Origin of the sequence: Bacteroides sp. 11BF (assembly GCF_019633765.1) — a bacterium.
GTDB classification, from domain to species: Bacteria; Bacteroidota; Bacteroidia; order Bacteroidales; family Bacteroidaceae; genus Bacteroides; species Bacteroides hominis.
Window position 1 is genome coordinate 115343 of the sequence record NZ_JAFKPJ010000008.1, and the last position, 57671, is coordinate 173013.

42 protein-coding genes (1 of these 42 cut by a window edge) are annotated in these 57671 nt (G+C 45.7%); 27 read left to right on the forward strand and 15 right to left on the reverse strand.

Annotated elements, in window-relative coordinates:
* Positions 1-278: 278 nt before the first annotated feature.
* The 5 genes from JZY04_RS10380 to JZY04_RS10400 all read left to right on the forward strand — a co-directional run bounded on the left by JZY04_RS10380 (position 279) and on the right by JZY04_RS10400 (position 3476).
* Positions 279-917 (forward strand): vancomycin high temperature exclusion protein, encoded by a 639-nt coding sequence (locus JZY04_RS10380; RefSeq protein WP_005778255.1) that lies wholly within the window; start codon positions 279-281, stop codon positions 915-917.
* Between the two features lie 41 nt (positions 918-958).
* On the forward strand, positions 959-1735 hold the full coding sequence (locus JZY04_RS10385) for a transglutaminase-like domain-containing protein (protein WP_032537417.1): 777 nt from the start codon (positions 959-961) through the stop codon (positions 1733-1735).
* 161 nt (positions 1736-1896) lie between these two features.
* Positions 1897-2274: a GxxExxY protein gene (locus JZY04_RS10390; protein ID WP_122143164.1), complete on the forward strand. Its 378-nt coding sequence runs from the start codon at positions 1897-1899 to the stop codon at positions 2272-2274.
* A gap of 64 nt (positions 2275-2338) precedes the next feature.
* The gene (locus JZY04_RS10395) at positions 2339-2803 is read left to right on the forward strand and encodes a hypothetical protein (protein ID WP_122143190.1); all 465 of its coding nucleotides are present in this window, start codon (positions 2339-2341) and stop codon (positions 2801-2803) included.
* A gap of 244 nt (positions 2804-3047) precedes the next feature.
* On the forward strand, positions 3048-3476 hold the full coding sequence (locus tag JZY04_RS10400; RefSeq protein ID WP_005778266.1) for an Hsp20/alpha crystallin family protein: 429 nt from the start codon (positions 3048-3050) through the stop codon (positions 3474-3476).
* A 201-nt stretch (positions 3477-3677) separates the two neighbouring features.
* On the opposite strand, the gene JZY04_RS10405 is transcribed toward JZY04_RS10400, so the two are convergent.
* Positions 3678-4835, reverse strand: a complete 1158-nt coding sequence (locus tag JZY04_RS10405) for a hypothetical protein (protein WP_147347888.1) — start codon at positions 4833-4835, stop codon at positions 3678-3680.
* A 515-nt stretch (positions 4836-5350) separates the two neighbouring features.
* Between JZY04_RS10405 and JZY04_RS10410 the strand changes: the two genes are divergently transcribed.
* Positions 5351-5806 (forward strand): DUF6078 family protein, encoded by a 456-nt coding sequence (locus JZY04_RS10410; RefSeq protein ID WP_122143166.1) that lies wholly within the window; start codon positions 5351-5353, stop codon positions 5804-5806.
* A gap of 229 nt (positions 5807-6035) precedes the next feature.
* On the opposite strand, the gene JZY04_RS10415 is transcribed toward JZY04_RS10410, so the two are convergent.
* The 7 genes from JZY04_RS10415 to JZY04_RS10445 form a co-directional block, all read right to left on the reverse strand.
* Positions 6036-9107, reverse strand: a complete 3072-nt coding sequence (locus tag JZY04_RS10415; protein WP_122143167.1) for a response regulator — start codon at positions 9105-9107, stop codon at positions 6036-6038.
* A gap of 132 nt (positions 9108-9239) precedes the next feature.
* Positions 9240-10358 carry an ABC transporter permease gene (locus JZY04_RS10420; protein ID WP_005806587.1) on the reverse strand — a complete coding sequence of 373 codons (1119 nt, stop codon included), beginning with the start codon at positions 10356-10358 and terminating at the stop codon, positions 9240-9242.
* The gene (locus JZY04_RS10425) at positions 10355-11455 is read right to left on the reverse strand and encodes an ABC transporter permease (RefSeq protein ID WP_005778275.1); all 1101 of its coding nucleotides are present in this window, start codon (positions 11453-11455) and stop codon (positions 10355-10357) included. The genes JZY04_RS10420 and JZY04_RS10425 overlap by 4 nt, the downstream gene beginning before the upstream one ends.
* A gap of 3 nt (positions 11456-11458) precedes the next feature.
* Positions 11459-12919 carry an ATP-binding cassette domain-containing protein gene (locus JZY04_RS10430; RefSeq protein WP_122143191.1) on the reverse strand — a complete coding sequence of 487 codons (1461 nt, stop codon included), beginning with the start codon at positions 12917-12919 and terminating at the stop codon, positions 11459-11461.
* Positions 12920-12932: 13 nt separating this feature from the next.
* Complete coding sequence (locus tag JZY04_RS10435) at positions 12933-13829, reverse strand: HlyD family secretion protein (RefSeq protein ID WP_101603214.1); 897 nt, start codon at positions 13827-13829, stop codon at positions 12933-12935.
* 13 nt (positions 13830-13842) lie between these two features.
* The gene (locus JZY04_RS10440) at positions 13843-15099 is read right to left on the reverse strand and encodes a TolC family protein (RefSeq protein ID WP_122143168.1); all 1257 of its coding nucleotides are present in this window, start codon (positions 15097-15099) and stop codon (positions 13843-13845) included.
* A gap of 317 nt (positions 15100-15416) precedes the next feature.
* Positions 15417-16577 (reverse strand): 6-bladed beta-propeller, encoded by a 1161-nt coding sequence (locus JZY04_RS10445; protein ID WP_122143169.1) that lies wholly within the window; start codon positions 16575-16577, stop codon positions 15417-15419.
* Between the two features lie 307 nt (positions 16578-16884).
* Here JZY04_RS10445 and JZY04_RS10450 point away from each other — a divergent pair, with 307 nt between their 5' ends.
* A complete protein-coding gene (locus JZY04_RS10450; RefSeq protein ID WP_122143170.1) occupies positions 16885-17772 on the forward strand; it encodes a helix-turn-helix domain-containing protein in 888 nt (295 codons plus the stop codon).
* Between the two features lie 561 nt (positions 17773-18333).
* Here the strand turns inward: JZY04_RS10450 and JZY04_RS10455 are convergent.
* The 4 genes from JZY04_RS10455 to JZY04_RS10470 form a co-directional block, all read right to left on the reverse strand.
* Positions 18334-18630 (reverse strand): thioredoxin family protein, encoded by a 297-nt coding sequence (locus JZY04_RS10455; RefSeq protein WP_005778289.1) that lies wholly within the window; start codon positions 18628-18630, stop codon positions 18334-18336.
* A 104-nt stretch (positions 18631-18734) separates the two neighbouring features.
* Positions 18735-21965 (reverse strand): carbamoyl-phosphate synthase (glutamine-hydrolyzing) large subunit, encoded by a 3231-nt coding sequence (gene carB / locus JZY04_RS10460; RefSeq protein WP_122143171.1) that lies wholly within the window; start codon positions 21963-21965, stop codon positions 18735-18737.
* A gap of 143 nt (positions 21966-22108) precedes the next feature.
* On the reverse strand, positions 22109-23185 hold the full coding sequence (carA, locus tag JZY04_RS10465; RefSeq protein WP_032538057.1) for a glutamine-hydrolyzing carbamoyl-phosphate synthase small subunit: 1077 nt from the start codon (positions 23183-23185) through the stop codon (positions 22109-22111).
* 131 nt (positions 23186-23316) lie between these two features.
* A complete protein-coding gene (locus tag JZY04_RS10470; protein ID WP_005778294.1) occupies positions 23317-25200 on the reverse strand; it encodes an amidophosphoribosyltransferase in 1884 nt (627 codons plus the stop codon).
* A 753-nt stretch (positions 25201-25953) separates the two neighbouring features.
* Here JZY04_RS10470 and gltB point away from each other — a divergent pair.
* The 7 genes from gltB to JZY04_RS10505 all read left to right on the forward strand — a co-directional run bounded on the left by gltB (position 25954) and on the right by JZY04_RS10505 (position 39472).
* Positions 25954-30498, forward strand: coding sequence for a glutamate synthase large subunit (gene gltB, locus JZY04_RS10475; RefSeq protein ID WP_122143172.1), 4545 nt, complete (start codon positions 25954-25956; stop codon positions 30496-30498).
* 65 nt (positions 30499-30563) lie between these two features.
* Positions 30564-31925, forward strand: coding sequence for a glutamate synthase subunit beta (locus JZY04_RS10480; protein WP_122143173.1), 1362 nt, complete (start codon positions 30564-30566; stop codon positions 31923-31925).
* Positions 31926-31979: 54 nt separating this feature from the next.
* On the forward strand, positions 31980-33650 hold the full coding sequence (gene asnB, locus JZY04_RS10485; protein WP_122143174.1) for an asparagine synthase B: 1671 nt from the start codon (positions 31980-31982) through the stop codon (positions 33648-33650).
* Positions 33651-33831: 181 nt separating this feature from the next.
* Complete coding sequence (locus JZY04_RS10490) at positions 33832-34590, forward strand: glycerophosphodiester phosphodiesterase family protein (protein WP_122143175.1); 759 nt, start codon at positions 33832-33834, stop codon at positions 34588-34590.
* Between the two features lie 387 nt (positions 34591-34977).
* Positions 34978-35787 (forward strand): diaminopimelate epimerase, encoded by an 810-nt coding sequence (gene dapF / locus JZY04_RS10495; protein WP_122143176.1) that lies wholly within the window; start codon positions 34978-34980, stop codon positions 35785-35787.
* An 87-nt stretch (positions 35788-35874) separates the two neighbouring features.
* Positions 35875-37107: an LL-diaminopimelate aminotransferase gene (locus tag JZY04_RS10500; RefSeq protein WP_005778316.1), complete on the forward strand. Its 1233-nt coding sequence runs from the start codon at positions 35875-35877 to the stop codon at positions 37105-37107.
* Between the two features lie 175 nt (positions 37108-37282).
* The gene (locus tag JZY04_RS10505) at positions 37283-39472 is read left to right on the forward strand and encodes a glutamine synthetase III (protein ID WP_122143192.1); all 2190 of its coding nucleotides are present in this window, start codon (positions 37283-37285) and stop codon (positions 39470-39472) included.
* A gap of 216 nt (positions 39473-39688) precedes the next feature.
* Here JZY04_RS10505 and JZY04_RS10510 read toward each other — a convergent pair whose 3' ends face one another.
* Positions 39689-40255 (reverse strand): HdeD family acid-resistance protein, encoded by a 567-nt coding sequence (locus tag JZY04_RS10510; protein WP_032537037.1) that lies wholly within the window; start codon positions 40253-40255, stop codon positions 39689-39691.
* A 170-nt stretch (positions 40256-40425) separates the two neighbouring features.
* Here JZY04_RS10510 and JZY04_RS10515 point away from each other — a divergent pair, with 170 nt between their 5' ends.
* Positions 40426-42492 carry an RNA degradosome polyphosphate kinase gene (locus JZY04_RS10515; RefSeq protein ID WP_122143178.1) on the forward strand — a complete coding sequence of 689 codons (2067 nt, stop codon included), beginning with the start codon at positions 40426-40428 and terminating at the stop codon, positions 42490-42492.
* Positions 42489-43403: a Ppx/GppA family phosphatase gene (locus JZY04_RS10520; protein WP_122143179.1), complete on the forward strand. Its 915-nt coding sequence runs from the start codon at positions 42489-42491 to the stop codon at positions 43401-43403. The genes JZY04_RS10515 and JZY04_RS10520 overlap by 4 nt, the downstream gene beginning before the upstream one ends.
* A 154-nt stretch (positions 43404-43557) precedes the next feature.
* Here the strand turns inward: JZY04_RS10520 and JZY04_RS10525 are convergent, their stop codons facing one another.
* Both JZY04_RS10525 and JZY04_RS10530 read right to left on the reverse strand, forming a co-directional pair.
* Positions 43558-44703 (reverse strand): iron-containing alcohol dehydrogenase, encoded by a 1146-nt coding sequence (locus JZY04_RS10525; protein WP_005806615.1) that lies wholly within the window; start codon positions 44701-44703, stop codon positions 43558-43560.
* A gap of 132 nt (positions 44704-44835) precedes the next feature.
* Positions 44836-45129 carry a hypothetical protein gene (locus JZY04_RS10530; protein WP_165015058.1) on the reverse strand — a complete coding sequence of 98 codons (294 nt, stop codon included), beginning with the start codon at positions 45127-45129 and terminating at the stop codon, positions 44836-44838.
* Positions 45130-45949: 820 nt separating this feature from the next.
* Between JZY04_RS10530 and trpB the strand changes: the two genes are divergently transcribed.
* From trpB to JZY04_RS10585, 11 genes are all read left to right on the forward strand, one after another.
* Complete coding sequence (gene trpB, locus JZY04_RS10535; RefSeq protein ID WP_005806622.1) at positions 45950-47122, forward strand: tryptophan synthase subunit beta; 1173 nt, start codon at positions 45950-45952, stop codon at positions 47120-47122.
* A 130-nt stretch (positions 47123-47252) separates the two neighbouring features.
* A complete protein-coding gene (locus tag JZY04_RS10540; RefSeq protein ID WP_122143180.1) occupies positions 47253-48659 on the forward strand; it encodes an anthranilate synthase component I family protein in 1407 nt (468 codons plus the stop codon).
* Between the two features lie 187 nt (positions 48660-48846).
* Positions 48847-49449 carry an aminodeoxychorismate/anthranilate synthase component II gene (locus JZY04_RS10545; RefSeq protein WP_050550267.1) on the forward strand — a complete coding sequence of 201 codons (603 nt, stop codon included), beginning with the start codon at positions 48847-48849 and terminating at the stop codon, positions 49447-49449.
* A gap of 5 nt (positions 49450-49454) precedes the next feature.
* A complete protein-coding gene (gene trpD, locus JZY04_RS10550) occupies positions 49455-50450 on the forward strand; it encodes an anthranilate phosphoribosyltransferase (protein WP_005778337.1) in 996 nt (331 codons plus the stop codon).
* Between the two features lie 24 nt (positions 50451-50474).
* Positions 50475-51296, forward strand: coding sequence for an indole-3-glycerol phosphate synthase TrpC (trpC, locus tag JZY04_RS10555; protein WP_122143181.1), 822 nt, complete (start codon positions 50475-50477; stop codon positions 51294-51296).
* Positions 51297-51413: 117 nt separating this feature from the next.
* Positions 51414-52034, forward strand: a complete 621-nt coding sequence (locus tag JZY04_RS10560; RefSeq protein ID WP_032540493.1) for a phosphoribosylanthranilate isomerase — start codon at positions 51414-51416, stop codon at positions 52032-52034.
* Positions 52035-52085: 51 nt separating this feature from the next.
* On the forward strand, positions 52086-52856 hold the full coding sequence (trpA, locus tag JZY04_RS10565; protein ID WP_122143182.1) for a tryptophan synthase subunit alpha: 771 nt from the start codon (positions 52086-52088) through the stop codon (positions 52854-52856).
* Positions 52857-53044: 188 nt separating this feature from the next.
* On the forward strand, positions 53045-54091 hold the full coding sequence (locus JZY04_RS10570) for an asparaginase (protein WP_005778344.1): 1047 nt from the start codon (positions 53045-53047) through the stop codon (positions 54089-54091).
* A 166-nt stretch (positions 54092-54257) separates the two neighbouring features.
* The gene (locus tag JZY04_RS10575; protein WP_122143183.1) at positions 54258-56684 is read left to right on the forward strand and encodes an LruC domain-containing protein; all 2427 of its coding nucleotides are present in this window, start codon (positions 54258-54260) and stop codon (positions 56682-56684) included.
* A gap of 305 nt (positions 56685-56989) precedes the next feature.
* Entirely contained in the window at positions 56990-57355 is a 366-nt protein-coding gene (locus tag JZY04_RS10580; protein WP_005778347.1) for a PleD family two-component system response regulator, read from the forward strand.
* Positions 57356-57671: the start of a sugar transferase gene (locus JZY04_RS10585; RefSeq protein WP_122143184.1), read on the forward strand. It continues 848 nt past the right edge of the window; the window shows 316 of its 1164 coding nt (coding positions 1-316); its start codon is at positions 57356-57358; the stop codon falls past the right edge of the window.

The following is a 57671-nucleotide window of genomic DNA, read 5'->3' on the forward strand; positions in this document are numbered from 1 at the left end:
GATAGAATAACAAGTAGTTAGAATATATCGGAGAAACCATCTTTTTCTTAATTATCCTAACAAATTCAATTAATAAATAAAATAAATGTTATAAAATCAGGCGTTTCTAATAAAACGCTTGCCAATACTTGAAAAAGCTGTATCTTTGCAATGTGTTTTTCATAGTATTAGATTTAAGGTTAACAAAGGTTGGAGCAAGGCGTTGCTCCTTTTTTTATGCTTTCAAGTCAACTTTCAACCCAAATCCCTATCTTTGCAAAGAACTCTGAATATAAAAAATGAAAAAGATTATCTTTATAGGAGCACCTTTATTGCTGACAGTTCTTGTAATTACCATCTATGTATGTAATCGGACTATTCAGAAAAACAGTGAAGCATATCTTTATTCAACAGTATCCGATATTCCCTATAATAAAGTAGGTCTATTATTGGGCACCTCACCCAAACTGAAAAACGGGAAAAACAATCTGTATTTCGACTATCGGATTAAAGCTGCCACAGAATTATATAACGCAGGAAAAATCAAATATATATTGGTGAGCGGTGACAATCGGAGAAATGATTATAATGAACCCGAAGAAATGAAGCAGGCATTAATTGCCACAGGTATTCCCGAACAGCAAATCATATTAGACTATGCCGGTCTGAGAACATTGGACTCTGTTATAAGAGCGCATTTAATTTTTGGTCTGGAGCGTTTCACTCTGATTTCACAAGAATTTCACAATGAACGGGCTATTTTTCTGGCTCAGCAAAACCATCTTCAGGTTATTGGATATAATGCTCAGGACGTGAGTGCATATGCCGGCTTTAAAACCAACCTTCGAGAATTACTGGCAAGAGTAAAAGTCTTTATGGATATCATTACCGATAAAGCTCCCAAACATCTTGGGGAAAAGGTAGAGATACCGGAATAATAATTTTAATATTTCCCTAATAACTCATTATCATGAAAAACATGCAAAAGTTGCTATTTCTTTTTTTATTGTCGCTGATGCCATTTTCTTTCCTGTGTCATGCTCAGACGACTTATCGAATGGTGACAAGAAATTACTCTCCGGTCACAGATTCTTATCCACAAGAGGTTTCTGATTTTAAAAAGGCAGACAGTGTCTACCATTTCACCGTAAAAGTATCCAAAGCTTATGACGATACCTTAAAAAGAAAAGTAGCAGAAAAGGCCCTTTATATCCCCAATGACATCTATGACGAAGAGGTTGCTCCTTATCTGAACCCAACCAAACTTATCGACTATTCTTCTCCTGCTATCGAACTCATAACAGACTCTTTATTCAAAGGTGAAGACAGTACAATGATAATTATTAAAAAAGGCTTAGAGTTTGTATCCCATTATATAAGTTTTGACGATTCTTTAGCCATGGCTATTTCAAAAGGTGATTGTAAAACATTGGATGTAAATCATATCCTCCAAAGAAAGAAAGGTACTTGTAGCGAATACACCAATTTGTTCACGGCACTTATGAGAAAGAAAGGAATTCCTTGCCGTTTTGTTGCCGGCTTTATTTTTATACCTGAACAAAAATTCTATGGATGTCATGCCTGGGCCGAATGTTACCTTAAACAATACGGATGGATGGCAGTAGACCCGCAATCTGGAAAAAGCTGGCTACCGACAACCATAATCCGACTCTTTGCCGGAAAAGATTATGCAGACTGCGGACTGAACTCTTTCATGGATTTAGTACCTAAATCTATAGAAATAGTAAAAGAATAAATACATATCAAAAATATAGAAAGGTGAATAACATTTAGATAATTATGGAACAACAACTTCAACTCAACGACCATAACAAACAAGAATATCCCTCTATGCATACGAAAGAGACATATTATTTTGTTTTTTAGACAAAAGAACATAAGAACAAAAGAAGGAATATGGAAATAGAAAGTTTAATAAAAACTATTATTCAGTGTGCTTATAATGTAAGAACACATCTTGCTGCGGGTTTTCTTGAAAGTGTTTATCAGAAAGCATTGATGATTGAATTAAAGGAAAAAGGCATTCATGCAGATACAGAAATGCCTATAAATGTATATTACAAAAATGAAATTGTGGGAGAATTTAGAGCGGACATAATCGTAAAAGGAAAAATAATCATTGAGCTTAAAGCTGTACAGCATCTTCTTCCCATACACGAAACCCAATTAGTAAATTACTTAACCGCTACCAATATAGATCACGGCTTATTAATAAACTTTGGCGGTGAACGCATTGAAATAAAAAGAAAATTCAGAGAATATAAACATTTATAATCACCCATAAGAAAAAATATGTTCTTTTGTTCTTATGTCCAAAAACAATAAAAATTTGTCTATTATGGAAATAAACCAAGCAGCCCCCAAGTTCCAGGATGTGTCAATCGCACCTATGCATACAGCAGAGCATTTGCTCAATGCTACTATGGCAAAAACATTCGGATGTCCACGTTCACGTAATGCACATATCGAAAAGAAAAAGAGCAAATGTGATTACGAACTTCCGGTTTGCCCAACCGAGGAGCAGATTCATGCCATTGAAGAAAAAGTAAACGAAGCCATCAATCGCCATTTACCTGTAACCTGTGAGTTCATGACACACGAAAAAGCCAAAAGCATTGTAGACCTGAGTAAGCTTCCGGAAAATGCAAGCGAAATGTTGCGTATTGTTAGAATAGGAGATTACGATGCCTGCGCCTGCATCGGGCAACACGTAGAAAACACATCGGAAATAGGCATCTTTAAAATTATCAGTTACGACTATGCCGACGGAAAATTACGCCTTAGATTCAAACTGATAAAATAGGCATGTAATGGTATCGAACGACCGAGGAATTTTTAACAAATATCTTATCAAAGTATAAATAGGAGAACAATTTGACAGCAAGATAGCAAGTTTGACATTACATCTCTGACATTTAGTCAAACAAAGAAAGAATATGGCACTGGCACAGGTTTTGTATCTTCTTTAGTGAACAACGGTTCAAAAGAAAGAGCCGGAGTTCAAAAATTAACCTGAATGTTTAACTAAAAAGATAGGAGACTAAATTATGATGCCTGTTAGAAGATCTCAGAATTGGTTACCAAGTATCTTTAATGATTTCTTTGATAACGAATGGATGGTAAAAGCAAATGCTACTGCACCTGCTATCAACGTAATTGAAACTGAAAAAGCCTACAAAGTAGAGCTGGCTGCACCGGGAATGACCAAGGAAGATTTCAACGTGCGTATTGACGAAGAAAACAACCTGGTAATTTCAATGGAAAAGAAAACTGAAAACAAAGAAGAGAAAAAAGACGGTCGTTATCTGCGCCGTGAGTTTTCGTACTCAAAATTCCAGCAGACAATGATTCTGCCTGAAAATGTAGACAAAGATCACATTTCCGCACAAGTAGAAAATGGAGTTTTGAATATTGAATTGCCCAAATTAAGTGAAGAAGAAGTGAAGAAACCGGACAGAACCATTGAAGTTAAATAAGCTCATTGAATAAGGAAAGGTCCCCTAACACAAAGAGGACTAAGGGCTACACCGGAATTATTCTCCCTAAGGAGATGAAGTTCCGGTGTATTTTTTTATAAAGTAATACTCGACGTTTTTTATATATAATCTTCCTTTTCATATACTCCAGATTCGAAACGCAAAGAGCGTATAAACTGGATGTAAAGGAACGGGTAAAACTCAGTAAGATACAGTAGCTGTTTCCCAAGATGATTGTTGGATAACGATGCCTGCCTTTTGAGCCTTTAACCGTATGTTCTTCATTTGCTGTTGGGCTTCACGTAGACTTTTCTTCATCATCGTATAGTTTCCACTGTTCATGCCTTGTGCAGCACTACCGCTCTTCTTCCCTGTTTTCCGATTATTCACGCTGACTCCTAAGTTCGTCAGAGAATTGTAATGCGCTTCTGCTTTTCGAGCCCATTCGTTGTACTGTGTCTGATAATTACCAGATACACTTGCGGGACTGGGAGACGGGCGCACCGCATCTGAATACGAACTACTACTATTCATAGAGGTTCCTAATGTTTGTAAACCTCCGGCTATGCTGTTGATCGTGTTAAACCTGTTCTCCCATTTAGCCCTTTTGTCTGCCGCAACATCATTTTGATGGTTTACCACGCTTTGCAACCAAGTTAATAACTCTCTTGCGCCGACAGATTGATCCACCATCCTCTCTACTTTTTTAAGTATGAGATATGCACGGTGTGTCTCTCCTTTATCCGCATATAGGATAGCCATGTTTTTTAAAGCCGATACTCTTATCCCGCCTTCGTTCCGGTAATCTTGTTCTGCCGCTTTTTGAAACAACTCGAGTTTGACAGCCACATTAGTCTCTAAGCATGCCTGATTAAAATAATCTATCGCTTTAGTAGTTACAGTGTTCTTTAGTTCTACTCTGTTCACTTTTTCTCGGCTAAGCACGAAATAGTGATCAAAGAATAGAGCAGGAGGAAAAAGTAGGTTTAAGAGTGTAGACACATTAAAGGTCTTTTTCAATTTAAAATTAGTCGGTTCATACCCGGATTTTAGACCGATTATTCCTCTACTCTGTTTGTATGACTTGGTACCTATCTCAAGAACTCCCATACCTGTATCATCCGTTGAACCAACATATTCGAAACCTCTATTGCAAACAATAGAAACATCATGACTAGCGTTCATCTCGCGTGTAAAACCGTCCAAATCCGTATACGATTTTTGATTTTTAACATAGAAATCTGTGTTAGGACTCCCTTTTACTTTTACCCGGCTTGCATTTTCATAACGCCCCGTTCCGCAAGATACCAAAGAAATGCCAATAATGACAACTAAGGCGAAAAGAAATGTGTGTTTCATAACTTTTATTTTTGTGCCCTTAGCCTCCCCTGACTGAGCGAGATTCAAAAAAAGACGTGGGAGTCTGTACTTTTGCTTATCCCGAACTCAGGCTCTCGCATTGCCCATCTACAAGGATAAGCAACACAGTTAGCCCACGTCAAGATGAAATATACAGAACACCACGTCAAACGTAATGTTTGATAGAACACCTTCGCGGACGTTTCGTTGCTTTATCTTCTTGTAGATTTCAAATTTGCGAGATTTGAGTTCAGAAGATAACGTTCGTAAACGTCTTCATGTTAATATAAGTATCTCCTCTTATTCCCACCGGAAGCAAGAAGATGTGACAAATATAGAAATTAAGACGGAATAAAACAAACATTATATCATTATTCCTTCAATAACATCAAGTCTGTCATCCATCTCTTTTTGAATATTCAACCGGCACTCCATCAATTAGATTGGTTTAATTAGGGAATTTGGTAATATATGTTGTACCTTTGTAAAACTATTATTAACCTATTATATATACAATGGAAAAAGAAACGTTCGACTACTCAATGGTTCCCAATAATTTTAGTTTATGTATAGAACAAGATTGTCCAAATGCCGATACTTGCCTACGTCGCATTGCGTACGATCATGTTCCGGCAAGTATAACTTTTCTGTCTATACTGAATCCGAAAGCAAATAAAGAAGCGACAAGAAAAAAATGTCAACATTACTGTTCAAACGAAAAAGTACGTTATGCTGAAGGATTTGTACGCACTACGGGAGTCCTGACGGTAGATGCAGCAAGTACATTCCGCTACAAGCTAATTGCCACTTGGGGAATCAGACGATATTACCAGAAGCGAAAAGGGGAAACTTTACTCTCTCCCGCCGAACAACTACAAGTCATCTCACTTGCCCAAAAGCTGGGCGTTCATCAAGAAGAATACTTTGATAATTATATAGAAGAGTACAAATGGCATAATGAAACCGATTAAAGGATCACTTCATATTACCGGATCTACCTTTTAACAATAGGACCTAACTCTTCCGGCCCCAAAGGAATATTTCGTTTACATACCGGGATAAAGGCATTTACATACCGGGGTAAAAGGATTTACGCACGGAGGTAAAAGACGTTACATACCGAGGTAAATGGCTTTACATAGTAATGTAAAACCATGGTAAATATAACATTTTGATAATCAGCGATTATTTAGTAAACCGTCATAAAGCAACATCTGGAGAATAGCAGTATTTACGTAATACAGACATCAGTCTTGCTTTATCTACCGGCTTGGCAAGATAATCATTACAACCGGCTTCTAATGCAGCTGCCCTATCGGAGTCGAAAGCATGTGCCGTAAGCGCTACAATGGGTAATTCCTTATTGAACTTCCGAATCTCAACTGTTGCCGTCAGTCCGTCCATTACAGGCATTTTCATATCCATCAGCAAAAGATCAATCCTGTAGTTCTTCGCCATCTCTACAGCTTGCTGTCCATTCATGGCATGAAGCAAATTATAATGCTTACACAGCATGGCCGATAATAACAGATAATTACTTGAGATATCTTCTGCTATCAGAATCGTCTTTCTATCCAAAGCCGCATTCAGATTCCGGCCATATGTCATATTCTCTTCATCTATGCTTGGCCCGATATGCCTTTCGAGCTCCCGCCCGGTTTTCACTTCCGGATTGCAAGGAATAATGGCCCAGAACAGAGAGCCTTCATGGTATTTAGATTCAAAACCGACACTTCCTCCCATCGATTCGGTAATTGCCTTACAGATAGAAAGGCCGAGTCCTGTGCCTTGAGCAAACTCATCGAGTTTCTCGAACCGATGGAAAACTTTATTCTTTTTCTCCTCCGGTATGCCGATACCTGTGTCTTTTACATACAGACGGATTCCTGTATCCATTACTTCATACCCCATTTCTATAGATCCTTTCGGAGTATATTTAATGGCATTTGTGACATAATTAGTCATCACTTGTGCCACACGGTTTCTGTCAAGTTTCACCAGACACACATCATAAGGATTAATCGTCACCAACCGGACTTCCGGATTAACTATCCGTTGCTTCATAGAAGATGCCATGCCATTAAAATATTCGACCAGATCAAAATCTTCATATTTTAGTTCCACCGAACCGGACTCCAATTTCGACAGGTCCAGGATATCATTAATAAGTTTCAGCAACAGTTCGTTATTGGTATTGATAATCTGCATATACTCTTCTCTATCAGCCTGCTCCTCCGAGTTCATCAGTAAATCAGAGAAGCCGACAATCGCATTTAGCGGTGTACGGATTTCATGACTCATATTGGCAAGAAAAGCTGACTTAAGTTTATCCGATTGTTCGGCCAGCAGCTTTGCCTGCCTCAGTTCTTCGATCATTCTCTCTCTATCAGTAATATCATCCACACGAATCACGATGCCATCTATCTCTTCACCTTCACCAAATACGGGAGTAGCCAATATCTCTACAATCCGGTTGTTTTCCGAATGAAACTTTATCTTTTCCATCTGCCTTGATGCCAATACTTTGCCTAACACACAATTTTCACAGGGAGAAGTCCGGTTATGGGCACTCTTATAACAGCACTCTCCCCGCTTATATGCCTCAAAAGAGAGGCTGGACGAACAGACCGATACATTTTCCCATTGCACAACATAATCTTTAGTGATATAAGCCAATCCGGAATTAGTATTATTCAGTACCAATTCATTCTGCCGGATCAGTCTCTTCAGTTTCTCCTTATTTTTCAGCAAAGTCAATTCTGTCTGTTTATAAGATTCAATGCTGATCGTCATGCCGGAGACATACTGATAAGGAGTATCATTAAGAATAGAGGTCTCAAGCACTCCACGGGTTTGCCACCATTCGTAATTCCCGTTTCCCCGCAAGTCCGCACGATATTCTATGTCCCATTCACCACTATCCTGCTTCAGCACTGCATCCATCGTACCGATGAACTGCCTCCGGTCGCCAGGATGTACACATTCTGCAAACTTTTCAAAAGTATTGATGTCCAAAGCATTCCGCCCTATCTTATCAAATCCCTCACCAAAACTGACTCTTTGCTTCGACGGCTCGTAAAACCAAGTATAAGCATTCATCACCTCCATGGATATGGAAAGAACCTTGGCACGGCGTTCAAGGTCATTCTGCAATTTCTGATCCCAACGAATATTGAGCAACAGACGCTTGCTACCATCATAAATGATATTCTTGCGTACAATGGTATCATAGCTGCGACCATCCTTCAGAATAATTCGTTCTACCCCAAAATAAGGCTTGCCGGTAGTAAAAACTTCCAAATCTGTTTTTTGCATGCGCTCCGCCTGTTCACGATCCAGAATGTCACTTACTGTTTCACCTTCATAGGTGCCAAACATCCGCATACTTTCTTCATTACAGAAAACATAACGAAAATCATCTTCCACATCTTTTATGTGTATAGGCAACGGTATGCTATTCAAAATGTTCTCTTGCAATAACTTCCGTCTTTGTAACTCTGTATTGTTTTTGCGAAAACCTACGTACTTGACAACTTTTCCATCGACTCCCCTCTCATACGGAGAACAATTCAATTTACAATATTGCCACTCTGATGTATCGGACAGTCTAATCCGGATATCCATTTCATACAGACAATCACAACCATTAAGCATATCAAACAAAATGGGTTCCGCTTCTTTCCAATCCTCCGGATGAATATGTTTTTTATAATCTTCAATAGTGAGGGGCTGAGTAGGATCGCAGTTATTAAGTGGTTCATTCTCCGCATAGAACAAATGAGTGCGAACATCAAATTCCCATAAAACCACATCGGCGGCCTGCATGGCCAATGCGGTTTTTTGCTTGCTTTGACGTAATATCTCTTCGGTACGTACCGTTTCGGTCACATCCTGTGCTATAAAAAGGAACTTATCGATCTCCTTATTCTCATCATCCCGGACTACCGATACGGTAATTTCAAAATAACGTATCCCTGATAAAGTTGTCGGATAATAAAATTTGGCTAATTCAAAATCATACTTGACTGTAAAACGAATATTCTCTCCCGCACGCAAGCGGCTCTTCATTTCATCGGGAACATTCGGGTTTTCAAAAATGTTGATACCCAACATATCTTGTTTATCCTTCACCCCCATCATTTTCAGTCCTACACTGTTTATCTCTATCAGGCGACCTTCACAATCATACAATTCCATCCCTACGGGAAGATTTTCATATATAGTTTGCTGAAGTCTATGGGTTTGAGAAGGGCTTGATGTTTGTTTGCTCATTACGTAATATCTTAGTATATCTGTTTCTTTCTACAAAAATACACATAAGTTGCAAGCAAACACAGGTTTATCCTAAATTTTCCAGTCTGTTAACCACTTTTCGAATGCTTTTTGAAGCTCTCCACTGCCTAATTAGCCACTCTTCCGATAGCTCTTCACCGCCCAAATATTGAAAAACAGCGCAAAGGCCAGCAAAGCTCCCAGCTGCGGCAATAAATCGATAAACCCGCTCCCCTTGAGATATACCATACGCATCACCTGCATAAAATATTTCAGTGGATTGAGCATAGTGATCCATTGTGCCCACTCGGGCATACTGCGGACAGGAGTAAATAGTCCGCTCATTAAGATTAGAATCAGCATACAGAACCACATGACAAACATGGCTTGTTGCATGGTAGCCGAATGATTGGAAATGACCAATCCAAGACCGGATACAGCCAAAACAAAGATGATGGCAAAGAAATAGATCACCAGAAAATGGCCTGCAGGAAAAATTCCGTAAAGTGCCCATGCCAGAATAAAACAAAGTGTCAGAACCACAAAGCCTATCAACCAATAAGGAATCAGTTTGGCAAGGATAAAAGTGAACTTTCCGACAGGAGTCACATTGATCTGCTCAATCGTACCGGCCTCCTTCTCCCCTACTATATTCAACGCAGGCAAGAAGCCGCAAAGCATGGTAAGCAGCATCACCATCAGGGCCGGAATCATAAACAGTTTATAATCCAGATTAGGGTTGAAAAGATTCTGAGTAAGAATATCAATCCGGGGCAGATTCCCGTTGGCAGCAGCCGGAATGTTTCCACTCTCCGCCTGCAATTCCGTACCATAATCGTTGATGATGGCAGACAGATATGAACTGCCCAAACCACCCTTGGTCCCATTTACGGCATTGGCGGCCACAAGTACGTGGGCAGCCTCGCCATTCACCCAGTCCTTCTCGAAATCTCCGGGAATTTCAAGCAGCACATCGGCTGTCCCCGCTTCAATCGCTTCCAACCCTTCTTTATAGGAGTCCGGTAAAGCAGTGGTCCGGAAGTAAGTTGAAGCCGTTATCTTATCGACCAGCCTGCGTGAAAGAGCCGAATGATCATTATCTATAATATTCATCCGGATATTTTTTATTTCAAGATTAGCAGCCCAGGGCATAAGAAGCATAATCATGCAAGGGAAGATAAAAATCAACCTCGGCAGGAAAGAGTTGCGGAGCAACTGCTTGAATTCTTTCTCTATAAGATATTTAATCATAACCTGTTTTTGAATTTCTTGAAGCTAATTGTTATCAACACGACTGCCATAAGAGCCAGAATACTGACCTCAGACAGCACAAAAGAAATATCTACTCCCTCAATCATCAATTTACGTACGGCCTGAATATACCAGCGGGCGGGCAGAATATCGGAAATCAATTGCAATACCAGAGGCATGCTCTCTATCGGAAATATCATGCCGGAAAGCAACATTGTAGGCATCATCAAGATCAACCCCGAAGCGAGCATGGCAGCCACTTGCGTCCGTGTCACCGTGGAAATAAGCAATCCCAACGCCAACGACACAAAGATAAAAAGCAGTGATACCATTATCAACCAGAACAGGCTGCCTGCCACGGGTACATCAAGTACATAAACTGAAAGCAGCAGAATCGTCGTAAGATTGACAAACGACAGCACAAAATAAGGAACGGCCTTAGCCAGAATAACGAACAAAGGTTTCACCGGAGAAACCAGCAATATCTCCATCGTACCTGTCTCCTTCTCGCGGACAATGGATATGGAAGTCATCATGGCACAGATCAGCATCAGGATAAGTCCCATCACACCGGGCACAAAATTGTAGGCACTCTTCATCTGCGGATTATAGAGCAGTTTCACATCGGGCACAACAGAAGATACGGACATTCCGGGAGGAAGCATTTCCTGTCGGACGGAAGCTATGACATTAGTGGCGTAACCGGCTTGTGTGGTAGCCATATTCGGATCGGTTGCATCGGAAACCAGTTGCACACGGGCATCGCCTGTATACAGATGATTGGCAAATTGTTCGCTGAATACAAGTGCCATGTCGATTTCATTTTCCTGAAACGCCCTTTCCATCTCCTGTGGAGAATGCAACAGGCACTTCACGGAAAAGTATTCGCTGGCATCCAAACGGTCGATGATCTTGCGGGTAACCATGTCATTCGAAGGGTCGAGTACACCCACACGTACATTTTTCACTTCGGTAGTAATGGCAAAGCCAAAGAGAATGATCTGAACAACAGGCATCCCTAACAGAATCAACATAGTCCGTCGGTCGCGGAAAATGTGGAAGAACTCCTTTTTTACAAATGCTATAAACTGTTTCATAGGTTAATCGGCTTTACGCACTGCCTTACGGGCCAGTTGCTGGAATACATCGTCCATGGTATCGGCATGAAAACGTGCCTTTAGTCCGCGAGGGGTGTCAAGTGCCTCGATACGTCCGTCTACCATGATAGACACACGGTTACAATACTCGGCCTCGTCCATGTAATGGGTGGTTACAAAGACCGTTATCCCCCGATCTGCCGCTTGATAAATCAATTCCCAGAACTGCCGGCGGGTAGCAGGATCGACTCCTCCCGTAGGTTCGTCAAGAAACACAATCCGCGGATCATGGAAAATCGAAACTGAAAAGGCCAGCTTTTGTTTCCAGCCTAAAGGAAGGCTCTTCACAAGTGTGTCACGCTCGTCGCTGACCCCCAGACAATCGAGAAGAGCATCTGTCTTTTCGGTTATCTCGCGGTCCTGCATTCCATAAATGCCGGCAAAAAGACGAATGTTTTCCCATACTTTAAGATCTTCGTATAGAGAGAACTTCTGGCTCATGTATCCAATATTCTTCTTCACTTCTTCAGGGTGGACGGCAACATCAAAGCCGGCTACCCGTGCTATGCCGGAGGTAGGTTTGCTCAATCCGCAAAGCATACGCATCGCAGTGGTTTTTCCCGCACCGTTCGCCCCGAGAAATCCGAAGATCTCTCCCCGGTTCACCTGAAAGGAGATATGGTCGACAGCCGTGAAATGCCCAAAACATTTGGTAAGCCGGTCTACCTCAATGGCAAAATCATTTTCGGCATGTACTTCCGCACGTTCCAGACCGGGTGGACAAAGAATGTGACTGAACTGTTTCAGGATGCGTTCCGGCACATCGATCCCCTGTATCTCTCCTTCGTTGATAAAAGCGATACGGTCGCATTGCCGGGCTTCATCCATAATCGGAGTAGAAACGAGAATAGTGATTCCCTGCTCCTTGAGATGCCTCAACATTTCCCAGAACTCCTTGCGTGAAACCGGATCCACACCGGTAGTCGGCTCGTCCAGGAACAGAATGCCGGGTTTGTGAATCAACGCACAACTTAAGGCCAGCTTTTGTTTCATACCTCCCGACAAAGCCCCCGCTCTGCGTTTACGAAAAGGTTCTATCTGCTGGTAGATATCTTTCACCAAATCATAGTTTTCGCGGATAGTCGTATGAAATACAGTAGCAAAAAAGTCGAGGTTCTCTTCCACCGTCAGGTCCTGATAAAGCGAAAAACGTCCGGGCATGTATCCCACCTGTTGCCGGATTTGTTTGTAATCCTTCACAACATCGAGCCCGTTCATCGTAGCCGTCCCACTGTCGGCAAGCAACAGTGTAGTCAGGATGCGGAAGAGTGTACTCTTACCGGCTCCATCCGGTCCGATGATGCCGAACAACTCACCGGGATTCACGGAAAAGGAAACCTTCTTCAAGGCTTCTACTTCACCGTAACATTTAGTCACGTCACTGACAGATACAGCTGGTTTCATCATCAGGCATCATTTAAAACTTCACTCCACCATACATACCTATTTTGAGCAGTCCGTCGTTCTCCACGGTTATCTTGACGGCATACACCAGATTGGCACGTTCTTCTTTTGTCAGAATCGTTTTAGGAGTAAATTCAGAACGATCTGAAATCCAGCTTACGACTCCCGGATACTCTTTACGTTCGTTTCCTCCATAGTCGGAGAAAACTGTCACCCGGTTACCGATTTTAACCTGCGAGAGCTGTTCGGATGTGATATAAGCGCGAAGATACATATGATCAACATCTGCCACCTTGAAGAGTGGCTTGCCCACGGCAGCCAGTTCTCCTGCTTCGGCATATTTCGCCAATACAGTACCGCTGATAGGCGAAACAATATGGCACTTCGCCAACTGGTCTTCCACCTGTGCCACTTGAATGGCTACTGACGAACCTTGTTCCGTAAGACTGTTCGTACTGTTTTGTAAAGACGACATCTGTGCCGCAAGCTGACGCTCGAGCAAAGCGACCTGCGCATCCCAATCATCCAGTTGCTTCTGATTAGCGGCTCCGGCTTTCAAAAGGTTTTCTACACGTTTCTTCTCCCGTTGGGCGGTAGCGATTTGCTGGCGGGTAGCGGCAATCTGCTTGTTGACATCCGGACGTTGGCTTTCAACCGACTTCATACTGGCTTGCAATTGCAGTTTCTTCAGGTAAAGTTGCACGGTATCGATCAATCCCACTTCTTCACCGGATGCCAACCGTGTACCTTCTTCAACATCAAAGCACAGAAGCCTTCCCGAAGCCTCGGCCGAAACCAGAACTTCAGTCGCTTCGAAAGTTCCCGTAGCATCATAGTCGATAGTTCTGCCTCCGCAAGCGGAAAGTAAAGACAGTAAGAATAGACATCCTATAAGTTTATTTGATTTCATAACTGCTATTATATTAGTTATTCGTAGTATATTTCAATTGATAAATATTCATCAGGAGCTGGACTTCATGCAAAGCCTTGGTCTGTCGAGCCAGATTCTCGGAAGTCATATCCCGGAGCATATCGGTAACGGTCATGGTGCCATTAGCCACCTTCGCCTCCGAAGCTTTACGGATATTAGTCCGCAAACGGATAATTTCATCATCATCCACCATCTGACGGCGCACGCTCTCCACGGCACTCTCCTGCTGAGTAGCCTGAATGCGGGTGTTAAACAGAAACACATCCCGGTTACTGTCCAACTGTCGACGACTGGTATCTATCACCCGCCTATCGTTACGCAACGTATACAGGCTGCCGAAGTTCCACGACAAACGGACTCCTGCCACATAATAAGGGGTGAACTCATTTTTCAGCATATTCAGTCCCGGATTGCCATACGCCCCCTGTACGAAGAGCCCGAGACGAGGCATCAGTCCGGTTTTCAAAGCTTCTTCCTGTACTTGTAAGCGTCCGTTCTGTGCATCGAACCATAGCAATTCCGGACGATTATTCGCCATCACCTGTATGTCCGACTCGGCGACCGGCTTCTGTAAAGACGCACTGGCAGGCACTTCTTCGCCTGTCAGCAGCGAAAGCATTGACAGATAGGCCTGGCGTGAAGTCGTTAACTCTATCCGCTTTTGCCGGGTGTTCAACTGCTCCACACTGACGGCATCAAGATCGGTCTGACTGGCAATGCCATTTTCAATGTACGAAGAAATCTGCCTGTGGGTACGTTCCAGTTCTTCCAGGAAGAGCTGATTCTGACTCAATTGTTCGTCCAGTAACAGAATCCCGAAATATACCTGATTCACCCGCTCGGTAAGTGCATACATATCCACATTCAGCTTTTCCCGGTCTACGTCCGACATCGCCTTTACCTGCTCTTTCCTTGAACGGATTTCACCACCGTCCCAAATGTTCTGTTTCAGTTCCAGCATCACCTGATATTGATCCTTGGACAAGCCCTTGATATCTACCCCGGGAATCTGCACGGGCAGCTCTGTTACCTCACTCTGCCAGGTAGCTTTGCCCGAAAGGGTGAACTGAGGCAGATTAGCTTTCGACGCATTTGCCAGATTATATTCTTTAGTCTTCTCTATCAACCCATACTGCCTCACCAACGGATAGTTTTCCCGGGTTTTCCGTTGGCACTCTTCAAGGGTGATCTGCCCATATGTCAGCAGGGCAAACAGAGAAAAAGACAAAGAAAAAATAAATCGTTTCATATTCTATTCCTAATTAATTCTTCTTTCCTGCAAAGATAGAGAATAAGAACACGCAACCAGGTTCCAATTGTTTGCAATAATGTTCTATTAGTTCGATTCTTTAGAATAAATCATATGAATCAAATGCCGACTGTGGATTTATTCAGGATTTAAGATATGCTATCCTTTTATTGAAGCCATTTATAAATCCATACCTTATTAGAGTCCGCGAAAAGCGATGACCGAAAAAACAAACCCCGGAAAATGACTCTCCCGGGGTTCCATATTTAGAAATACTTCTTTCTAAATCAACATTGCCATATCTCCATATGGATTCTTTATTCTTTCACCTTTCCGATAAACAGAACATTATTATCATTCTCATTCAAAGTAGCTGCCAGTTCCTTAAGTTTCTTTTCATCTGGACCGGAGCATTTGCCGGAAGCAAGATGTTTTTCTATCTTTTCAATCAACTGGCCCGGTTCCATACTTTGGATAAAGTACCCGCGATAGAAACTGTGACCCGGAGCCGAAACAGGAAGATTACCGTAAAAGTCATTAACAAGGCGGAAATAAGAAGAAGCATTCTTCTTAGTGTCTACCAAGACATCTCCACCTCCTGTTCCCTTTTTCCCCCAATAGGTGACTATGAAATGATGAGGTAGTCTGTAATATAAATGTATCGGTTTCTCATTCATATTCGGGAAGGTCATGGTGAATCTTGGTAACAACTTATTGTTAGTGGAATCATAAGTAAAAAGAGTATCTATACTGGTATGGAAGAAATCGAAATCGTTGCAATTTCTGTATGAGAAAATTTCTCCGTCGAAATTCATCACCTTTGTTGCGGCTGTCGCAGGGATTTGCTTCAGTATATTTCCGTCCGTATCCATTTGGAAAGCAAGAGGCTCTCCCTCATTGAAAGGCATGTGTATAATAGATAAACTTCCATCTTCATTCACCCATATTTTCGGTTTATTGACTTGTATGGGAAGCTGGATATCCTTAATCCATTGCCCGTTTATATCATACATCATGATTCTCTTCCCCACAAAAGGCGTGAAGAATATATGACCATTCTTTTCATCAATGCATTCATCGTAAAGGGTGGTGTCATATTCACCGGGACCGCTTCCTACGGAACCGACATTATATAAGAATTTACCATTCCTGTCAAACAGCTTAAACACACCCCGATCCCCTTGGCGGATACCGATGTAATTGTCGGTAGCATTAATAAACCAGGCTTTGAAGTATGCCTCTTCGGAGGTCCCAAAACGAACAATGCGACAATCTTCGACAAACTCGCTGAGTGGCACTTCTATGGTGTCTTTTACGAGTGATAAGTCACATATAGTCAGTTTGCTTCCGACAGTTTCGACAGTAGTGATGCTCCCATCGTCTGTTTTCATTTCTTTGGATTTCTGACCGGAGGTGTTGCAAGCGGATACACATCCCAGCAACAAAGCGGAGGATAAAAGTAAATAAGTGGTTTTCATGCAGAATTGTATTTAAGTTATTCGTCATCAACAATATACGAATACTTCGTAATTACAAACTGCCCGTATAAACATATTTGCTCCAGATTAAACTATATTAACTTTTTCAGGACAAGCTTCACCCCACTGCTCATACCCCTATTATATTATCCTCCATGCCCATCAGCCTCATCAGTATGTTGAGGTCCGGACCGGGATACACGCACACTATCTCATTGTGTTTTGGATAAAATATGCTATTCTTTTACTTAGCTCGCTTATAAATCGCATATTTTATCTAAGTTTGCCGTGTGATAACAACTGATTTATGGAAAAGAACAAACCTCTGGAACTGGCACTCGACCTGCTGAAGCACAGCAACATGGTATGCAACAACGAATATCGCTTCGTCACCCCGGATTTTGGCATTGTCATCAGCTTCGCCAATATGGAAAGCCACCTGTTCCGTTTGGGACAACCCTACCGGCTGAAGGAAGGAAGAATTATCCGCGGACTACGCGGAAAGGCACGGATCATTATCAACCTGATTGAATATACCGTCTATCCACAAACCATTGTCACTTTCATCCCCGGCTCCATTGTCGAACTTTTAGAGTTCACACCCGATTACGATTTTCAGATGATCGCAGTGGACAAAGACTTCCTGCCGCTCCTACGACGTGACCAGCTCTTTGAATCACACGTACGGCAGAACCTTGTCACCCGGGTGACAGATACCGAATGGAAGTTGTCGGATGCTTATTTCACGCTGATTTGGAAAACTGTTCAGGAAAAACCCTTCCGCCGGGAGGTGGTACAACATCTGCTTGCAGCTCTACTGCATAATATAAAATATATACGGACGGAAGAAGCCAATGACGCTTCTCACAGGTTTTCACATCAGGAAGAGATATTCTGGCGATTCATCACACTGGTGAACGAATCCAGCAAAAACGAACGTACCGTAGGATTCTATGCCGACAAGCTATGCCTGACTCCCCGTTACCTGAACACACTGATCCGGCAGGTCAGTCACCAGACAGTGATGGAGTGGATCAATCAGTCTGTTATTCTCGAAGCAAAAGTGTTACTGAAACACAGTGACCTGCTTGTATACCAGATTTCGGATGAACTGCATTTCCCGAATCCCTCCTTCTTCTGCAAGTTCTTTAAACGAATGACGGGCATGACACCACAGGAGTATCAAAAAAGATAAATTCACTTTGATAGCATATTTTATATTTAGCTATCAGCTTGCTATCGCTTTCGCCTGTTTACTGACTCACACTTTCACCGAAACAGACGCAATAAAAGATAAATCTTCATACAAAACGCATATAAAGCGCAAAACAATGCAGAAATAGACCAATATATTCAATAAACATACGTTTCTTCTAAGGAAGAAAGACGGCGTTCCTTTAAAAGAAAGACGGCATTGGTTTAAAACCAAAGCTCCGTTTCATTAAAACCAACGTTACATCAGGTATAAAGAGAGTGTAAAGTGTCCCGTAACCTCTATTTTTCCACTTTTCAGTGCAGACCAAACTAATTTTTTCGAAATATCAATCAGCTTACAAAAGCACGGCATAGAGCAAACCTGCGATAAGGAACAGACCTAAACACCTGCCATAACGTAACCTTATAAACACATAAGGATAACTAATTGAAAAACGGAAACGGGCATACAAACACCCATTTCGTATCCAATAAACAAACTACCCGATATAGCGCATGCTACACCGGGTAGAAAATACAAAATGACATGATTGGCACTTTGCTATTTGAACTCTTCCAACACCAGTTTAAGTTCATCGATGGTCAGTTCTCCCACTTGCCTCCACAATTCGTGTCCACGCTGCAGAAGGATGAAAGCCGGAGCCGTCTCGATATTGAATGAATCCGCGACTGCCTTGTCTCCCACTATATTCACTTTAACCACCTCGGAGACTTGTTTCTCGTAAGTCCGTACTACAGGTTCCAGCCATTCATAATGGGGAGACCAGTCTGCATAAAATTCTACCAACACCAGACGATTCGTTCCGGATGCGGCATCCAATTGCTCTGCTATACTCATTGTTACACGCTTTATTGATTTATATGTACTTTCAACAACAGTCAACAGAAAAAGTTCCGGATTTCAGGATTGTTAAGCAAAAGAGGAGAAGAAGACGGAACTTCTTATTTATATTCTTCCCATGACTTGATTGCTATATCGTCAATATCCATCGTACAGAACGCATTGATAAACGCACTCGCCAATCGGGCATTGGTAATCAGCGGGATGTTGAGGTCGATGGCGGCACGACGGATTTTGTAACCGTTATCCAGCTCACCGGCAGTCAGATTCTTGGGAATATTGACTACCATGTCGATCTCTTTCTTGTGCAACATCTCGAGTGCCTGGGGATGTCCTTCCTCGCTGGGCCAGTAGACGCGGGTGTTCTCTACGCCATTCTCGGTAAGAAATTTGCTGGAACCTCCCGTTGCGAAGATATTATATCCCTTCTTCTGTAACATACGGGCCGCTTCGAGCATATCCACTTTCTGTTTCGGCGTTCCGGTAGAGAGCAGGATGTTCTTCTTCGGAATGCGATAGCCCACGGAAAGCATTGCTTTTAGTACGGCACAGGAAGTATCGCTGCCGATACAACCTACCTCACCGGTCGATGCCATGTCGACACCCAGCACAGGATCAGCTTTCTGAAGACGATTGAAAGAGAACTGACTGGCCTTGATACCGACATAATCGAGTTCAAAAAGGTTCTTGTTCGGCTTCTCAACAGGCAGACCGAGCATGACTTTCGTAGCGAGTTCGATAAAGTTGATCTTCAGCACTTTGCTGACAAAGGGGAACGAACGGCTGGCACGGAGATTACACTCGATCACTTTGATGTCGTTGTCTTTAGCCAGATACTGGATGTTGAACGGACCGGAGATATTGAGTGCCTTGGCTATCTCACGACTGATACGCTTAATGCGACGCACCGTCTCCACATACAACTTCTGCGGCGGGAACTGGATGGTGGCATCACCGGAGTGTACGCCGGCAAATTCGATGTGTTCGGAAATGGCATACGCAATGATCTCCCCGTTTTGTGCTACGGCATCCATCTCCACCTCTTTGGCATGTTCGATGAACTGGCTGACCACAACCGGGTGCTTCTTCGAAACATTGGCTGCCAGTTGCAGGAAGCGTTCCAGTTCTTCCTGATTGGAGCAAACATTCATGGCCGCCCCACTAAGCACATACGACGGACGCACGAGCACAGGGAAGCCTACCTTGTCTACGAAGGAGTTGATATCTTCGAGTGAAGTAAGCGCACGCCATTCCGGCTGATCCACGCCGATGCGGTCGAGCATGGCGGAGAATTTATCACGGTCCTCGGCATTATCGATACTCTTGGCGGAAGTACCGAGAATATGGATATTCTGGGCATCGAGGCGCAGAGCAAGGTTGTTCGGTATCTGCCCTCCGGTGGAGACGATGACACCATGCGGATTCTCCAGTTCAAGAATATCCGTCACACGTTCGAAAGTCAATTCGTCAAAGTAGAGGCGATCGCACATATCGTAATCGGTCGATACGGTTTCGGGATTATAATTGATCATCACCGAACGCCAGCCTTCCTTACGGATGGTATTGAGTGCCTGCACTCCGCACCAGTCAAACTCTACCGAAGAACCGATGCGATAAGCACCCGAACCAAGCACCACGATGGAACGGTGGTCGCCCAGGTAGGTTACATCGTTGGCTGTGCCGCTGTAGGTCAAATAAAGGTAATTGGTCTGTGCCGGATACTCGGCAGCAAGCGTATCGATCTGCTTCACCACGGGAACGATGCCCAGGCTCTTGCGGTAATTGCGGACATAAAGGCTTCCGTCTTCCATATCACCTTCGTAACCGATGGCACGTGCTATCTGGAAGTCAGAGAATCCCTGTCGCTTGGCTTGCTTAAGCAGGTCGGCAGGCAAGTCGGCTATCTGCTTGTGATTATTCCCCCACTGATGAAGCTCCTCCGAAGTATTCATGATGTTCATCAGCTTTTGCAGGAACCATTTGTCGATCTTGGTCAGGTCGTGCACCTGGTCAATGGTATATCCCGCACGGAAGGCCTTCGATATGACGAAGATACGTTTGTCGGTCGGTTCATGCAGCGCTTTGTCGATGTCGGAGATGACGAGTTCTTTGTTTTCCACAAAACCGTGCATACCCTGTCCTATCATACGAAGTCCTTTCTGAATCGCTTCTTCAAAGGTACGCCCGATGGCCATCACCTCACCGACAGACTTCATAGAAGAACCGAGTTCTTTATCCACTCCGTGGAACTTACCGAGATCCCAACGGGGGATTTTGCAGACTACGTAGTCCAGCGCCGGTTCAAAGAACGCACTGGTAGTCTTCGTCACGGAGTTTTTCAAATCGAACAGCCCGTATCCGAGTCCGAGTTTGGCAGCCACGAAAGCAAGCGGATAACCGGTAGCCTTCGACGCCAAAGCAGACGAACGGCTCAGACGGGCATTCACCTCGATCACCCGGTAATCTTCCGATTCGGGATCGAAAGCATACTGCACGTTACATTCGCCCACGATACCGATGTGGCGGATGATGCGGATGGCAAGCTCACGCAGTTTATGATATTCTTTATTGGTCAGGGTTTGCGAAGGAGCAATCACAATGGATTCTCCGGTATGGATGCCCAGTGGGTCGAAATTCTCCATGTTGCAGACCGTGATACAGTTGTCAAAGCGGTCGCGCACTACTTCGTATTCCACCTCTTTCCATCCCCGCAAGCTCTTCTCAACCAGCACCTGCGGAGAAAAAGCGAACGCTTTCTCAACAAGTACGTCCAGTTCTGCTTCGTTGTCACAGAAGCCGGAACCTAATCCACCCAATGCGTAAGCCGCACGGACAATGACCGGATAACCTAATTCCCGGGCTGCACGACGAGCATCTTCGGCGTTCTCGACAGCTTCGCTCTTGATGGTTTTCACGTCAATCTCGTTCAGCTTCTCCACGAAAAGCTCACGGTCTTCGGTATCGATAATGGCTTGTACGGGAGTTCCCAATACACGTACTCCGTATTTTTCGAGAATGCCTTCGCGGTAAAGGGCCACGCCGCAGTTCAGTGCCGTCTGTCCGCCAAAAGCAAGCATGATACCCTCAGGACGTTCCTTCTGAATCACCTTCTCGACGAAATAAGGAGTTACGGGAAGGAAATAAATCTGATCTGCCACACCTTCCGATGTCTGTACGGTGGCAATATTGGGGTTGATCAGGATGGTTTCGATTCCTTCTTCTTTCAAGGCTTTGAGCGCCTGGGAACCGGAGTAGTCGAACTCACCGGCTTCACCGATTTTCAAGGCTCCGGAACCAAGGAGCAGTACTTTCTTTATATTGTTTTCTTTCATTATTAGTTTGTTTTTGAGGTTAATCCACCACAGAGAACACAGAGTTTTAATCTCTTGTTTATTAGGATATTTAAGAGAAATATATTCTCTGTGTCCTCTGTGGTGAATCGTATTCGTTTCTGATCATTTATGCAGAATATACTTCAGAGCAGTTTCACGAACTCGTCGAAAAGGAATTCCGTATCGGTCGGTCCGCTTGCCGCTTCCGGATGGAACTGTGCGGAGAACCACGGGTTTGTTTTATGGCGGATTCCTTCGTTGGAGCCATCATTCATATTGATGAACAACGGTTCCCAATCGGTGCCGAGTGTGTTGTTATCTACCGCGTAACCATGATTTTGTGAAGTGATGAAACAACGTTCAGTGCCTGCCATCCGTACCGGCTGATTATGACTGCGATGACCGTATTTCAGTTTGTATATTTTGGCTCCTCCGGCTTTGCTCAGCAACTGGTTACCCATGCAGATACCAAAAATAGGAAGTTTCGGGTTCTGCATGGCACGGCGGATGTTCTGCACCGCAGCATCACATGTATCCGGGTCACCCGGTCCGTTGGAGATGAAGAGTCCGTCGAATTCCAGATGATTGAAATCATAATCCCAAGGCACGCGAATCACTTCCACATCCCGGCGAAGCAAGCAGCGGATAATGTTCGTCTTTACACCGCAATCCACCAGTACGACTTTTTTCTTACCCGCGCCTTCATTGTAACGGATCACCTCTTTACAGGAAACCTTGTCTACGTAGTTCACCCCGCTGTAAACAGCTTCCGGAGCATTTTCCGGTTCATCGTCAAACACAATCCGTCCCATCATCACTCCGTGTTCACGCAGCACTTTGGTCAGCTCACGGGTATCGATGCCCGTAATGCCCGGCACCTGCTCCCGTTTCAGCCAGTCCGCCAGACTTTCCACTGCATTCCAATGGCTGTATTCCTGTGAGTAATCGCTCACGATGATGGCTTCGGCATGGATGCGTTCGCTCTCCATGAATGTAGCCAGCCCGTTGGGTTCCATACTGAAAGGAGGCACACCATAGTTGCCTACCAGCGGATAAGTCAGTGTCATCAGCTGCCCTGCATACGAAGGGTCGGTCAGACTCTCCGGATAACCGGTCATGGCGGTATTAAACACGACTTCACCTGCCACAGGTTTTTCGTAGCCAAACGACTTGCCGTGGAAACGGCTCCCGTCGTCAAGGATCAAAGTTACATTCTTCATTCTTATCTTCGTTTTAATCCACCACAAAGGATACAAAGCTCGCAGAGGTTTCATCTTTTATTTTAAAGTACATCTAAAATAAACCGGTCCACTGTGTACGCTGCATCCTCTGTAGTAAAATCCTGATTTTCTTAAAATTGATATACCTGTTCAATATAATTAATAAATGCTTCGTTCAGCAGTTTCACTCCGCCCGGCGTTGGATAATTACCGCTGAAGTACCAGTCTCCCGTATGGTTGGGACATGCCTCGTGCAATCCTTCAAGGGGTTGGTAGACAATCTGTACCTTGGCCTTCGTACCCTTCGGCGTCAGCAGTTCCACCATTTTAGCAGAGATTTCCTCGTCGGTGAAAGGAGCATAAATCTCCTTCACGTAGTTTACCATCTGTTCCTTCGGCAATCCTACCTGATCTTTCGATTTCCGGTAAGCTGCCGCGATCACGTCTTTCATATCCCGGTCCTTCAATAGTTCGATTGCCGCCTTGAAAGCGATGAACTCGGACATTTTCGCCATATCGATGCCGTAATAGTCCGGATAGCGAACTTGCGGGGAGGAAGAAACGATAACTATCTTTTTCGGTCCCAAACGGTCGAGGATACCGATAATGCTTTGCTTCAATGTGGTGCCACGGACGATGCTGTCATCGATAATCACCAGATTGTCGATACCTGCCCGGAGGCTGCCGTATGTTATGTCATACACGTGTGCCGCCAGATCGTTCCGGCTATTACCTTCGGCAATGAAAGTACGCAGTTTGATGTCCTTGATCGCTACCTTTTCCGAACGGATACGGCGGGACAGGATCACTTCCAGTTCATCGTGGTCCGGATTATGTCCCAGATTGGCAATCTGTCGTACCTTTTCTTCATTCAGGTAATCGTCCAGCCCTTGAAGCATACCGTAAAATGCCACCTCCGCCGTATTCGGTATGAACGAGAATACGGTATGGTCGAGATCATTATCAATTGCCTTCAGGATGTTCGGCACCAGCTTTTCACCCAGTTGTTTTCTCTCCTTATAGATGTCCGCGTCACTACCCCGTGAGAAGTAAATCCGCTCAAACGAACAGGCTTTCTTTTCCCGCGCTTTGTTGATCTGTGCCGTACGCAGTTTTCCCTCTTTGCTGATAAGAAGTGCCTGCCCCGGTTGCAATTCCTTTATTTCTCCTATCGGAACATTGAGTGCAGTCTGAATCACCGGACGTTCACTGGCAAGCACCGCAATTTCTTCATCCTGATACCAGAATGCCGGGCGGATCCCCCACGGGTCGCGCAACGCAAAGCTCTCTCCGCTTCCGGTCAGTCCGCACATCACGTATCCTCCATCCCATTCCTTGCTCGATGTACGCAACACGTTGGCAAGATCCATATGATCCTCAATATAATGCGTCACGCCCATACCGGTCAGTCCTTCGGCCTCGGCCTGATTGAACAGTCGTTCCACTTCCCGGTCGAGTCTGTGCCCCACCTGTTCGAGCATGATATAGGTATCGGCATACTTACGCGGATGTTGTCCGATGGCAGTGATACGGGCAAACACTTCGTCCACATTTGTCATGTTGAAGTTACCGCAAAGGGCAAGGTTCTTCGCCCGCCAGTTGTTCCTTCTGAGAAACGGATGGACATAAGATATGCCGGATTTTCCGGTGGTCGAATAACGCAGATGTCCCATGTATACTTCCCCCGCAAAGGGCAGTGTACGCTTGGCAAACCCAGCATTGTGCAATTGCTCCCCGGTCAGATCCTTGAAGTTGGCCTGCACCGTTTCAAAAATTTCAGTGATGGCACCGGAACCCAACGCCCGTTCACGGAACATATACTCTTCACCCGGATTTGCTTCCAGTTTCACACATGCCAGTCCGGCACCTTCCTGCCCACGGTTATGCTGTTTTTCCATCAGCAGGTAGAGCTTATTGAGCCCATACATCCATGTCCCGTACTTCTTTTCGTAATACTCCAGCGGTTTAAGCAAACGAATCATGGCAACGCCACATTCATGTTTCAGTTGTTCCATCTATTTTCGATTTAACTATATTACAATCGGTTATTGAACTCACACCATAATCACACTCTTTTCCTCCTATCCCGGTCGGTCTGTCGTGCCTTCCCGACCCATAACGATACATCACGGGCAAAGGTACACTAATTATCAACGGTTTAAAGCACTTTAATGTTTCCGGACTTCCGATACATAGATTATCGGTCTTACAAAACCGGTAACTCTGCAGGAAACATGAAACGAAATGAACGGGGATCTCTGTACAGGTACTGTTACAGGAAGTATAACTTTGGGATAGAAATTCTTGGAGGATAACGGTGGAAATTTCAAGATTGCCGTTAGCAATAAAAACAGATGCTTCGCCTTTCGGCTGATACATATCAATATAGCCTACCATTCCACACATATTATCCTTTTTTGTTTTCGCGTGCAAAGATACATAATCTAAATAACATAAAGATTAGTTTTCCTATAAATATTTGACATAAACGTACAAAAAAGTTGTTTTAATATCAAAACGTTAATTTATCTATTATTTCAGTCTCAAAAAGAAAGAGATTACAATCGTTTAATGATATAATGGAAGCAAGTTACAGTTTGAAACAAAAAGTAGTTAATTTACTTACGATCTGAAATATCAAAAAACTAAAAAGAGAATTAGTGTCACACAAAGGTGCGCCACACATATCATAATGAAATTAAATTCCTATTTTTGCCAAACATTTTGATACAACAAACAGGTATTATCGTATAATAAAGCTAAACAGAATGAAGGAACAAGAACTTTTTAACAACGAAACAAAAGAGTTGCCCTGTCAACGACTGCCCGAACAGTTGGGTCTCTATCATGCAATGAACGAACATGATGCCTGCGGAGTGGGTATGTTGGTGAACATTGACGGGGGAAAATCGCACGACATTGTGGAGTCCGCACTAAAAGTACTGGAAAATATGCGTCACCGTGGTGCCGAAGGAGCGGATAACAAAACAGGAGACGGCGCAGGCATCATGCTCCAGATTCCTCATGAATTTATCTTGTTGCAAGGCATACCTGTCCCCGAAAAAGGGAAATACGGAACAGGTTTGATTTTCCTCCCCAAAAACGAAGAAGACCGGGCAACCATTCTGAGTATTATTATCGAGGAGATTGAAAAAGAAGGATTAACACTGATGCACCTGCGCAATGTACCCACTTGCCCGGACATATTGGGTGAATCGGCACGAACAGCCGAACCGGACATCAAACAGATATTCATCACCGGATTTACGGAAACGGAGACAGCCGACCGCAAACTCTATGTGATAAGAAAAAGGATTGAAAACCGGATACGCAAATCATCTGTCCCGGCAAAAGACGACTTTTACATTGTGTCGCTGTCTACCAAAAGCATCATATATAAAGGTATGTTGTCATCCTTACAGTTGCGTAGTTATTTCCCCGATCTGACAAACAACTATTTCACCAGCGGACTTGCATTGGTACACTCACGTTTCAGCACCAACACGTTTCCCACATGGGGACTGGCGCAACCCTTCCGTCTACTGGCACACAACGGTGAAATAAATACCATTCGCGGTAACCGGGGATGGATGGAAGCAAGGGAAAGCGTACTCTCCTCACCTACCTTGGGTGATATCAGGGAGCTCCGCCCCATCATCCAGCCGGGTGGAAGTGACAGCGCCTCTTTAGATAACGTACTCGAGTTCCTGGTAATGTCCGGCCTCAGCTTGCCACATGCCATGGCTATGTTGGTACCGGAGTCATTCAACGAAAAGAATCCGATCAGCGAAGACCTGAAAGCATTCTACGAATATCACTCCATTCTGATGGAACCATGGGACGGACCGGCTGCCCTGCTGTTCAGCGACGGTCGCTATGCGGGAGGTATGCTCGACCGTAACGGACTACGCCCCGCCCGCTATCTGATTACTCACAACAACATGATGGTAGTTGCCTCCGAAGTCGGCGTAATGGACTTCGAACCCGGAGATATCAAAGAGAAAGGACGCCTGCAACCGGGCAAGATATTGCTGGTAGACACCGAAAAAGGTGAGATCTACTACGACGGTGAACTGAAAAAACAGTTGGCGGAGGCCAAGCCTTACCGTACCTGGCTCGCCAACAACCGGATTGAACTGAATGAACTGAAAAGTGGACGCAAAGTATCACACAGTGTAGAGAACTACGGCCACATGCTACGTACCTTCGGCTATTCAAAAGAAGACATCGAAAAGATCATCACCCCGATGGCGACCGGAGGGGCCGAATCGATCAATTCGATGGGCAACGACACCCCCCTGGCCGTACTCTCGGATAAACCACAACTCTTGTACAATTACTTCCGGCAACAATTTGCACAAGTGACAAACCCTCCCATCGATCCTATCCGCGAGGAATTGGTGATGTCGCTGACGGAATATATCGGTGCTGTGGGCATGAACATTCTCACCCCCAGCGAGAGTCATTGCAAAATGGTGCGCCTCAACCACCCTGTATTGAACAATGCCCAACTGGATATCTTATGCAATATCCGGTATAAAGGATTCAAAACGGTAAAGCTGCCCATGCTGTTTGAGGCTGATAAAGGAAAAGCCGGACTTCAAGAGGCACTGACCGCCCTGTGCAAGCAGGCAGAAGCCTCCGTCGCAGAGGGAGTCAACTACATCGTACTGACCGACAGAGAGGTCGATGCCACACATGCTGCCATTCCATCCTTACTGGCCGTCAGTGCAGTGCATCATTATCTGATCTCAGTGGGCAAACGTGTCCAGACTGCTCTGGTAGTAGAAAGCGGCGAGATACGCGAAGTGATGCATGCAGCCCTGCTACTTGGCTTCGGAGCCAGCGCATTGAACCCCTACATGGCCTTTGCCATTCTCGACAAGCTCGTTACCGGTAAAGATATCCAACTCGATTATGCCACAGCAGAAAAGAACTACATCAAAGCTATCTGCAAAGGGCTCTTCAAAATCATGAGTAAAATGGGGATCAGTACCATCCGTTCATACCGGGGAGCAAAAATATTCGAAGCTATAGGATTAAGCGAAGAACTGAGCAAGGCTTGTTTCGGCGGCCTGCCCTCTACCATCGGCGGCATCCGGCTTGAAGAGGTAGCCAAAGATGCCATCGCTTTCCACAATGAAGGATTCGCAGCGGAAAACAGTGATGACATTCTGCCCAACAAAGGCTTATACTCTTTCCGAAAAGACGGGGAAAAACATGCCTGGAATCCGGAAACGATCAGTGCCCTGCAACTGGCAACCCGCCTGGGCAGCTACAAGAAATTCAAAGAGTTTACACAAATGGCAGATGAAAAAGAAATGCCCATCTTTCTGCGCGATTTCCTGGGATTCAAACGGTCGCCTATCTCCATCGACAAGGTAGAGCCCGTTGAAAACATCATGAAACGTTTTGTTACCGGTGCCATGAGTTACGGTTCGATCAGCCGGGAAGCACACGAGACAATGGCCATCGCCATGAATGCCATTCACGGACGGAGCAATACCGGTGAAGGAGGTGAAGATGCCAAGCGATTCACCCCGCGTCCGGACGGAACAAACCTGAGAAGTGCCATCAAACAGGTAGCTTCGGGACGTTTTGGCGTGACTGCCGAATATCTGGTAAACGCGGATGAAATACAGATCAAGATTGCACAAGGCGCCAAGCCGGGCGAAGGCGGACAGTTGCCCGGCTATAAGGTGGACGAAGTGATAGCCCGTACCCGTCACTCCATACCGGGCATCTCGCTGATTTCCCCTCCTCCTCACCATGATATTTATTCAATCGAAGATCTGGCACAACTTATCTTCGACTTGAAAAACGTAAATTCCCGGGCGAGAATCAGTGTCAAACTGGTAGCCGAAAGCGGAGTCGGCACCATTGCCGCAGGTGTAGCCAAGGCCAAAGCCGACCTGATCGTCATCTCCGGTGCCGAAGGCGGAACAGGAGCTTCACCCGCCTCTTCCATCCGTTACGCCGGCATCCCACCCGAATTAGGATTGAGTGAAACCCAGCAAACCCTGGTGCTGAACGGACTGAGAGGTCAAGTCATGCTCCAGGTGGACGGACAGCTGAAAACCGGACGGGACATCATCCTGATGGCAATGTTGGGGGCCGAAGAGTTTGGATTTGCCACCTCTGCCCTGATTGTTCTGGGATGTGTCATGATGCGCAAGTGTCATCAGAATACTTGCCCGGTAGGTGTGGCCACACAAAATGAAGAATTACGTAGACGCTTCCACGGACGCAGCGAATACCTGGTGAACTTCTTCACTTTCCTGGCACAGGAGGTACGCGAGTATCTTGCGGAAATAGGTGTCGAAAAGCTGGACGACATTATCGGACGGACGGACCTGATCGAACGCAAACCCCAAGATATACTCCCCAAGCACAGCCTGATTGACTTCAGCAGGTTGCTGGCACGGGTTGACAACCGGGCTGCCATTCTGCATACCACCAATCAGGACCACGGTATCTCGGCGGTGAAAGATGTGGAAATAATCCATGCCGCCCGCGAAGCCATCGAACACCAACGGGAAGTCTCTCTGGAATATACCATCGCCAACACTGACCGCGCGTGCGGTGCCATGCTCTCAGGTGCCATCGCTACCCGGTATGGAGAAAAAGGTCTGCCGGAACATACGCTGAACGTCAAATTCAAAGGTTCCGCCGGACAGTCATTCGGTGCCTTCCTTGTACCGGGAGTCAACTTCAAGCTGGAGGGCGAAGCCAACGACTATTTGGGAAAAGGATTGAGTGGCGGACGTATCGCCGTACTTCCACCGGTACGAAGCAATTTCGAAGCGGAAGAAAACACTATTGCCGGAAACACCCTGCTATACGGAGCCACCAGTGGTGAAGTATACATCAATGGACGTGCGGGCGAACGTTTTGCGGTGAGAAACTCCGGAGCCGTCGCTGTTGTCGAAGGTGTGGGTGACCATTGTTGCGAATACATGACCGGCGGACGGGTGGTCGTGTTGGGACAGACCGGACGCAACTTTGCAGCCGGCATGTCGGGCGGCGTAGCCTATGTATGGAACAAAGAAGGAAACTTCGACTATTTCTGCAACATGGAGATGGTGGAACTTTCACTGATCGAAGAAGCCGGCTATCGCAAAGAACTTCATGAACTGATCCGCCAACATTATCTCTATACAGGCTCAAAACTGGCACGCACCATGCTCGACAATTGGAATCACTGCGTGGACGAATTCATCCAGGTGGTACCGATCGAATATAAAAAGGTGTTGCAGGAAGAACAGATGCGGAAACTGCAACAGAAAATCGCAGATATGCAGAGAGACTATTAGACAAGCCGCCGAACCTGTATATCAGATACCAATCTCAATCGTAAACTATAAAATCGTAAATCAAAATGGGAGATCCAAAAGCATTCTTAAATATTCCCCGTCACGAGGCCGGATACCGCCCCGTACACGAGCGCATCACTGATTTCAGTGAGGTGGAACAGGCCCTCAACACAAGCGACCGCAAACTTCAGGCTTCACGCTGCATGGATTGCGGTGTCCCCTTCTGCCATTGGGCTTGTCCGTTGGGCAACAAGCAACCCGAATGGCAAGACGCACTCTACAAGGGAAAATGGCGTGAGGCCTACCAGATATTGTCTGCCACGTGCGACTTCCCGGAGTTTACCGGACGCATCTGCCCGGCACTCTGTGAGAAGTCGTGCGTACTGAAGCTATCGTGTGACGCCCCTGTCACCATCCGTGAAAATGAAGCAGCCATCGTGGAAGCAGCTTTCCGAGAAGGTTATATCATGCCGGTAATTCCCAAACGAAATGGAAAACGGGTAGCCGTCATCGGTTCCGGCCCTGCCGGACTGACGGTTGCCAATCGCTTGAACCGCTCGGGGTATGCCGTCACCGTTTTCGATAAAGCAGCAGCTCCGGGTGGATTACTTCGCTACGGAATCCCCAATTTCAAACTGAATAAAGTCATTATCGACCGCCGGATGAAGCTCCTGGAAGCGGAAGGCATTGAATTCAGAATGGGAACCGAGATCGACACGCATAAACTCACTCCGGAGAGTCGCACTTCCGACTTCGATGCCTATTGCATCTGTACCGGAGCGGAAACACCCCGGGATCTGCCCATTCCGGGACGCGAGTTGAAAGGAATCCATTTCGCTCTTGAGCTGTTGAGCGGACAAAACCGAATCATTGAAGGAGAAACTTTTTCCAAAGACGGGCAAGTAAATGCGAAAGGCCGAAAAGTGCTGGTCATCGGTGGCGGAGACACAGGCTCCGATTGTATCGGCACGAGCGTTCGTCAAGGGGCGGCCTGCGTGACACAAATCGAAATCATGCCCAAGCCCCCTGTTACCCATAATCCTGCCACTCCGTGGCCACAATGGCCGGCTGTACTGAAAACCACCTCCAGCCATGAAGAAGGCTGTATCCGTCGCTGGAGCCTAACTTCCAACCGGTTCCTCGGAAAGAACGGTAAAGTCACCGGAGTGGAAGTGGAAGAAGTGGAATGGTTACCGGACCCCGTCAACGAACGCTCTGTTATGAAGCCGACCGGAAAAAAGGAAATAATCGAAGCAGATATGGTTTTATTAGCGATGGGATTCCTCAAACCCGAACAGCCAGTATTTGCCGAAAACGTATTCATCGCCGGAGACGCGGCAACAGGCGCAAGCCTTGTGGTGCGTGCCATGGCAAGCGGACGTGCAGCAGCGACAGAGATAGAAAAATATTTAAACGCCAAGCGGTGAACAGCACGTAGTTTATTCATCATCAGACATTAACCCTTTAAAACAAATACGATTATGTGTGGAATAGCAGGAATTTTTAATATAAAAATTCAGAGCAGAGAGCTCAGAAGCAAAGCCTTACAGATGGCACGGAAAATTCGGCATCGGGGACCCGACTGGAGTGGAATTTATTGTGGTGGAAGTGCCATCCTGGCACACGAGCGCCTTTCTATCGTCGACCCTCAAAGCGGAGGACAGCCCCTTTACTCGCCCGACCGGAAACTGGTACTGGCCGTCAATGGCGAAATTTATAATCACCGTGACATCCGTGCCCGGTATGCCGGCCGTTACGAGTTCCAGACTGGAAGTGACTGTGAAGTGATCCTTGCACTTTACCGCGACAAAGGCATTCATTTCCTCGAAGAGCTCAACGGTATTTTTGCTTTCGCCCTTTATGATGAAGAGAAAGATGAATACCTGATCGCCCGTGACCCCATCGGAGTAACACCTTTATATATAGGAAAAGATTCCGAAGGACACATCTACTTTGGCAGCGAGCTCAAGGCACTCGAAGGATTCTGCGACGAGTACGAGCCCTTCCTTCCCGGACACTACTATCACAGTAAAGAAGGAAAAATGAAACGCTGGTATACCCGCGACTGGATGGATTATGAAAAAGTGGCGAAAGAAAACGGCACCTCTCCCTGCCGGCAGATTCATGACGCTCTTGAAGAAGCAGTACACCGCCAGCTGATGTCCGATGTACCCTACGGAGTGCTTCTGTCGGGAGGGCTGGATAGCTCTGTCATTTCCGCCATTGCCAAGAAGTATGCAGCCAAACGTATTGAAACGGACGGTGCAAGCGATGCCTGGTGGCCGCAGCTCCACTCCTTTGCTGTCGGGCTGAAGGGTGCACCGGACTTAGTCAAGGCACGTGAAGTAGCCGAATACATCGGTACTGTTCATCACGAAATAAACTACACCCTTCAGGAAGGGCTCGATGCAATCCGGGATGTCATTTATTTCATCGAGACATACGATGTCACTACCGTCCGGGCTTCCACACCGATGTATCTGCTGGCACGTGTCATCAAGTCAATGGGTATCAAAATGGTATTGAGTGGTGAAGGTGCCGACGAAATCTTCGGCGGTTACCTCTACTTCCACAAAGCACCGGATGCCCGGGCTTTCCACGAAGAAACCGTAAGGAAACTATCCAAGCTGCATTTATACGACTGCCTTCGTGCCAACAAGAGTCTTGCGGCCTGGGGAGTGGAAGGTCGTGTGCCTTTCCTCGACAAAGAATTTCTGGATGTAGCCATGCGGCTTGCCCCCGAGGTAAAAATGGCTCCGGGAAAAGTGATCGAAAAGAAAGTGGTGCGTGAAGCCTTTGATTCCCTCCTCCCCGCCAGTGTGGCATGGCGTCAGAAAGAGCAGTTCAGTGACGGTGTGGGATACAGCTGGATAGACACGCTGAAAGAGGTTACCGCAGCAGCCGTCAGTGACGAACAGATGGCTCATGCGGCCGAACGCTTTCCGGTTCATCCCCCGATGAACAAGGAAGAATATTACTATCGCAGCATCTTCGAAGAGCACTTCCCCAGCGAAAGTGCCGCCCGCAGTGTCCCCAGTGTTCCCAGCGTAGCATGTTCCAGTGCCGAAGCTCTGGCATGGGATACCGCATTCAAGAACCTGAACGATCCCAGCGGACGTGCCGTGAAAGGCATCCATGAAGAAGCATACTGAGAACAGGGTGTAGCCCCGGCAGGCAAAGGGTGTAGCCATCCGGGCATCAGGGTGTAGCCCTACCGTATGGATGGCTACACCCTAAGAAAATTATAGCTTTGTTTAACGCAGATTAGCATCCTTCCACAGCTCATTTGCGTTACTTTTTATATCTTTGAAGGCGAACCAAAAACTGAAATATATGAAAATAAAAAAACTTCTGCTTGCCTCTGCCTTGCTTTTCTCGGCATATAATGTCTCTGCACAAACCCAGGTTATTGCCCATCGCGGATTCTGGAAAACCGAGGGTTCTGCACAAAACAGCATTGCTGCCCTGATAAAAGCCGACTCCATCGGATGTTACGGTTCGGAGTTTGATGTATGGCTGGCAGCCGATGACCAGTTAGTGGTCAACCATGATCCCACATTCAAAGGGAAAAGAATGGAAAACTCCCCCTCTACCGCACTGACAGCCATTAAACTGGATAACGGGGAGAGCCTGCCTACCCTTGCCAAATACCTGAAGGCAGCACAACCACTCCACACCCGGTTGATCCTTGAACTGAAAGCACACACCACTCCCCAACGCGAAACAAAAGCCATCGAAAAAATCGTTGCGCTGGTAAAAGATATGGGACTGGAAGACCGGATGGAATACATCACCTTCTCCCTGCATGCCACGAAAGAATTCACCCGCCTGGCTCCGGCAGGAACCCCGGTTTATTATCTGGACGGTAATTTGTCTCCCAAAGAGCTGAAAGAACTGGGATGTGCCGGTCCGGACTATCATTACAGTGTGTTCCGTAAACATCCCGAATGGATTGAGGAATGCCACGACTTAGGTATGAAAGTAAATGCCTGGACGGTGAACAAGGCAGATGACATGAAATGGCTGATCGACCGTAAGGTAGACTTCATCACTACCAACGAACCGGTACAACTGCAAAATCTCCTGAAATAATAAATTTCCTTATCACATCGCTTTTTAATTCTCCCTTGAACCGCTTCCTACCGGTTCAAGGGAGAAATCATATTATGAAGCTGTGTCCTCTGTGGTGAGTTTTGACACATTTCATTAAAGACCCCAATTGATCCGGATCAAGATATGGCTCCCATTACAAAAGCTTCTTGAAGAGAGCAAACAAAACGGCTACATTACAGTTTATTAGATTATATGCAATTCTTATTTCAATCTAAAAGTAAATCTACGCTCAACTGACACAGAGTGAAAGAATATTTAAAATAAATAGATATAAGATATGCTTTTAATAAAAACACAAAGCAAAAAGTCATATCTTTGCATAGTAATAAAACAAAAGGATACATCAATCGATTAATACAGATCAAAATGACAAGAACGATTCAATTCACCAAAATGCATGGGGCAGGAAACGATTACATCTATGTAAATACCCTCAGGTTTCCTATCCACAATCCCGGTAAAACAGCCATCGAATGGAGTGCCTGCCATACAGGGATCGGCAGTGACGGGCTCGTTTTGATCGGTCATTCGGACAAAGCAGATTTCAGCATGCGCATATTCAATGCCGACGGTTCGGAAGCAATGATGTGCGGTAACGCAAGCCGGTGCATCGGCAAGTATCTTTATGAATACGGACTGACCTCAAAAAACATCATCACCTTGGAAACCCTCTCGGGTATCAAAGTGCTGAAACTGCACCTTGAAGCCCAAACGGTAAAAGCCGTAACGGTTGATATGGGTGTACCACTGGAAACCGGAACAATAGATTTCGACAACAAATTTCCATTCGTCTCCACGCAAGTATCGATGGGGAATCCGCACCTCGTCACCTTCGTGGACGATATCCGGAGTATAGACCTTCCGGAGATCGGCCCGAAGCTGGAAAAACATCCGCTTTTCCCTGACCGTACGAACGTGGAGTTTGCACAGATAACAGGAGAAAACAAGATCCGTATGCGGGTGTGGGAAAGGGGATCGGGCATTACACAGGCCTGCGGGACAGGCGCCTGTGCAACAGCCGTAGCGGCCCATCTCACCGGACGGACGGGACGAACCGTAGATATCGTGATGGACGGAGGCACACTGACCATAGAGTGGGACGAAGCAACAGACCATGTATACATGACCGGACCGGCAGTTAAAGTATTCGACGGAACAATAGAACTAAGAGAATAGTTAATGGATTTCAGGTATCAGTCCATTTGATAAGGTATAAAGATTTAGTTTTCAGGAATAACATTTCAAACTTAAAACAAGAACAATATGGCATTAGTAAACGAACATTTTTTGAAATTACCGGGAAGCTACTTGTTCTCGGACATAGCGAAGAAGGTCAATACTTTTAAAATAACACACCCGAAGCAGGACATCATCCGGCTGGGGATCGGCGATGTGACCCGTCCCCTTCCGAATGCCTGCATCGAGGCCATGCACAAGGCAGTCGAAGAGATGACGTCTACCGAAACCTTTCGCGGATACGGTCCCGAACAAGGATACGATTTCCTGATTGAGGCCATTATCAAAAACGACTATGCTCCACGGGGTATCCATCTTTCGCCTACGGAAGTATTTATCAACGACGGCGCCAAAAGTGATACGGGTAATATCGGAGACATTCTCCGTCACGACAACAGCGTAGGGGTCACAGATCCCATTTATCCGGTTTATATCGACAGCAATGTGATGTGCGGACGTGCCGGAGTGCTGGATACCGAAAGTGGCAAATGGAGCAACGTCACTTATATGCCTTGTACCGCCGAGAATCATTTCATCCCGGCCATTCCGGAGAAACGCATTGACATCGTCTACCTCTGTTATCCCAATAATCCCACCGGTACAACGCTGACAAAAGCCGAACTGAAGAAATGGGTGGATTACGCACTGGCCAATGATACCCTGATCCTGTTTGACGCAGCTTACGAGGCCTACATTCGGGAACCGGATATCCCCCACTCCATCTACGAAATCAAAGGAGCCAAGAAATGTGCCATCGAGTTTCGCAGCTTCTCGAAAACAGCAGGTTTCACCGGAATACGCTGCGGATATACCGTTGTGCCGAAAGAGCTGACGGCAGCCACACTCGAGGGAGAACGCATCCCCCTGAACCGGATGTGGAACCGCCGCCAATGCACCAAGTTCAACGGAACGTCTTACATTACCCAACGTGCCGCAGAGGCGGTTTATAGCCCCGAGGGGAAAGAACAGATACAGGAAACGATCAATTATTATATGACAAACGCCCGCATCATGAAAGAAGGACTGGAATCCACCGGACTGAAAGTATACGGAGGAGTAAACGCACCTTATTTGTGGGTAAAGACTCCCAATGGAACCAGTTCGTGGCGTTTCTTCGACCAGATGTTGTACGAAGCCAATGTAGTGGGAACTCCGGGAGTCGGTTTCGGTCCCAGCGGAGAAGGTTACATCCGCCTGACGGCATTCGGCGAACGAAACGATTGCATCGAGGCAATGCGGCGCATCAAGAACTGGCTGTAAAGCTTTCATGTGATACGGGTAACATGAATACAAAGCGGAGATGAATACGGTTTCACCACAGATTGACGCGGATTAAAGAATTGTTCCGTTGATAATTAAGATTTAAAAATCTGTGGAAATCCGTGTAATCTGTGGTGAATCAAAACCCAAACAGTTTATAAATAATTCAATCATTATGTCAAAACTCAGATTCAGAGTCGTAGAAACGGCCTTTAAGAAAAAAGCCGTAGAAGTGGCAACTCCCACCGAACGCCCGTCGGAATACTTCGGGATGTACGTTTTCAACAAGGAAAAGATGTTTAAGTACCTGCCAAGCCATGTGTTCAGCAAACTGACCGATGTGATTGACAACGGTGCACCACTGGATCGCAGTATCGCCGACGAGGTTGCAGCCGGTATGAAGAAATGGGCCATCGAGATGGGGGCCACACACTATACCCATTGGTTTGCTCCACTGACCGAAGGCACTGCCGAAAAGCACGACGCTTTTGTAGAACATGATGGAAAAGGAGGGATGATGGAAGAATTCACCGGAAAACTGCTGGTTCAGCAGGAACCGGATGCCTCGTCTTTCCCGAACGGAGGTATCCGCAACACTTTCGAAGCTCGTGGTTACAGTGCATGGGACCCTTCCTCACCCGCTTTCATTGTAGACGATACGCTGTGCATACCGACTATCTTCATCGCCTATACAGGTGAATCGCTCGACTACAAAGCACCGTTACTGAAAGCGCTGAGGGCAGTAGACAAAGCTGCTGTAGCCGTTTGCCGTTACTTCAATCCGGATGTAAAAAAAGTATATGCCTACCTGGGATGGGAACAAGAGTACTTCCTGGTAGACGAAGGCTTATACGCCGCCCGTCCGGACCTGCTGCTGACCGGACGTACCCTGATGGGGCATGACAGCGCCAAGAACCAACAGCTCGAAGACCATTACTTTGGTGCCATCCCCACCCGCGTAGCCGCTTTCATGAAAGATCTGGAAGTGGAAGCATTGAAACTGGGCATCCCCGTAAAAACGCGCCACAACGAAGTAGCGCCCAATCAGTTTGAGCTGGCCCCTATCTTCGAAGAGTGCAACCTGGCCAATGACCACAACCTGCTGATCATGTCCCTGATGCGCAAAGTTAGCCGCCGCCACGGCTTCCGTGTACTGCTCCACGAAAAACCGTTCAAAGGTGTCAACGGATCGGGCAAACACAACAACTGGTCGCTGGGTACGGACACCGGCATCCTGCTGATGGCTCCGGGCAAGACTCCGGAAGATAACCTGCGTTTCGTAACATTCGTCGTCAATACACTGATGGCTGCCTATCACCATAACGGACTTCTGAAAGCATCCATCTCAAGTGCCACCAATGCACACCGGCTGGGAGCCAACGAAGCACCTCCCGCCATCATCTCCTCTTTCCTGGGCAAGCAGCTTTCACAAGTGTTGGAACACATTGAAGAAAGTACGAAAGATGACCTGATCAGCCTGAGCGGCAAACAGGGCATGAAGCTGGACATCCCACAGATACCCGAATTGCTGATTGACAATACGGACCGGAACCGTACTTCACCTTTCGCATTCACCGGAAACCGTTTCGAATTCCGTGCCGTAGGGTCCGAAGCCAACTGTGCCAGCGCAATGATAGCCCTGAACGCGGCTGTCGCCGACCAGTTGAAACGGTTTAAGAAAGATGTAGACAAGCAGATTGAGAAGGGAGAGCCCAAGATTTCGGCCATTCTCGACGTGATCCGGAAATATATCAAGGAATGCAAAGCCATTCATTTCGACGGCAACGGATACAGCGACGAATGGAAAAAAGAAGCCGCCCGTCGCGGTCTGGATTGTGAAACAAGCGTTCCTGTCATTTTCGACAACTATCTGCGTCCCGAAACGATAGCCATGTTCGAAGCTGTGGGCGTGATGAACCGGAAAGAACTGAAGGCCCGCAACGAAGTGAAATGGGAAACTTATACCAAGAAAATCCAGATTGAAGCCCGCGTATTGGGTGATCTGGCCATGAACCATATCATCCCTGTTGCTACACAGTACCAGACAGACCTGATAGATAATGTATATAAAATGAAATCCCTCTTTCCGGAAGAAAAAGCAGCCCGACTTTCTGCCAAGAACCTGGAACTGATTGAAGAGATTGCCGACCGTACCGCTTTCATCAAGGAACATGTAGACGCAATGATCGAAGCCCGCAAAGTGGCAAATAAGATAGAAAGTGAACGCGAAAAAGCCATTGCTTACCACGACACCATCGTGCCGGCTCTGGAAGAGATTCGTTACCACATCGACAAACTGGAACTGATTGTCGACAACCAGATGTGGACACTGCCTAAATACAGAGAGTTGTTATTTATAAGATAAACAGTCTTAAGAGAGTGTGTTGAAACTCACCACAGAGGACACAGAGTAACATAGAGTAAATTTTAAACCATTGATTATCAATGTTGATAATCTGTGAAAATCGGTGTAATCTGTGGTGAAAAGTTTTTGGCACATCCCCTTTCAGAAACCTATTTCTTTTGTTGGTTGTTTTAAGTTTGCAGGGGGAGGATTGCCGTGAGGCAACCCTCTCTTCTTTTATTCAATGATCTCCGCGTCCTCTATCTCTCCTTTCACCGGAGTTTTAGGACGGCGACGGGCAAACTTGAACCAGTTGATCAGTTCGGAAACGGCATAAACCAAGCTGCTGATACCGATAATCATGAAAGCCGTGTTGCGTGCTCCGGTAGGATTGAACAGGGCTACGACACCCGCTATCAGGATCAGGGCCGGTATCACATAAAAGCCGCCCGGCACAGGCATCCAGCGACGTGCCATCGAAAGGGATGCAATCTGTTGTACGCCTCCCATAATCAGGATAAAGCCCAGCAGGAACATCAGTACATCGGCAAAGAAGCCCGGCATCGTAACCAGCCAGAGTCCGAAGAGCAGACTTCCAACCCCCTCGATAGGGAAACGGCGGGACACACCCGGTTCGGGTTTGGTACCGAAATAACCAATCAGCACAATAAATCCCGGAATCAGGAACAATATGCCAATGGTTATGACAATATAATTAATTGCCGCGTCCGGCCAGAGCACCAACACCAGGCCGATGACAAGCGCACAAATAGTGCGGATAAGAGAATAATTCATTGATTTCATATCTTACATTTTTTTAACGGGGTATCCCGCATACTTTCTGCGAATATACGTGTTTCTGTCTACATATAAAAAGAACAAATGATTTTTGTAATAAGTTCATAGCAAGAATGTAATATCTATTACATTGCAGAAGCATACTTTTGCAAAAAAATAAGTAAACTCTTATCCGAATGAAATCAGACGAAGCGAGACGTAAAAAGCTTTATGTAGAACGGGACATCAGTTGGATGTACTTTAATCAACGCATTTTGCTTGAAGCTGCCCGCCCGGAAGTTCCCTTACTGGAGCAACTTACTTTCCTGGGCATTTACTCAAACAACTTAGACGAGTTTTTCCGTGTTCGTGTGGCTACATTGAACCGTATTGTGGAGTATGGTGACAAAAATATCCGCGAAGAACGTGATACGGCCACACGCACACTGAAGCAGATCGGCAAGTTGCACAATCAGTACTACCGGCAATTTGAAGAGACGTTCGCTTCGATCATGGAAAAGTTGAAACAAAAAAACATCCATGTCATCAAAGACACCGAACTCACACCGGAACAAGAGCTCTTCATCACTTCACTCTACCGGAACCGGTTGAACGGTTCTACCAACCCGCTCTTTCTCAATAAAACCTCCCGCCAACCGGACGACCAGACCGACGAAGACATCTACCTGGCCATCCGCCTGCAACGCAAAGACGGCGAGGGAAAAGTGAAAGTAAGAGATTATGCCGTCATCGAACTTCCCACCAACGAGTTCGGACGTTTCATCCGTCTGCCGGATTCGGACGGTAAAACGTATCTGATGTTCCTGGATGACGTCATCCGCTACTGCCTGCCGATGATCTTCATAGGTATGAACTATACGGATTATGAAGCCTATACCTTCAAATTCACCAAAGATGCCGAAATGGAGATAGACAGCGACTTGCGTACGGGTGTACTTCAAAAGATATCAAAAGGGGTGAAAAGCCGGAAGCGGGGTGAACCGATCCGCTTCGTCTATGACCAACAGATGCCGAAAGACCTGCTGCGAAAGCTGACCGACCGCCTCAACGTAGACAAAAACGACACCCGTGTAGCCGGAGGACGTTATCATAACTTCAAAGACCTGATGAAGTTCCCCGACTGCGGGCGCACTGACCTGAAATACCCTGCCTGGCCTCCCGTCTTCAAGCAGGAGCTGAACGGTGAGGAAAGTATCCTGAAACTGATCCGGAAGCAAGACCGCTCGCTGCATTACCCCTATCAATCGTTCGACACGGTGATACGCGTACTGCGTGAAGCGGCCATCAGCAAAGAGGTGAGAAGCATCAAGATGACTCTCTATCGCCTGGCCAAAGATTCGAAGGTAGTGAAAGCCTTGATCTGTGCGGCACAAAACGGGAAAAAGGTGACCGTCATCATCGAGTTGCTTGCCCGCTTCGACGAAGCCTCCAACATCAATTGGAGCAAGCGTATGCAGGATGCCGGAATCAAAGTGATCTTCGGAGTGGAAGGACTGAAGATTCACTCCAAACTGATACATATCGGAACACGGTTCGGTGATCTGGCTTGTATCAGCACCGGAAACTTTCACGAAGGAAACGCACGGATGTACACCGATTTCACTATCATGACCGCACACCGGTCCATCGTACGCGAGGTCAACTCGGTATTCGATTTTATCGAGAAGCCGTATCTTCCCGCCAACTTCAAAGAACTGCTCGTGTCACCCAACGATATGCGCAAACGGCTGATAGCACTGATCAACAAGGAAATCAAAAACAAGCAGCAAGGAAAAGAGGCCTACATCCTTGCCAAAGTGAACCACATCACCGACCGGGCGCTGGTACAGAAACTCTACGAGGCTTCGACAGCCGGTGTACAGATAGACCTGGTGGTCCGGGGCAACTGTTCACTGGTGACCGGTGTGCCCCGAATCAGCGACAACATCCGGATCAACGGTATCATTGACCGTTACCTGGAACATCCGCGCATCTTTATCTTTGCCAACGGAGGAGAAGAGAAATATTATATAGGATCGGCGGACTGGATGCCCCGCAACCTGGACAACCGCATCGAAGTGCTCACACCCGTATACGATAAAGCGATACAGGATGAACTGAAAAAAGTGGTCTGCTACGGACTCCGCGATACGGCCAAAGGACGCATCGTAGACGGCAGTGGCGAAAACAAGACATGGGAGGAAAGCGGTGTCCCTTTCCGCTCTCAGGAAGAATTATACAAATACTATAAAGAATCAGAATGAAGAAAGTAAACTATGCCGCCATCGACATTGGTTCCAATGCCGTGCGGTTATTGATAAAGAGTGTAAACGAGGAAGGATCGCCCGAAGGATTATTGAGCAAAGTTCAACTGATACGTATCCCCCTCAGGTTAGGTGAAGACGCTTTTACCACCGGAGAAATATCAGAAGAAAAAGCCGGGAAACTGATCCGGCTGATGAAAGCCTACAAGCAACTGATGAAGATATTCGAAGTGTCAGATTACCGCGCCTGTGCCACCTCGGCCATGCGTGATGCCCGCAACGGGAAAGCAATCACACGCAGAATAGAAAAGAAAACCGGTATCCGCGTCGAAATCATCGACGGGCAGGAAGAGGCGCATATCGTATACGATAACCACATCGAACAGCTTTTTGCTTCGGGACAGAACTACCTGTACGTTGACGTCGGTGGTGGTAGCACGGAAATCAACTTGATCTGCGACGCAGAACTCAAAAGCTCACGTTCCTATAATATCGGTACCGTGCGTATGCTCAGCGGCATGGTAAAGAACGAAGAAAAAGAACAGATGTGCTCCGACCTTCAGGCACTGGCTGCCGAATATTCCTCCATCCAGATCATCGGATCGGGAGGCAATATCAATAAACTTTTCCGCCTGGCAGACAAAAAGGACAAAAAACAATCTTTCCTTCCCGTCGAGTCGTTACAGGAAATCTGCGAAAACCTGAAGCCCCTCTCTAAAGAAGAACGGATCAAACAGTTCAAACTGAAGCCTGACCGGGCAGATGTAATTGTCCCGGCAGCGGAAATCTTTCTGGAAGTGGCAAAACAGGTGAACGCAACCGGTATCACAGTCCCGACCATCGGGCTATCAGACGGTATCATCGACAGCCTTTATACCAAAAACATGCGGACGGAAAACGATGAACAATGAACGGAGACTCACCACAGAGGACACAGAGTACACAGAGAAAAGATTATAGAGATGGATCATCCGTACTTAGCATATCTGTGCATTCCGAGTAATCTGTGGTGAAAAAACATAAAAGAACTCTGTGCCCTCTGTGTACTCTGTGGTGAATACAAGACTAAAGTGCGCTCTTCAGGATTTCCTTCGCAACAGCTCCGGTCACATTTTCGTTCTCGCCATATTTCACACCCCGTTCATTGAAACGGCGTTCTATTTCATCAATCGTCTCCATGCCGATGCCCTCCTCACTCAGGCGGGTAGTCAGCCCCAATGAACGGAAAAACTCCTCTGTACGGCGGATCGTTTCATCGATACGTTCGTCACGGGTTCCGGAAGTAATGCCGAGTACCCTCTCGCCATATTGCAGAATCTTATCACCTTTCACCTTGCGAAGCACACGCAGAGTAGCGGGGAATACGATGACCAGTGTATGTCCGTGTGTCAGTCCATGAAGTGCGGTCAGTTCGTGCCCGATCATGTGCGTAGCCCAGTCCTGAGATACTCCCATAGCGATAAAGCCGTTCAGTGCCATCGTTGCCGACAACATAAAATCGGCCATCAGCTGATAATCGTGCTGATTCTCACGGATCTTCGGAGCTATCTCCATCAAGGTTTGCAGGATACCTTCCGCCCAGCGGTCCATCACCCTACTCTGTCCCGGGGTTGTCATGTATTGCTCCATCACATGTACAAACGTATCAGCAATACCGCAGGCCACCTGATGGGGCGGCAGTGTAAACGTCACTTCCGGATCGAGAATGGAGAATAAGGGATAATTGGAATAGAAAGGATATTTCTCTTTGGTTTCATGACGCGAAATCACGGCTCCGCTGTTCATTTCCGATCCCGTGGCAGGCAGAGTGAGGACAGTAGCAAGAGGAACGGTATTTGTCACCGGACGTCCGGCAAGCACCAGATCCCACGCATCCCCATCGTACAACAGTCCGGCAGAAATCAGCTTCGTGCCATCGATGACCGATCCGCCTCCCACAGCCAGCAGATAGTCCACCTTCTCCTCTTTTCCAAGGGCAATGGCTTTACGTAAAGTCTCAATGGAAGGATTAGGCTCAATGCCCCAGAACTCTACAGTGAAATGATTCTTCAGGGCTTCTTTCACTTGGTCGTATACACCGTTTTTTTTCACGCTACCGCCACCGAAGGTAATCATCACCCGCTTGTCTGCCGGTATCTCTTTACTCAACCGGGCAATCATCCCGTGTCCCATGATCAGCTTCACGGGATTCTGAAAAATAAAATTATCCATAGGTTATCAGTTTATATCATCATTTATACGATATTCAATCAGATACAAAAATAATCGCTTCTTTCCGGAAAACAAAAAGATTTGCAGGGGAATCATGCGGAAAAAAACACTTAAGTGTTTCTCAGGAAAGACTTAAGTGTTTCCGGCAAAAGACTTAAACGTTTTCGGAAAACGTCTAAGCGTTTCGCTGAAAAGACTTAAGTGTTTAGGACGAAAAATACAAGTCTTTAGTTTACAGGTAGCCAAGCGTTGATATCCTCGGCTACAAAAAGCCAGTAAAGCAGCAACAGGATGAATATGACAACGGCAATCGCAATTAAAACTTTTCTTTGTTTCATAATGTTTGGTTTCTGTTTTTAAATAATTTATATCTGAAGAAACAATATAAATAACAAAATGTTTAAAAAGGACTTCTATTTCGAGCATTTACCAATTCTTTCTTACACTCAATGTATATATAATATACATCGGTTAGGTCCAAAGGCTCAAGGTTCATTCTATGGGATTCATCCCCTGGGAAAACACAAAGAATCCCCTGCATACAACATTAAAAATCAAATAATTACATACAAACATCTCTAATAATAGTGGACACAAAAACAGATAATGCGTAACTCTAAAAACAGACATAAATAATACACATATACAATACAATATATTTTACATTAATTCCAAAATGCGCTAAAGAGCAAAAGATTTTTAGAAAGTACTTTTTAACAACAAACACAACATCTTCCCACAAGGTATGATACTCATAGAGTGAACCTTGAGCCATTGAACCCTAATTAAAAGTTAAGCAAATTCATAATCTTCTGATAATAAAAAAGTTAATATTAAAACAACAGAAACAAAGCAATACAGGTTCAGCAGAATCAGGAACCACTCCCTGCGAGCATCCGACAATTAAAAATATGTACAGCAAGTATTTGAGAAATCATAAATAGATTCCCGCCAAAACAAAAAATAAAAAGGAGGGAAATAAAAAAAAGAAAGATTTTATTTGTTATTCCAAACAAAGTATCTATATTTGCCCCCGTTAAATAACAATTAGCAATGATGAAAATGCAAGTAAATACATATTGGTGGTGGCGCCCGTTACAACTCCGACAGTCGTAAGGGAGCAGCGCTCGTATGTATATACCTCATTAAAGATATAACAGAAATTCAGAAAGAGCCCTGTCGCAACCTGCGACGGGGCTCTTTCTTTTTTGACCGAAAATACAAATAACGAATAAAAAATAGGATTATGAAAAGTTTCTTAGTTGATCAGGATGGCTATTACGGAGAATTCGGAGGTGCTTATGTGCCGGAAATACTCCACAAATGCGTAGAAGAGTTGAAAAACACGTATCTCAAAGTGATCGAAAGCGAGGATTTTAAAAAGGAATTCGACCAATTGCTGCGGGATTATGTAGGACGTCCTTCTCCCCTCTACCCGGCTCGCCGCCTTTCGGAAAAGTATGGTTGCAGGATGTATCTGAAACGGGAAGACCTGAACCATACAGGAGCCCACAAGATAAACAACACCATCGGACAAATTCTGCTGGCACGCCGCATGGGCAAAAAGCGGATCATCGCCGAGACCGGTGCCGGACAGCACGGAGTGGCAACGGCCACCGTTTGCGCCCTGATGGACATGGAGTGCATCGTGTATATGGGAAAAACGGATGTAGAACGCCAGCATATCAATGTAGAGAAGATGAAGATGCTGGGAGCCACAGTCATCCCGGTAACATCGGGTAACATGACACTGAAAGATGCTACGAACGAAGCCATCCGCGACTGGTGCTGCCATCCTTCGGATACGTATTACATCATCGGTTCCACCGTAGGACCACACCCGTATCCGGATATGGTGGCACGCTTGCAGTCGGTCATCAGCGAAGAGATAAAAAAGCAACTTCAAGAAAAAGAGGGACGTGACTATCCGGACTACCTGATTGCCTGTGTGGGCGGAGGAAGCAACGCTGCCGGAACCATCTACCACTACATCGATGACGAACGGGTTCAGATCGTCTTGGCCGAAGCCGGTGGCAAGGGGATAGAAACCGGAATGACGGCAGCTACCATTCAATTGGGTAAAATGGGAATCATCCATGGTGCACGCACGTTCGTGATCCAAAACGAAGACGGGCAGATTGAAGAGCCTTACTCTATCTCCGCCGGACTGGACTATCCCGGTATCGGACCGATGCATGCCAACCTCGCCGACAAAAAACGGGCATTGGTGTTGGCCGTCAACGACGATGAAGCCATCCGTGCCGCTTACGAACTGACCCGGCTGGAAGGAATCATTCCCGCACTGGAATCGGCACATGCACTGGGAGCCTTGGATAAAATGACCTTCAAACCGGAAGATGTAGTCGTGCTGACCGTATCGGGACGGGGAGATAAAGATATAGAAACTTATTTGGGATAAATCATTTCACCACAGATTACACGGATTAACACAGATTTTTTAATCTAATTACCCACAAAACAGATCGTCAATCTGCGAAAATCTGTGTAATCTGTGGTGAATTCAAAATCAAATTAAAAAGAAAAAAATTATGAATACCTTTCATTATACCACCCATAGCAAGCAGGTCTTGGGCGACCTGCACACTCCGGTAAGCATCTACCTCAAAGTGCGCGATATGTATCCGCAATCGGCATTAATGGAAAGCTCGGATTATCATGCCGGAGAAAATTCCCTCTCGTTCATCGCACTCTGCCCATTGGCAAGCATCGGCATAAACAGTGGAATAGTGACCACTACGTATCCCGACAACAGCCGCCGGGAAGAACCACTCAGCAAGACGTTCCACGTAGAGAATGCGTTCAACCGCTTCATCAACCAGTTCCATGTAGTGGGAGCCGATAAGAAATTCTGCGGACTGTATGGCTATACCACTTTCAACGCAGTGAAGTACTTTGAGCACATCCCCGTGAAAGAAAGCCACGACGAGCAAAACGACGCTCCGGACCTGCTATACATATTATATAAGTACATCATCGTCTTCAATCACTTCAAGAACGAGCTGACTCTGGTGGAAATGCTGGCGGAAGGAGAAGAAAGCACTCTGTCACAACTGGAATCGGCCATAGAGAACCGCAACTATGCCTCGTACAACTTCTCAGTGACCGGTCCCGTCACCAGTACCATCACCGACGAAGAGCACAAAGCGAATGTACGCAAAGGTATCGCCCACTGCCTCCGGGGAGACGTCTTCCAGATTGTACTGTCCAGACGGTTCATCCAGCCTTATGCCGGTGACGACTTCAAGGTATACCGCGCGCTACGCAGCATCAACCCCTCCCCTTACCTGTTCTATTTTGACTTCGGCGGATACCGCATCTTCGGTTCGTCACCGGAAACACACTGCAAAGTAGAAGACGGACAAGCCTATATCGATCCGATTGCCGGAACCACACGGCGTACGGGAGACACCATAAAGGACAAAGAACTGACGGAAGCACTTCTGGCCGACCCGAAAGAGAACGCAGAGCATGTGATGCTGGTAGATCTGGCACGCAACGACCTCAGCCGCAATTGCCACGACGTGCGGGTGCTGTTTTACAAAGAGCCGCAATATTACAGCCATGTCATCCATTTGGTAAGCCGCGTCAGCGGAGCACTGAACAAAGGGGCGAATCCGCTCAAGACTTTCATCGACACTTTCCCGGCCGGGACGTTGAGCGGCGCACCGAAAGTACGTGCCATGCAGCTTATCAGTGAGATAGAGCCGCACAACCGCGGAGCTTACGGAGGCTGCATCGGTTTCATCGGACTGGACGGGGAACTGAACCAGGCCATTACGATCCGTACTTTTGTAAGCCGCAACAATGAATTGTGGTTCCAGGCCGGAGGAGGCATCGTGGCACGCAGTCAGGACGAATACGAACTGCAAGAGGTCAACAACAAATTGGGAGCACTGAAGAAAGCAATAGATCTGGCCGTAAAACTAAAAAACTAAAAGGCATTCACCACAGAGGACACAGAGGACACAGAGATTAATTAGCTGCGCTCCATCTGTTTTCAGATAAAAGAACCTAAGAACCCATAAAGAATTATCTGTTCTTTTGTTCTTATGTCTAAAAAAAACTCTGTGTACCCTGTGTCCTCTGTGGTGAACCCAAACTCTAAAACAAATAAAAAAAACAATGAATAACAAGATAGATCCCCTTAACAGACGGGAAGAAGCGATTCTGCTCCTGGACAACTATGACTCTTTCACTTACAACCTGCTGCACGTGGTAAAAGAGTTGGGAGCCACTAACATTGAAGTGTTCCGCAACGACGAAATTTCACTGGAAGAAGTGGAACGTTTTGATAAAATCATCCTTTCGCCGGGACCGGGCATACCGGAAGAAGCCGGACTGCTGCTACCCATTATCCGGAAATATGCACCGACCAAAAACATCTTAGGAGTTTGCCTGGGACATCAGGCCATCGGTGAAGCCTTCGGGGCAGCACTCGAGAACCTGACAGAAGTATACCATGGCGTACAGACTCCGGTCAACATCCTGAAAGAAGATGTTCTTTTTAAAGGTTTGGGACACGAAATACCCGTAGGCCGCTATCATTCGTGGGTAGTAAGCCGCGAGGACTTCCCCGAATGCCTCGAGATCACCGCCGAAAGCCGTGAAGGACAAATCATGGCATTACGGCACCGCACGTACAACGTACATGGCATCCAGTTCCATCCCGAATCGGTGCTGACTCCGCAAGGAAAAGAAATCATTAAAAACTTCTTAAACCAATAAACCCCATGAAACAGATTCTATATAAATTATTCGAACATCAATACCTGGGACGGGACGAAGCCCGTACCATATTGCAGAACATTGCACAAGGCAAATACAACGACGCACAAGTGGCCTCACTGATAACCGTCTTCTTGATGCGCAACATATCGGTAGAGGAACTTTGCGGATTCCGTGATGCGTTGCTCGAAATGCGCGTACCGGTGGATCTGAGTGAATTTGCGCCTATCGATATCGTAGGAACCGGAGGGGACGGCAAAAATACATTCAACATCTCTACCGCAGCCTGTTTCACTGTGGCAGGAGCCGGATTTCCGGTAGTAAAACATGGCAATTACGGTGCCACTTCCGTCAGCGGAGCCAGCAACGTAATGGAACAGCATGGAGTAAAATTCACCGGCGATGCAGACCGGCTCCGCCGTTCTATGGAAAAGTGCAACATCGCCTATCTGCATGCCCCTTTGTTCAACCCTGCCCTGAAAGCAGTGGCACCGATACGGAAAGCGTTGGCCGTACGTACCTTTTTCAATATGCTCGGTCCGTTGGTAAACCCTGTCATACCGCAATATCAGTTACTTGGAGTCTACAACCTCCCGTTGCTCCGTCTGTACACATATACCTATCAGGAGAGCGCCACCCGCTTTGCCGTTGTACATAGTCTGGACGGGTATGATGAAATCTCCCTGACCGACGAATTTAAAGTGGCTACCTGCGGCAACGAAAAAATCTATACTCCGGAAAGTCTCGGCTTCAACCGTTACGGAGAAGCCGACCTCGACGGCGGAAATACCCCGGAGGACGCAGCAAAAATATTTGATGCTGTTATGGAAGGAACGGCTACGGAAGCACAAAAGAACGTAGTGGTTGTCAATGCTGCCTTCGCCATCCAGGTGATCTGTCCGGATAAACCGATAGAAGAATGCATCGCCCTCGCCCGTGAATCACTGGACAGCGGCAAGGCAAAAGAGACCTTAAAGAAATTTGTTGAACTAAACAGATAGGAAAACTATCGCCCACCCAAAAGCATGAAAGATATATTATCCGAAATCATCGCCAACAAGCGTTTCGAAATAGACTTGCAGAAACAGGCCATCCCATCGGAACAGCTTCAGGAGAAACTATCTGACGAAATACAGCCCGGATACTCCATGAAGCAGGCACTAACTTCTTCGTCTACCGGTATTATTGCAGAATTCAAACGCCGCTCTCCATCCAAAGGATGGATTTATGAAGACGCACGCCCCGAACAGGTAGTGCCGGAATATGCAGCCTCAGGTGCTTCGGCGCTTTCTATCCTCACGGACGAAAAGTTCTTCGGAGGAAGCCTGAAGGATATCCGTACGGCACGCCCGCTGGTAAATATTCCGATTCTGCGCAAAGATTTCATAATCGACGAATATCAACTGTATCAGGCCAAAATAGTCGGAGCCGACGCCGTACTGCTGATTGCTGCCGCACTGGATACAGAGAAGTGCCATGCCCTTGCTGAAAAAGCTCATGAACTGGGATTGGAAGTCTTGCTGGAAATCCATACTGCCGAAGAGTTACCATTTATAAATAAGGAGATCGATATGGTGGGGATCAATAACCGCAATCTCGGCACTTTCTTTACGGATGTGGAGAACTCGTTCCGATTGGCCGGACAACTGCCCCGGAACACAGTATTGGTGTCGGAAAGCGGCATATCCGACCCGCAAACCGTGAAGCGCTTGCGTAATGCCGGATTCAGAGGATTCCTGATCGGAGAAACGTTTATGAAAACCGAGCAACCGGGCAAGAAACTGGAAGAATTTATAAACGAATCGAACCCAGTAACCCATTCCCATGACAAATTCACCACAGAGTAGCACAGAGGACACAGAGTTTTAATTTTCAATTCCACAGAAATATCTTAAATTTTCCCTCTGTGTCCTCTGTGTCCTCCGTGGTGAATCGAAATCAAAACCATTCAATTAAGAACAAGAATGATAAACGACAAACTGATAAAAGTCTGCGGAATGCGCGAAGCCGACAATATCCGCGATGTAGAACAACTAAAGGTCGACATGATAGGCTTTATCTTCTACCCGAAGTCTCCCCGCTGCCTATGCGAGCTTCCGGCTTACATGCCGGATGCGGCAAAGCGTGTGGGTGTCTTTGTCAACGAAGACAAAAAAGAAATCGAGATACTTGCCGACCGTTTCAGTCTGGATTATATCCAGCTGCATGGCAATGAATCACCGGAATACTGTCATTCACTCCGGTCAACCGGGTTAAGGCTGATCAAAGCGTTTTCCATCGCCCGGAGAAAGGATTTTGAGAACACCGAAGCATACGAAAAATCTTGTGACTATTTCCTGTTCGACACCAAATGTGAACAACATGGCGGCTCGGGCAATCAATTCGACTGGACGATGCTGAACAGTTACAAAGGGAAAAAGCCTTTCTTACTTAGCGGCGGAATCAATCCATACAGTGCTCCGACCCTGAAAGAATTGCGTCATCCCCAATTGGCGGGTTTTGACCTGAACAGTCGTTTCGAAACCAAACCGGGACTGAAAGAGGTAGAAAGACTCAAGTTCTTTTTAGAGCAACTGGGGAAATAAAACTCCACCGACCCTGAATATAAAAAAGTAATGAATTAAAAATAAAAGTGTATGAACAGAATAAACCAACTTTTCAGTAGCAATCCCAAGGATTTGCTATCCATCTATTTTTGTGCCGGCACTCCTACACTGGAGGGAACAGCCGAAGTGATCCGTGCCCTCGAGAAACATGGAGTAAACATGATCGAAATCGGTATCCCTTTCAGTGATCCGATGGCAGACGGCATTGTAATCCAGAATGCAGCCACACAAGCCCTACGCAACGGGATGTCGCTCAAACTTCTGTTTGAACAGCTGCATAATATCCGCCGGGATGTAAAAATCCCATTGATATTAATGGGATACCTCAACCCGATTATGCAGTTCGGCTTCGATAACTTCTGCCGGCAGTGTGCCGAATGTGGAATCGACGGTGTCATCATTCCCGACCTTCCCTTCAAAGACTATCAGGAGCACTTCCGCAACATTGCGGAACAGTATGACATCAAAGTGATTATGCTTATCACTCCCGAAACGAGTGAAGAGCGTGTACACGAGATTGACGAACATACGGACGGTTTTATCTATATGGTTTCGTCGGCTGCCACCACAGGGGCACAACAGGACTTTGACGAACAAAAACGTGCGTACTTTAAAAAGATTGAAAAGATGAATCTGCGCAATCCACGCATGGTAGGTTTCGGCATCGGCAACCGGGCCACTTTCCGTGCTGCCTGCGATAATGCCTCGGGAGCCATTATCGGCAGCCGTTTTGTTACTCTGCTCAATGAAGAAAAGGATCCGGAAAAGGCCATTCTCCGATTAATTGACGGAATAAAATAAGAACAAAACTCACCACAGAGGACACAGAGCAACACAGAGACGATTTTAAGTCGTTGTTTGTTAGTAAAGAGCTCTGTGCTACTCCGTGGTGAAAAGAGTCTCGACACAGTCTCTTTTATCGTTTATCGTTTATAGTTTATAGTTCTTTTTTGTATCTTTGTCGGCGAAACAGCAAAAAAGATACAGATATGAAAGCAGATTACCCCTCCGTATTACTCATTTATACTGGTGGAACTATCGGAATGATAGAAAACCCGGAAACCGGTGCTCTGGAAAATTTTAATTTCGACCATCTACTAAAGCACGTACCCGAACTGAAAAGATTCAATTACCGCATCTCTTCCTATCAGTTTGATCCCCCTATTGACTCTTCGGACATGGAACCGGCATTCTGGGCCAAACTGGTTAAGATTATAAACTATAACTATGACTCTTTTGATGGGTTTGTCATCCTCCACGGCACCGATACAATGGCGTATACAGCTTCTGCCCTCAGCTTCATGCTCGAGAACCTGAGTAAACCTGTCATCCTGACCGGCTCTCAACTCCCGATCGGTACACTACGCACAGACGGCAAAGAAAACCTGATTACAGCTATTGAAATTGCAGCAGCCAAAAACCCGGATGGCACCGCAATCGTTCCCGAGGTCTGCATCTTTTTTGAAAACCATCTGATGCGTGGCAACCGCACGACTAAAATCAACGCTGAAAACTTCAACGCTTTCCGCTCGTTCAACTATCCCCCATTGGCACGAGTAGGCATCCATATTAAATATGAACCTAACTTGATCCGCAAACCGGATCTGACCAAGCCTCTGAAACCTCACTATCTGTTCGATACGAACGTAGTCATTCTGACACTCTTCCCCGGGATTCAGGAGGGGATCGTATCTGCACTGCTCCATGTGCCGGAACTAAAGGCAGTAGTATTAAAAACATTCGGTTCGGGCAACGCACCCCAGAAAGAGTGGTTTATCAGGGAACTGAAAGACGCTACGGACCGGGGTATCATTATCGTCAATATCACTCAATGTGCCTCCGGTGCCGTCGAAATGGAACGCTATGGCACCGGTATCCAGCTGCTTCAGGCAGGAGTCATCAGCGGATACGACAGCACACCGGAATGTGCGGTCACCAAATTAATGTTCCTCTTAGGGCATGGACTCGACAATAAAGAGATCAGGTATAAAATGAATTCTTGCCTGATCGGCGAAATAACCAAAAGGACCGAATAAACATTCCATGTGCCAGGCCTCTCCGGCATCTTCGTTATCACCGGGCCGTGTTATTCCTAAAAAACATTAATGGCGTTATAATAAGTTATATTTCAAGCAATGCAGGCCGATTAATAGTTGTATATTTGTGTTGTATATTTGCAAATACTGAACAAAACAAACAAGTATGAAAACAACAATTAACAAACTATTTTTTGCATCGTCAATGATTCTATCGACGGCGTGCATTACAGCTTGCGTTGATGATAACAAAGATCTCTATGACCCCTCTTATCAAACTCCCAATCCCATGGAGGATATCAGTGCTCCGGCGGGATTCGACTGGTCGTCTACAAATTCCATAAAATTTAGTGTGGAAGTCGATGATGAGTTTAACGGACAGTATTATTATACCGTAGAAATATTAGATAAGAATCCGCTTGAAGCAACAGCAGAGGATCCCTACAATACTTTAGCCAAAGGAGTTGCCAAGAAAGGAGAAGCTTATCAGACCGAAGTAGTGTCTTCCAAGGATATAAAGTATCTTTATGTCCGTCAGACTGACCCACGTGGCAGGGACCAGATAAAACAAGTGGAAATCAGCGAATCAACTTCCCATGTTCAATGCTCTTTTACAGGTACGTCTGCCATCAAAACGAGAGCTTTGGTAGCCACCAGAGGGAATAACGGAGGAATTGACATTCCTAAAAGAGCAGAACAAAGCTATGACACCAATGGAGCTATCCCGATAACAAGTTCTTCCCAAGTTTTGGAAGGAGGGAAAGCCTATATTGTAACCGGAAAATTCCAAGGAAAATTTAAAGATACCTCTCTCAGCAACTCCAACAGAGCGACTGTCTATATACAAGGAAACTGGGAACCGGCACAAGCCATTACCCAAAACTACCTGGATATTATTGTTCTGAAGGGTGGAACGATTGAGGGAACAGACCTGAAACTACAGAATGCAAGTAATTTAACGATCCAATCCGGAGCCAAGATTAAGATAGCTAAATTGGAAGGTAATACGCAAAGTACGATCTGTAATTTCGGTGAAATAGAAGTGGATAATCTACTATTAAATTCTTTTGATCTCCTCTATAATGGGAATAAAGTAGATGTTAAACACAATATAGATGCCTCTAAAGGAGGAAGTATTCATAATTTCGGAGAATTAGATGTAGAAAAAGAAATAAAATTGAATACTTCTTCAATTGTATACAATGCTGCCGGAAGTGAGTTGGAAGCGGAGAAATATACAGCAGCCGGAAGTAAGAACGTGAACTTCGGAGAAATGGAATTCGATACATATGATAGCGGTGAAGCGGGAGGTTCCCTATATAATAACTGCATGCTCTTTGTAGAACATATGAAAGCAGGAGGCATTATTTATCTGGATCATGGAGTCATAGCAGAAGAAAAAGAAGATGACAAAAATAAGGATTATTTTGAAGAAGCTGATGATATATACTTTTATGACAACGCCAAATTGACGTTGGCCAATGGTTCTATGATAAAAGCAGAAAAAATAACCATTAACTCCGGTTTTTCAGCTATAGGCGAAGGAGATGAAGCTTCTCTATTGAAAGTGACCGATAAATTGCAGATCGATAACTGGTCAAATAAGTTTAGTGGTAAACTTTATATCAGCGGTAAAATCAGTTGTTCCCATAAAGACATGTATCAAGCGGGAAGTGAGGTGATCTTTTCAAGCAAACCTGATATCATCATAACCGGCTGCAATGGAAAAACGGAACTGCCGGATCCTGCTCCGGAACCTTCTGATCCTAACTTCCCGATTATTGTGGATGACAATCATAATTATACATACCTGTTTGAAGACCAGTGGCCCCTGTATGGAGACTACGACATGAATGATATCGTTCTGGAAATAAAACACAGAAAGACAAGTATAGACAAATGGAATAAGATCACAGAACTCGACCTGACGATTGAGTTAACTGCTGTCGGTGCCCAGAAAGCAATTGCAGCAGCCATCATGTTCGACGAAATTCCGGCATCTGTCATCACGCAGCCTGTTACTTACGCAAACAACTATCGTCCGATATCATTCGACCTTACTGATAAGAATATAGAGAAAGGCCAGGACTATGCGATAGTTCCCCTGTTTGACAATGCACATGCACTGATGGAGCGCCCGGCAGGTTCGTTCGTCAATACAGTTTCCGGTAGTGACAATAACCAAAAAGACTCCAAGATCATCAACTTTACACTCAGATTCGACCCGGCATCGGCACCAAGCAGTGATGCAGTCAATATAAACAAACTGAATCTCTTCATCATCACTGACAGAGGCAGCAAACGAAAAGAGATCCACGTAGCCGGATATCAGCCAACCAAACTGGCAAATACTGAACTATTCGGAGGCAACAATGATGCATCTTCCGTAAACGGAAAGAAATATTATATCAGCAAAGATAATCTGGCATGGGGCATCATAGTTCCCACCCAATTTAAATGGCCGTTAGAATATACAAAGATTCAAAATGCATATAAACAGTTTGCCGGATGGGTAACCAGCGGTGGAGTGAATAACACAAAGTGGTGGAACGATTTTGATAATACCAAAGTGTTCCAAACCAATAAAAATTAGAACAGACTATTGAACAGAAGGCTGTGTCAAAACTCACCACAGGAGGACACAGAGTAACACAGAGGCAATTTTAGGTTGTTGATTATTAGCAAAAAGACTCTGTGCTACTCTGTGTTACTCCGTGGTGAAAATAGTTTCGACCCAGCCTCTTTTCGTGTCTAAAAGAGAGCCTTCAGATAAAAACACTTCTTTTAGAGAACATTGTTACAGAAATATTATATATATTTGCAGTACTGAGTAAATATACTCTATCTTACACTTAAACAAACAACAAAGCAAACATCATAACGATACTTAATCACATTATGAGAAAGAAGATATTACTTGTTGACGATAAAGAAACGATTGGTAAAGTAGCGTCAATCTATTTAGGCAAAGATTACGATTGCCAGTATGTACAAAATCCGATAAGAGCAATTGAATGGTTATATGAAGGTAATTTACCGGACCTGATAATATCAGACATACGAATGCCGGAGATGAGAGGAGATGAATTTCTGCATTACCTGAAGCACAATGAATTGTTCAAAGACATTCCTGTCATTATGCTCTCCAGTGAAGAAAGTACAACCGAAAGAATCAGATTATTGGAAGAAGGAGCCGAAGACTATATCCTGAAACCTTTCAACCCCATGGAGCTAAAAATCCGTGTCAGAAAAATCATAGACTAAATGCCACATCTCATTTATATCGGGAGACATACTGCTACTATCGAACATTTCTCTAAGATAGCTGAAGGTGCGTTTTATGCCATTCAAAACAGCAAGAAAGCGAGCGAATTTATCGATAAGATTCGTGAAAAGTATGACATAGCGATCCTTTTCGAAGAACGGGATCTATCAAAAGATATTCCTGAGATCCAGTATCTGAGAAAAAAATTCCCGGGTGTATACATCGTCCTTGTCACAGAAGGAATCAATAAAGAAGACAGACCCGTCTATCTGAAAGCCGGTATCAATAATTCAATGTCGTTTGATTCTACCTCCG

Bases quoted from the DNA above. Each gene is read 5' to 3' on its own strand.
- JZY04_RS10380 (WP_005778255.1), top strand. From the start codon at position 279: ATGAAAAAGATTATCTTTATAGGAGCACCTTTATTGCTGACAGTTCTT.
- JZY04_RS10385 (WP_032537417.1), top strand. From the start codon at position 959: ATGCAAAAGTTGCTATTTCTTTTTTTATTGTCGCTGATGCCATTTTCT.
- JZY04_RS10390 (WP_122143164.1), top strand. From the start codon at position 1,897: ATGGAAATAGAAAGTTTAATAAAAACTATTATTCAGTGTGCTTATAAT.
- JZY04_RS10395 (WP_122143190.1), top strand. From the start codon at position 2,339: ATGGAAATAAACCAAGCAGCCCCCAAGTTCCAGGATGTGTCAATCGCA.
- JZY04_RS10400 (WP_005778266.1), top strand. From the start codon at position 3,048: ATGATGCCTGTTAGAAGATCTCAGAATTGGTTACCAAGTATCTTTAAT.
- JZY04_RS10405 (WP_147347888.1), bottom strand. From the start codon at position 4,835: ATGAAACACACATTTCTTTTCGCCTTAGTTGTCATTATTGGCATTTCT.
- JZY04_RS10410 (WP_122143166.1), top strand. From the start codon at position 5,351: ATGGAAAAAGAAACGTTCGACTACTCAATGGTTCCCAATAATTTTAGT.
- JZY04_RS10415 (WP_122143167.1), bottom strand. From the start codon at position 9,107: ATGAGCAAACAAACATCAAGCCCTTCTCAAACCCATAGACTTCAGCAA.
- JZY04_RS10420 (WP_005806587.1), bottom strand. From the start codon at position 10,358: ATGATTAAATATCTTATAGAGAAAGAATTCAAGCAGTTGCTCCGCAAC.
- JZY04_RS10425 (WP_005778275.1), bottom strand. From the start codon at position 11,455: ATGAAACAGTTTATAGCATTTGTAAAAAAGGAGTTCTTCCACATTTTC.
- JZY04_RS10430 (WP_122143191.1), bottom strand. From the start codon at position 12,919: ATGAAACCAGCTGTATCTGTCAGTGACGTGACTAAATGTTACGGTGAA.
- JZY04_RS10435 (WP_101603214.1), bottom strand. From the start codon at position 13,829: ATGAAATCAAATAAACTTATAGGATGTCTATTCTTACTGTCTTTACTT.
- JZY04_RS10440 (WP_122143168.1), bottom strand. From the start codon at position 15,099: ATGAAACGATTTATTTTTTCTTTGTCTTTTTCTCTGTTTGCCCTGCTG.
- JZY04_RS10445 (WP_122143169.1), bottom strand. From the start codon at position 16,577: ATGAAAACCACTTATTTACTTTTATCCTCCGCTTTGTTGCTGGGATGT.
- JZY04_RS10450 (WP_122143170.1), top strand. From the start codon at position 16,885: ATGGAAAAGAACAAACCTCTGGAACTGGCACTCGACCTGCTGAAGCAC.
- JZY04_RS10455 (WP_005778289.1), bottom strand. From the start codon at position 18,630: ATGAGTATAGCAGAGCAATTGGATGCCGCATCCGGAACGAATCGTCTG.
- carB (WP_122143171.1), bottom strand. From the start codon at position 21,965: ATGAAAGAAAACAATATAAAGAAAGTACTGCTCCTTGGTTCCGGAGCC.
- carA (WP_032538057.1), bottom strand. From the start codon at position 23,185: ATGAAGAATGTAACTTTGATCCTTGACGACGGGAGCCGTTTCCACGGC.
- JZY04_RS10470 (WP_005778294.1), bottom strand. From the start codon at position 25,200: ATGGAACAACTGAAACATGAATGTGGCGTTGCCATGATTCGTTTGCTT.
- gltB (WP_122143172.1), top strand. From the start codon at position 25,954: ATGAAGGAACAAGAACTTTTTAACAACGAAACAAAAGAGTTGCCCTGT.
- JZY04_RS10480 (WP_122143173.1), top strand. From the start codon at position 30,564: ATGGGAGATCCAAAAGCATTCTTAAATATTCCCCGTCACGAGGCCGGA.
- asnB (WP_122143174.1), top strand. From the start codon at position 31,980: ATGTGTGGAATAGCAGGAATTTTTAATATAAAAATTCAGAGCAGAGAG.
- JZY04_RS10490 (WP_122143175.1), top strand. From the start codon at position 33,832: ATGAAAATAAAAAAACTTCTGCTTGCCTCTGCCTTGCTTTTCTCGGCA.
- dapF (WP_122143176.1), top strand. From the start codon at position 34,978: ATGACAAGAACGATTCAATTCACCAAAATGCATGGGGCAGGAAACGAT.
- JZY04_RS10500 (WP_005778316.1), top strand. From the start codon at position 35,875: ATGGCATTAGTAAACGAACATTTTTTGAAATTACCGGGAAGCTACTTG.
- JZY04_RS10505 (WP_122143192.1), top strand. From the start codon at position 37,283: ATGTCAAAACTCAGATTCAGAGTCGTAGAAACGGCCTTTAAGAAAAAA.
- JZY04_RS10510 (WP_032537037.1), bottom strand. From the start codon at position 40,255: ATGAAATCAATGAATTATTCTCTTATCCGCACTATTTGTGCGCTTGTC.
- JZY04_RS10515 (WP_122143178.1), top strand. From the start codon at position 40,426: ATGAAATCAGACGAAGCGAGACGTAAAAAGCTTTATGTAGAACGGGAC.
- JZY04_RS10520 (WP_122143179.1), top strand. From the start codon at position 42,489: ATGAAGAAAGTAAACTATGCCGCCATCGACATTGGTTCCAATGCCGTG.
- JZY04_RS10525 (WP_005806615.1), bottom strand. From the start codon at position 44,703: ATGGATAATTTTATTTTTCAGAATCCCGTGAAGCTGATCATGGGACAC.
- JZY04_RS10530 (WP_165015058.1), bottom strand. From the start codon at position 45,129: ATGCTCGAAATAGAAGTCCTTTTTAAACATTTTGTTATTTATATTGTT.
- trpB (WP_005806622.1), top strand. From the start codon at position 45,950: ATGAAAAGTTTCTTAGTTGATCAGGATGGCTATTACGGAGAATTCGGA.
- JZY04_RS10540 (WP_122143180.1), top strand. From the start codon at position 47,253: ATGAATACCTTTCATTATACCACCCATAGCAAGCAGGTCTTGGGCGAC.
- JZY04_RS10545 (WP_050550267.1), top strand. From the start codon at position 48,847: ATGAATAACAAGATAGATCCCCTTAACAGACGGGAAGAAGCGATTCTG.
- trpD (WP_005778337.1), top strand. From the start codon at position 49,455: ATGAAACAGATTCTATATAAATTATTCGAACATCAATACCTGGGACGG.
- trpC (WP_122143181.1), top strand. From the start codon at position 50,475: ATGAAAGATATATTATCCGAAATCATCGCCAACAAGCGTTTCGAAATA.
- JZY04_RS10560 (WP_032540493.1), top strand. From the start codon at position 51,414: ATGATAAACGACAAACTGATAAAAGTCTGCGGAATGCGCGAAGCCGAC.
- trpA (WP_122143182.1), top strand. From the start codon at position 52,086: ATGAACAGAATAAACCAACTTTTCAGTAGCAATCCCAAGGATTTGCTA.
- JZY04_RS10570 (WP_005778344.1), top strand. From the start codon at position 53,045: ATGAAAGCAGATTACCCCTCCGTATTACTCATTTATACTGGTGGAACT.
- JZY04_RS10575 (WP_122143183.1), top strand. From the start codon at position 54,258: ATGAAAACAACAATTAACAAACTATTTTTTGCATCGTCAATGATTCTA.
- JZY04_RS10580 (WP_005778347.1), top strand. From the start codon at position 56,990: ATGAGAAAGAAGATATTACTTGTTGACGATAAAGAAACGATTGGTAAA.